Origin of the sequence: Maricaulis sp. D1M11, assembly GCF_047308265.1 — a bacterium.
GTDB lineage: Bacteria > Pseudomonadota > Alphaproteobacteria > Caulobacterales > Maricaulaceae > Maricaulis.
Genome location: NZ_JBKQWY010000004.1, coordinates 1 through 57110, shown reverse-complemented (window position 1 = coordinate 57110; position 57110 = coordinate 1). Strand labels below are relative to the sequence as shown.

Below are 57110 nucleotides of genomic sequence, written 5' to 3'. Positions count from 1 at the left end.
TCAATTTCCCGATCATCGAGAGCGAGATCGGGGATACGTTTACCTGCGGCGTGCTGGGTGATGTACAGACCTATACGCATACCGAAGTCTCCTTCATGCGCGACAGCTCGGTCGATGACATGATTGACCGGGGCGAGGGCGCTGTGGATTGCCTGGTGGCTGTGGGTGATGTCGTCGGTGATGATCTGGGCCTGATCCCGCGTCTCTCCGAGATCTGGGGCACGGTCGGTGCCACCCAGTGGTGGGTGCATGGCAATCATGATTTCGATTTCGACGCCGACAGTGATGCCGACAGTGCCGATAGCTGGCGCAATCTCTATGGCCCCAATTATTACGCCTTCGAGATGGGCCAGGTGACGTTCGTGATCCTGGACAATGTCGTCTATCCGTGTGCGGGAGATGACGCGCAGATGCCGGGTCGTGAATTCTGCCTGGAGGATGAGCGCAAGCGTTACAATGCGCGGATCACTGACAATCAGATGGCCTTTGTCGAGGCGCTCAATGCCTTGACCGATGAGGACCACACCTTTGTCTTCGCCCATCACATTCCGTTTGTGTCCTATGTCGACCAGACCACAACCGCGCACCAGACCGATAATGTGACCGAGCTCTATGCGCTGGTCGAAGACCGTCATGCGCTGTCTTTGTCCGGTCATACCCATACGCTGGAAAACCTGGCGCCGGGCGACCGGTTTGATGCCTGGACCGAGGCGGTGAATGTGGAGGCCTTGCCCTTCCGCCACATCGTGGCCGGTGCCGTGTCGGGAGGCTGGTACAATGGTGACCTGGATGTGCATGGCACGCCGATGTCGCTGGGGCGTCTGGGCGCACCGCGAGGCTGGGTCGAGCTGAATTTCGACGAGACCGGGGATTTCCGCGAGCAATTCCATGCCGCGAACATGGGTCGTGAACGCGCCATGTGGCTGTCGGTCAATACACCGGACTTCCGCGCCTGGTTTGATGCCATCAATGCCTGGCGCCGTGAACCACGCGCCGAGCGTGATCCGGTGCCGCCGGTGAGCCTGTACGATCTGCCGGATGTGAAAATCCTCACACCGCAAGACCTGGCGGCCCAGAGCTATATCACAGCCAATATCTTCATGGCCGACAGTGCAACTGAGGTGAGCCTGACGCTCAATACGGGCGAGGTCATCGAGATGGTGCGCACCCAGGAGGCCGAGGGCGAGGCCGCACGGATCGGCGCCGCCTATGCGGATCCGTTTGCCACCCAACGTCAGTTGGTGGTCGCACGTTATGCCATCGAGAGCCGGTCAGGCACGCCCAATACGCAAGGCTATCAGCCCTATAGCCGCCGGGGCGGGTCACCCATGGTACCGCAGCCGCAAGGCTCGGTCGCAGATCGCAATATCCATCTATGGCGCGCTTTGCTGCCGACGGATCTGGACGAGGGTGTCTATGTCGCCACCATCACCGCCACGGATCGTCATGGCGAGGCGATGATGGACCGCATGGTGTTCGAAGTGCGGGCCGAGCGTCCGGACCCGAACTGGCGGGCCGATGTCTGGAATGCCTTTGAAAACGGCGCGCCGGTCCGCGACTAGTCCGGACAGTCCGTATCTGGCTGGGTCCGGTTCGTCCGGACCCAGTCGAAGGCCTGGCCCAGTATCTGTCTGTAGATCGGGTCGCGATAGGTCTCAAAACCGTGCCCGAGCGCGGAATAGACGGCGCGATAGTGAGGGGTGCAGCGCCCCCAGATGATCGGGTGCTGCGTCGGATCATCGCTCATGGCCAGATCTTCCGGCCAGTCCGTGACCACGGTGTTGCGTGGCGAATAACTGGTTTCGTCCAGACCGGCCAGCAGGACCAACCCCTCCATGTCGGGCACACGATCAAAGGAATACCATTCATCCCGGTGCTCCCATTGCGCAGGGACATCCTGCATCACCGGATGAGTGCCGCTCAGTGTCACCACGCGCGCTGTCTGGAATTGCGGGGCCATGATATGGCCGAGAAAGCGCGTGCCGATCAGATTGTCCTGATACCAGGTCCAGCTGGCGATCGAGGCATCACCGGCACCATGCAGGCCGATCCAGGCGCCGCCATCAGCCATCCAGTCTTCAAACGCCTGGCGTTGCTGGGCCGACAGCACCTCTCCCGAGACATTATTGAACACGATGACATCGAAGCGGGCGAGATCCTGCGCATTGAAGACCCCGGGCTGTGCGGTGGTGAACAGGCCATACCCGCGATCCGTGGCCAGTTCGGCAAAAAAGAGATCGGCGCCGGCAATGCCTTCATTGTGTCGCCAGCCCAGGGTTTGTGAAAAAACCAGCACCGCCGGTTCGCTCATGTATTCGGAAACCTCCGGGCGGTCAGACATCGGGTTTACCTCAGGTGAAACAGGAGAAGCAGGCGAAACGGGCGCAATGGCAGAGCACGCGCTCACACACAGAGCGATCAGGGGAACAAGGCGGGGGCGTGAGTGTGCACTGCGTGATCTAGGCATGTGTGGCGTCCGCATCCCCCGGAGCGTCAGGGGCGTCGCCGAAGACCGCGCTGAGACCGGGATCATCGAGCAGGCGCCGCTCATAGGCGGTGGACAGGACGGCGACGCTGATCAGGATGTAGAGATTGTTCAGCAGTTCGGTCGGTAGGGTGAAGAACACAACATCCACCCAGAAGGCGGTCTCGGACGGTGAGGGATAGTTGGGTGAAAAACCGGTCAGATCAGCCTCGGGTGTGGGATAGCCCAGCACAGTCCAGATCAACTCCTGCAGTCCCAGGCTGACGCCAAAAATAAGCGCATGTGAAACCAGTGCGGTGATCCACAAGGCGCTGGCGAGACTCACGCCCAGCCCGGCGGACTTGCTGGCGGCCGTGCCAAGCCCGTAGCGAAACCCGATGCTGATCGCGGGAAAGGCAAAGCTCATGCGCGCCGCGAGTGGGCTCAGCAAAACAAGAATGGTCGCCACGAGAAAGGCCAGGACCGCACTGATCGATCCGGGCGCGTCTATGAGGCTGTTGAGCACGGTATAGGCCAGCAGCGCCAGGGCGGCCAGAAAGCCCGCAACCACCAGAATGATCAGGCCAAGCAGAAGATTGGTCACCAGGACCAGCCACATGCCGCTTGATGGCATGACATGTCCCATGCGGCGCGTGGCGTGCTTCAGCAGCGCACGGTGACCGAGAAACACCAGGGCGGCGGCACAGATCATCAAGCCGATGCTCATGCCGGGCAGGCCCATCAGGTCGAGCGTGGTGATCCCTGTGGTCAAACCGGTGATGACGATCAGCAGCCCGGCGAGTTGTCCCTTGCATTGATTGAGACTGGTGAACGCACCGGCAAGCAGGGCGCCCGGTTTCAGGCTGCGCTGTCCCGGGGCAGCCGGGTCGGCCTGGACAAGGCCAAAGACGAGCAAACCCAGAAGGGTCGCACCGAAGCCCGCGCCCAGTCCCCACAGAACAGGTCGCAAGGCCGGATCGTGCAAAAATACATCAAAGCCTGACATGGCTCGCCCCCCACTGGCGTGTGACACTAACCGGCAGAGAAAACAGGTCAATGTGATTGTCGAGCCCTTCTGAGATGGCTAGAAGAAAGCCACGAATCCAGACCCAATGAGATCCCGCAGGTGCAAGGCAAGGAGGCCGACATGAGCGATGACGCTTTTGAAGAAGAACTCCTTGAAGAAGCGCCGGCCCAGGCCGATCTGGACCCGGAATATGTCTCCGGGCTGAAGGAGGCCATTGGCCAGTCGGATGTCGACCGTATCCGCCGTCGTCTGGCGCCGCTGCACGAAGCCGATATTGCCGATGTGCTCGAACAGCTATCCTCGGGGCAGCAGGAACGCATTGCCGAGCTGGTCCCTGATGTTCTGACCGGGGATGTTCTCGCCGAGCTGGAGCCAGAAACCCGCGAAGGCGTGATGGAGCATCTCGATCCATCCCACCTGGCGGCGGCGATCGTTGACCTGGACAGTGATGATGCGACCGAGGTCATTGAAGAACTTGATGCGGACGTCCGTGCAGCGGTTCTGGCGGAAATGCCTGATCAGGAGCGCGAGGCGGTCGAGAGCAGCCTGGCCTTCGACGACGAGACGGCCGGCCGCCTCATGCAGCGCGAATTTGTCGCCGCACCCGATTTCTGGACGGTGGGGCATGCGCTCGATCACATGCGGCGGACCGAGGCGGAACTGCCTGACAAGTTTCACGACCTGTTTGTGGTGGATGCCGGCTTCCGGCCGGTGGGAGAGATACCGGTCTGTTTGCTGTTGAGCGCCCAGCGTGACACTGAACTAACCGAGCTCATGCTGACACCGCGCATCAAGGTGGCGCCGGAAACCGATCAGGAAGAGGTGGCCTATCTGTTCCAGAAATACCATCTTGTGTCCGCGCCGGTGGTCGACGAGGCGGGACGCCTGAGCGGCATGCTGACCATTGACGACATGGTCGACGTGATCAGCGAGGAGAATGAGGAAGACCTGCTCGCTCTGGCCGGTGTGAACGAGGCCAGCCTCGCCGATACGGTCATGAGTGCGACACGCGCGCGCGCGCCCTGGCTCTTGCTCAATCTGGCCACGGCTGTGCTGGCCTCCGGTTTTATTGCGCTCTTTGAGGGGTCAATCGAGCAGATCGTGGCACTGGCGGTTCTGATGCCGATTGTGGCGTCGATGGGCGGCAATGCGGGCACACAATCGCTGGCGGTTGCGGTGCGTGCGCTGGCAGCGCGCGATCTGACCTCCGCCAATGCCTCCCGCGTGGTCTGGCGCGAACTGGCCACGGGGACACTGAATGGCCTTCTCTTTGCCGTCGTCATGGCTGTTGTGACGATTATCTGGTTCCAGTCCCTTGAGCTGGCGGGGGTGATTGCCCTGGCCATGGTCGTCAATCTCGCCTGTGCGGGGCTGTCTGGCATTCTCATCCCGCTGGGGTTGCAGCGCGCCGGTGCTGACCCCGCTGTGGCCTCGTCGGTTTTTGTCACGACCGTGACTGACGTTATCGGATTCGTGGCGTTCTTGGGGCTGGCGACTTGGGTCCTGTTGTGATGGAATATCACACGGGGTCTTGGAAGATGGTGATTGAGATGGTGCGTACTGGGATGTTGTCTGTGATCCTGTCCCTCGGGCTGGCCGCTTCGGCGTCGGCTTTGCAAGTGGACGGGGCCGGGACCTTCGAGCCGGGGTGGAACGCCGCCGGGCGGCTTGAAGAGGGTCGCGCCGGGCTGGGTGTCGCCGTTCTGGATGGCAAGCTCTACGCTGCGGGTGGCTCAGGTCTGACCACACCCCATGTTGAATTTGATCAGTACGATCCGGACTATGACGACTGGATCCCGGAATTGTCCCTGCCAGTGGGGCTGGAACAGTTTGGCATGGCGGCCATCGAGGGCCGCATCTATGTCGCTGGCGGCTATGCTGGCGGAGGATATTCTCCGGACGAGACGGGGTTTCAGCCTTACGGTCAGGCCCGACAGGCCTATAGCGCGCCGACCTCGCCCTCCGCTTCGATGTGGTCCTGGTCGCCGGAGGACGGTATCTGGCAGAGCGAGGCCGCCTTGCCGGGTCCCCGGGTCGATTTTGATCTGATTAGCCTCAATGAACGCCTCTACGCGATTGGCGGGCAGCGGGATGATGAAACCCTCTATGTGTTCGATCCGGTCGAGACGAGCTGGTCGAGCGAAACCCTGCCAGCCGGTGTGATCCGCCCGGGCGCCGTATCGGTGGTCTTTGCTGGTGAGCTCTGGGTGATGGGCGGAATGACAGGCGGAGACGTGACCCGGCGCACGGATGTCTTCTCTCCGCAATCGGGGGAATGGCGTTCAGGGCCTGATCTTCCCGAAGCCGTGGTGGGTGCCAGCGCCGCGTCGTTCGAGGGGCGTCTGCACCTAATGGGTGGTCGTGGCAGCGATAACGAGACCACGCTCGATACGCACTGGGCCTATGATGGCGAGCGTGCAGTGTGGGAGCGTGTCGGCACTTTGCTGGCGCCGCGGACCGAAGCGGCAGCCGCGGTGCTGGGCGACGGGATCTATCTTGTGGGCGGGGGCAGTGGTGGCGGGTTTTTCGCTCCGTTTACCGCGCTCAATGATACGGATGTCTATACCGAACTGGCTGAGTAGGCTGGGTCTTGTGAACTGAGTAGAGTAAGGCGAGGGCGGAAGCGGTGTGAGATTTGCACTGCCAGGGTCTGGACCAGACCGCCGTCTCGAAACGGAACACGATGAAAGCGCGACTGAAATCCTCGCCGGCCGCCCGGGAATTGATTGAGGCATACGAGCCTTTCCACGAGCTTGCCCAGATCCATGCCGAAGGGCATTGGGTTGTTGGTTTTGGCCACCGCAAGGCTGCGCGCGAAGGCGTGCGGGTCTCACGCGATGAGGCCTCCCTCCTGCTGATTTATGATGTGATGCAGGCCGAGGCGGCGATTGATGAAGTCGCATCCATTCCGCTGACAGACGCTCAGCGTGATGCCCTGGTCAGCTTTGTTCACGGAATCGGGGTGGACGCCTTTGCCCGTTCCGATGTGGCACGCTTTCTGTTTGAGGGCCGGGCTTCGGCAGCCGGTGAAGCCATAGCCAGCTGGGCTGACAGCGCGTCGGCCCGTCATGAGGCGGAAAGTCAGTTGTTCCTGAAAGGGCCGAGGGCGGCCGCGCCGGTCGAGATTGTCGAAGGCGAAGCCGAACTGGTTGAAACCGAGACCGTTTCGGCGGGGGCCGAGATGGCGACGGATCAGGTTCAGACGATGGATGAGGCTGAGGCCGAGGATGAGAGTGTCGAACTCGTCATTAAGGTAGAGCATCCCGAGCCTGCAGAAGAGGCCTTGGCGCCCCTTGAGGCCGCCGTCCGCGAACTGGCGGATGACCAGCCTGACACGGCGTTGATGGAAGCGCCGCCCGTCGCTGAACTGGCGATGGCGGATGCGGAACCGGTGGCATCGCTTGCCGAAACGGCAGATGAGGACACCCCGCCCGCTACTCCGCCGATCGCGGAATTACCGCCCCCTCCGCCGCCGGCCGCGCCGCGTGAGTCTCATCCGGGACGCGCGGAAAACGAAATCGCCCGCATGATCGCCATGGCCCAGGCCGGGCTTGATGCGCGGATTCTGGAACAGAGCGAGCCGGAGACTGTCGAACTCGTCGCGCCGGTGGTGCCAAGCCTGGACGATACGCCCACGCAGGAGGATGTCGCAGAGGCCGAAATCTCGCCGGAAGACCAGCCGACGGACGTCGACGTGGTCGAAGATCTCGCCAGTGAGAGTGAAGCAGGTGAGATCGAAGAAACAGCCGAGGTCGACGCCGACCCGGTTATCGCTGAGGATGAGGATTCGGTCCCCGGGACAGATGTTGAGCCCGTCATCGAGGCTGAGCCCAGCGTGGTGGCTGAGGCCGACGATGCCGTGATCGGCGACACCGCAACATCTGAAGCGGACGATACCGCTGAACCTGTTGACGTCACCGATGAAACGATAATCGCTGATCCGGTCTCTGAAGTCACAGCTGACGCGGTGGCCACGGATGAAGTGAACGAAGGGGGCGCAGACGAGACAGTCGTCGAGGAGGCTGTTTCCGAGGATGTCGCCGCCGTTGAAGATGCTGCCGCCGTTGAAGATGCTGCCGACAGCGATGCTAGCGACGATACCGAAACAGACGCCACACCCGCCGGACAGGCTCTGACTGACGCTCTGACCGAAATGCCGCTTCCCCCTGTAGAGGAAACACCCGACGAAGAGATCTCAGAAAGCGCCGATCTTACCGACAACGCGCTTGAAGACGCGGCGCAGCCCGACACGCCACTGCCTGGCCGCCCGGCGCGCGATGATGTCGCTGCTGCCGTGATCGCGCGCATGTCGCGCCAGATCGAGCAGGCGCCCACGGAAACGGCGCCCGAGCATTATGCACAGGTCCAGGCCAACAACCGCAATCTGCCGGAAGGTGTGACGCTGGGCTTTGCTCTAGTTGGTGAGATGTTCGCCGGCTGGGAGCGGGCTGAGCCCACACCTGTGGAGCCGCAGACAGACGAAACTCCTGCGAATACAGCGGCTGAGAATAGAGTGGCTGTGGAGACGGTGTCTGAAGAGGTGACCCCCGAGGTCGCGCCGGATCAAATGCCTGAGATCCTGGTCGAGAGTGACAAGGCTGAGGCGGAATTCGATGATGTCGATGTTCCGACTGTGGGTGAAACCGAGGTGGCGGAAGAGCCGGAGACCACAGAAGAGCCCGATATCGCGGGCGAACCGGGTCCGGCGACAGCCACAGACGCGGATACACACTCAGACGTGGATGTCGCCACTGAGAGTATTCCCGCCAACCAGATCTTCGACATGTCTGCCGATTCGACCCCGCCGCCATCGGTGGATGAGTTTGTCGCTGAAGCGGCCGATGACGGGATGAATGGCGAAATCGAAAATCCTCATCGTCCCGATCCCGCCGATGCAGGTGTTGATCCCGATCCCCTCTACGAGTCGGAACGCACGGACGAGGTGGAGCTGGACAGTTTCACGCCGGCCGATCTGACCGGCGGTGATGACCCCTATCAGATCATTCCCGAAAAACATGTCGCATCCGATCCTTATGAGGGCTTGTGGAGTTTCGTGGTCGTGCTTGTGCTGGGCCTGGCGACCGGGGGCTATGGCGCCTACACGGTGGTGCAGGACTGGGCGCATATCGTGGCCGAGCGGCCTTTGACCTTCGGCGTGATCTGCGCGCTGGTGGGACTGTTCCTGGTGATCGGTTCGGGGTGGCAATTGCTCTCCATGCTGGGTTCAAAGAAAAAATAATCCACCGCATTTCAGATTTCGGCGGGCATAATTTTCTGTGATCTGGCGTTCGGGCGCTTGACGCCTGTCGAGCGCGTGATACATCGCGCCACATGATTGCGAACGAATACCCCTCTCTTGATTTCGACCTCGGTGAAACCGCGGACATGATCCGCGACACCGTCCGTTCCTTTGCTGCAGACGAGATCGCGCCGCGTGCGGCCGAGATCGATCAGAGCGACGAGTTTCCTGCCGATCTCTGGCAGAAAATGGGTGAGCTTGGCCTGCTCGGCATCACCGTCGAGGAAGAGGATGGCGGTTCCGGCCTGGGATATCTGGAACACGTTGTAGCGATGGAGGAAATCTCCCGCGCTTCGGCCTCTGTCGGCCTGTCCTACGGTGCCCACTCGAACCTGTGTGTGAACCAGCTGCGACGCTGGGGCACGGCCGAGCAAAAGGCGCGCTATCTGCCCAAGCTCATGACCGGTGAGCATGTGGGGTCGCTGGCGATGTCAGAGCCCGGTGCCGGGTCGGACGTTGTCTCCATGCGCCTGCGGGCCGACAAGCGCGGCGATCGTTACGTGCTCAATGGTTCGAAGATGTGGATCACCAATGCGCCGTCCGCGGATACGCTGATCGTCTACGCCAAGACCGAGCCTGAGGCGGCCTCCAAAGGAATCAGCGCGTTTTTGATTGAGAAGGGTTTCGCCGGTTTCTCCGTCGCCCAGAAGCTCGACAAGCTGGGCATGCGCGGATCAGAGACGGGTGAGCTGGTCTTTGAAGACTGTGAAGTGCCGGAAGAGAATGTGATGGGGCCGCTGAACGAGGGTGTGAAAGTCCTCATGTCAGGCCTCGATTATGAGCGCGCTGTCCTGTCTGCTGGTCCGGTGGGCATTATGCAGTCCTGCCTCGATGTGGTGCGTCCCTATATCCAGGAGCGCAAACAGTTCGGTCGTTCCATCGGTGAGTTCCAGCTGGTCCAGGGCAAGCTGGCCGATATGTATGTCACGATGAATGCGGCCCGGGCCTATGTCTATGCCGTGGCCAAGGCCTGTGATCGCGGCCAGACGACCCGCAAGGATGCTGCGGGCGCCATTCTTTACGCTGCGGAAGCGGCCACCAAGCTGGCTCTTGATGCCATCCAGCTGCTGGGTGGGAATGGCTATATCAATGAATACCCGACCGGACGCCTTTTGCGCGATGCCAAGCTCTACGAGATTGGCGCGGGCACGTCAGAGATCCGTCGCTGGCTGATCGGCCGCGAGCTGTTCAACGAAGGTCTGTAATCGGGCAGGGCCGGGCTCAGTGCCCGGCCAGTCCCAGACGTTTGCGCAAATCCGGTGTGGCCGCCTCAAGGGATTGGCGCATCGCGTCATAGCCGGCCTCGATCGCCGGTTTGAAGCTTTCCCAATCCCTCATATCAATGTCCGTATCTGGCAGAACCAGAAGATCGGCCGCATTGCGGCTGCGATCCGTACTGTCGGCAACACCCAGCGTGGCGGCCCGCATCAGCAAGGATGTGATGGGCGGCAGGGTGTGGATGCCCTTCTTGCGGACCCAGCCGAAGAAATCGGGCGGGTTCACGAAATCATCGACATTGAGCCCCTTGTGACGCGACACATCGATGCCGACAATGGCGCCGCGGTGAAAGGAGCGCATTTCCGAAGCCGGGAAATTGGTGAACACGGCACCATCCACCAGCACATTCTCACCATCAATAACCGGCGGCAAAATGCCCGGAATGGCGATGCTGGCTCTGAGCGCTTCGCGCAACAGGCCGCTGCGGTGAACGTGTGGACGACCAGTCGACAGATTGGAAGAGAGGCAGAAAAACGGGCGTTCCAGATCGGCAATATCAACCTCGCCGAAATTCTCGACCAAGCGTTTGTGGACCTTGCGCCCGCGCGAGAGCGAGATCACCGGCAGTGTCCAGTCATCCAGTGGATTGGAGGCCACAAACGCCTTGTGGATGCGGTTCTGCAACTCATCATCGCTCCAACCCATGCCGATGCCGGCGGCGATAATGGCGCCCATCGAGGTGCCACCCAGGAAATCGATCGGGATACCGGCTTCACGCAGGGCCCGGATTGCGCCGAGATGGGCGTAGGCCCGGGCGCCGCCGCCTGACACAACCAGTCCGATCGAGCGGCCGGCTAGGGTTCGCGCGAGACGTGCGGCGTCTTCGGCCTCGTGGTCCTGGCGCCAGTGGAACAGGCGGCTGGCCTCGGCGGCATCGGTCCATTCCTGTGGGCGTGAGGCCCGGCCCACGCCGCCAAAATGCAAGAGCACCACATCAAGCAGTTTGAGTTTGGCGGCCGGAGAGGGATCATCTGGCAGGAGCGGGAAGGAAGGGCGCGCATCGGCACGCGCAAACAGCCACATGCGATCGGCGCGTCCCATAGCCCGGCGCGCCCACCCCGGATCCGCCATGCGGGCTGTCAGCAGAACAATGTCATGGCCTTCTTCCAGGGCATCGAGTTTTTGGCCTGACCAGTCGGCACAGTCTTCCGACCCGATGGCACAGCTCAGCCCCATCGTTTCCAGGGCGGCCTTGAGGGCGCCGGCTCGATAATCCAGATCAATGGTCGGCGAGGTCGAGATGAGCGCAAACACCCGCGGTTCGGCACCGGTATGGCGATTATGGCCGCGCAAGCGGGCGAGCATCATTCGGGCCAGTTCACGCATCAGGCTGGCATGCTTACGTGTCAGCCGATCAAAACTGGCTTTGGGCAGCCGGACCAGTTCGCTGTCTCGCAGGGCATAGACGCTTGCCGAGTGCGGGGTTTCATCGAGTAGCGACATTTCGCCGACCGGCTCACCGGCCCGGATATAGCCAATCAGATCGGGACGGCCCAGCGCACCCTGACGAAATGCGGCGAGCGCGCCGGAGCGCACCAGATAGAAGGCATCAGCGTCATCACCTTCATTGAACAAGACTTGTCCTGCGGGCAGGCAGAACCACTCCACCTCATCCTCAACAGCTTTGAGAACATTGGTGTCGACCCGATTGAGAAAGGGCAGGAAGGAAAGATTGATGGGCATGGGGCTCGGTCTTGCGGATGGATCCACAATCTAGAACCAAACGGGGTTGTCTTGAAGGGGATTTGCGCGTCTGTGCGTCCCGGACCGGGCGGGTGTTGTTAACGTCAGAACTGCCAGCGCATCACCAGATGGCCAACGGGCTTGACGTGACGGGCCTGTCGGTCACCGACCGCGTCTGAATTGATCCGGTCTAGATTGTCCATCTGCAGGGTCTGGGAATCGATACTGCCCTGTTCGTCCTTGAAATAGGCGCCGCCCTGCAAGGTGAGGGACCAGTTCTCGCCATCGCGGACATTCACTCCGGCCCCGAAATAGCGGGCCCAGCGCACATGCTGTGGATCAATATCGACATCTTCGGAGTGAACATCGAGAGGTGTGCCTGGAAGCGCGGTTGCCCGTGTCCAGGACTCCAGATCTTGTTCGCTCAGGGCGACGGCGCCAGCCGTCAGGAAGACTGTGTCGCTGCCAAACGGATAGACGTCCAGCTGGCCCCCCATCACCGCCAGTTCAGAAGGGGTGTCAGTCAGGGATTGTTCGGCGATCTGGAGAACAGGGGTTTCCGGCTCCCAATCCACCCAGCGAAAACTCACGCTGTCTGGTGGGGACGTATCCTCGGCCTGGACAAGTGCGGCGCGAGAGTCGACCGGCGCAGGTGGTGGAGCGAGAAGGTCGTCGGAATCAGCGTGACATACCGCGCACAACAAGGGCGCGGATAAACCGCCGATAACAAGAACACGCGCTGACAGTCCCTTTAAGGTCATCCGATGCGTCCCCTGCTTCGGTGATTGGCCTTCGTGTCAAACTCTCACACAACCTCCTCATCCCGCATGAACGAGGGATTAAAGTCCATCCTTAAATTATTCCGATCTCCACAAAATGGAGGGTTTTTCACAAAAGTTTTGGCCGACTCCCGGGGTGAGGGGCGGGAGCCGGCCGGACCACCCTGGAGGGTATGGGCTATCAACGGGCGGTCTTGGGGCTCATTTGCTTGTGAGATGCGTGGGGAATGGAAAACGGATGCAGATTGATGAGAAAAAACCTGGTGACGAGGTCGCGAAGACCGGTCTTCCTCTGCAAGCATGATTGCCATTGCGGCCTTTGGCGGGTTAATCACCACGTCGAACACACGATCTTAGTCAAAACTTTTCCGAAACCGGGTTATTCATGACACAACTTGCTTCTGCCCTGGACACGTCGTCGGACTCTTTCCGCCTGAATGCCGAGGCCATGGAGGCTCTGATCGACGAGCTCAATGGCAAGACGGCCGAGGCCGCGCTGGGCGGATCGGAGCGGGCCCGTGAAAAACACCTCTCTCGGGGCAAGCTTCTGCCGCGCGACCGGGTAGAGCGCCTGCTGGATCCGGGTACACCGTTTCTGGAAATCGGGGCTCTTGCGGCCAATGGCATGTATGAGGGCAATGTTCATGGCGCGGGTGTGATCGCGGGCATCGGTCGTGTCGAGGGACGCGAGGTGATGGTGGTCTGCAATGATCCCACCATCAAGGGCGGTGCCTATTATCCGCTGACGGTGAAAAAGCATCTGCGGGCGCAGGAAATCGCCATGCAGAACAACCTGCCCTGTGTCTATCTGGTCGATAGTGGCGGGGCGAATCTGCCTCACCAGGCTGAGGTGTTTCCCGATCGTGAGCATTTCGGCCGGATTTTCTACAATCAGGCCAATATGTCAGCCCGCGGCATTGCCCAGATCGCCGTGGTCATGGGCTCGTGCACGGCGGGCGGTGCCTATGTTCCAGCGATGTCGGACGAGACCATTATCGTACGCAAGCAGGGAACGATTTTCCTGGGCGGACCGCCGCTGGTGAAAGCTGCGACCGGCGAGGAAATCTCCGCCGAGGATCTGGGGGGCGCCGATGTGCATGCCCGTATCTCCGGCGTGGCAGATCACTATGCGGCCAATGATGAGCATGCCCTCCAACTGGCGCGTCGGGCGGTGGCCAATCTCAATACCGTCAAGACCAATCCGCTGGCCATGGCTGAACCCCGGGATCCGGCTTTTGCGCCCTCCGAGCTCAACGGGGTCGTGCCGGCAGATATCCGTGCGCCCTATGATGTGCGCGAAGTGATTGCGCGCCTGGTGGACGGGTCTGAATTCGATGAATTCAAGAAACTCTATGGCGAGACCCTGGTGACCGGGTTTGCCCGGATTTTCGGCATGCCGGTGGGCATCATCGCCAATAATGGCATTCTGTTTTCCGAGAGTGCCCAGAAAGGCGCCCACTTCATCGAATTGTGCGCCCAGCGCAAAATCCCGCTGGTTTTCTTGCAGAATATTACCGGTTTCATGGTGGGTTCAAAATACGAGTCCGGCGGAATCGCGAAGGACGGGGCCAAGCTGGTCACAGCCGTTTCGACCTATGCCGGTCCCAAATTCACGATCATCATCGGCGGGTCCTATGGCGCAGGCAATTACGGCATGTGCGGCCGGGCCTATTCGCCCAACTTCCTGTTCATGTGGCCCAATGCGCGTATTTCCGTGATGGGCGGAGAACAGGCTGCGTCTGTTCTGGCGACCGTCAAGCGCGATGGTCTGGAACGCCAGGGTGAGACCTGGTCGGACGCGGATGAAGAGGCGTTCAAGGCGCCGATTCGCGAGCGTTATGAGGATGAGGGCAATCCCTATTTCTCCACGGCGCGCCTGTGGGATGACGGTATTATTGCGCCGGCGGATACACGCCGGGTCTTGGGATTGTCCCTGTCCGCTGCGCTGAACGCTCCGATTCTCGACACCCGGTTCGGTGTGTTCCGCATGTAAGGTCTCTGCGCGCACATTCGCCCGCCAATCCAATTGTGCGTTTCACGCGTAGATACCGGCATGAGAGGAGATCATCATGCTGCGTATCATTTCCCTGTGGATCGGGCTGGGACTGGCTTTTCTGACCGTGTCTGAGGCCAGGGCCGCGGACGAGCCCCCGCATCGTGTGATCCTGCGCGACGGACCCATCGAGATCCGCGACTATGAGGCGCGCATCCTGGCCGAAGTCGATGTGAGCGGCCAGATGGGTGCCGCTGGCAATGCCGGGTTCAGGCCGCTTGCGGGTTACATCTTTGGTGGCAATCAGACGGCGAGTGGTGGATCTACGGAGATCGCCATGACCACGCCGGTCACCCAGACACCCGTGATCGATGGCGAGACGACCGAAATGGACCGCTGGCGTGTCGCGTTCGTGATGCCACCGCAATGGTCGATGGACACCCTGCCGCGCCCTCAGGACCCTCGCGTGAGCCTGCGTGAAGTGCCGGCCGAGCGTATTGTGGCCATCCGGTTCAACGGGGGTGCCCGACTAGACCGGTTCCGTGATTACGAGGCCGAATTGCGCCGTTTCATGGCGGATCGCGGTTTGCAGGCTGCGGGTGAGGCTGTGTATGCCCGTTATGATCCACCTTGGATTCCGACCCCGTTTCGCCGCAATGAGGTGATGATTCCTGTCTTGGGTGTCGACACCCTCCAATGACACTGGACGCATCCCGTTTCACGCGAAAACCCTGACAGGTTTTCCGTGACTTGGACGAAATCGTTAACCATACTCCGCCGCGGATCCGGTCGTTGGGAACCGGAGGGGTAGGGGGCGTCATGCCGGACTTTTTTCAGGACGTGCTGGTGTTTGCACGTGAGGGCTTTGCTGAGGTCAATGCGGCCCAGGGGCTCATTATTGCCGTGATTGCAGCCATGATTATGTCGCAATGGCCGCGTATTTTCATCATCGTCGCTGGTGCAGTGGCGGCTCACATCGGGCTGGACATTCTGTCTCCCGTCTTTGCCGAAGTCGGACCCTTGCGTCTGCCGGATGTGACCCGACTGGGATACTGGCGATATGTGGGGCTTTTGTTTGCAGGGTATGCGATCGCGATTTCTGTTCTGTTCGCGATCAAGCGCGTTGTCGTAAGGCGTTAACAAAAACTCGCCTGAGAGGAGAAGTCTCTTTTCAAGCTTGCGATTTGTTAACACCGTGCTCACCAATCGCACGTGCCGAGGGGTTGCGCGTGTTTGTCATATCTGCGGAAGGGGCCGCGAAAGATGGAATTTATTGATCAGATTCTGGTATTCTTGATGCCTGTCTACACCTTCTTCGAGCCGGGTCTGCTGGCTCATGCGTCCTATGGCACCGCAGCGGTGAACTGGATGCATCTGGGCATTCAGATGGGCGTGATCGCGCTCGTTCTTGCCCTGTTGATGCGCGAATTCAGCGCCATCCTTATTTTCACCGTGGTCGCCGTGATCATCCATGTGATTGTGGACCAGGTGATGCCGATTGTGCGCTCAGGCGGCGACATGGCCAGCTTCAACGCGGCCGAGTTCGGTGCCATGTTCACCGACACAATCTACTACCTGTTCCTGGGAGCGATCGCGCTGGGCTATTTCCTTGGCCTGATCATCCTCTTCCTGCTCAAGAGCCTGATTTTCCGCGGCGACGACTAGTCGCGCGAGATCGTGCTCGATCAACAAGTGCTCCCGAGGCACTTCACCCAGAGGCCGTTCGTGTGTTGTGCGAGCGGCCTCTTTTTATGATCGCAATACCGGTCTAAATCAGACACACAGGTCAGGCTTTGTGCCGTCATTTCGAGGAGACACTCCCATGGCTGATGCGTCGTTCGATCAAAAGGCCCCGGTTACGCTGGACGTGAGCCCGGCCGGCGTGGCGGTGGTGATGCTGAACCGTCCGGACAAACACAATGCGTTCAATGCGGAGGTTATCTCGGCCTTGTCGGATGTGTTTGAGACCCTGCGGGCCAATGCAGACGGGGTTCGTGTGGTGATCCTGCGCGGGGCTGGCAAGAGCTTTTCCGCCGGCGCGGATCTGGAATGGATGAAAGCCGCCGCGCACTACACAGAAAGCGATAATGAAGAGGATGCGATGGCATTGGCCACCATGCTCAAACGTCTCTACGACCTGCCTCAGCTGACGATCGCGCTGGTGCATGGCGCGGCCATGGGCGGTGGTGCCGGACTGCTGGCCGCGTGTGATGTCGGCGTGGTGATGAAAGATGCCACGATCCGCTTCTCCGAGGTGCGCCTGGGGCTGACCCCGGCCACGATTTCACCCTTTGTGGTTCGGGCGATCGGTCCGCGTTGGGCCCGGGCCCTGTTTGCGTCCGGGGAAGGGTTTGACGGTGCCTTTGCCCATCAGATCGGTCTGGCGCAATACGTTGTGGAGGACATGGAGGAGATGGTCGGGATGGAAGAGCATCTGGCCAAGCTGGCCTTTGCCGCGGCGCCGGGCGCTGTCGCCGATGCCAAGGCCTTGGTGGACGATGTTGCCGGCAAGGATATCGATCACGCGCTGGCGGTGCACACCGCCAAGGCGATCGCTCGTCGTCGCGCCTCGGTTGAAGGCAAGGAAGGCCTCACCGCTTTCCTTGAACGCCGCAAGCCAAGCTGGGCTGAGTAGGGTTGGGACCGTTTGAGCGTGCAGCGGCTTGATCCCCGCCACTGGCTTCACGACCGGCGTGAAGCCTTCCGCTCAGCTTTTGTGCGCGGTCCGTGGAGCCTGGGTCTGTTCGAGTTCCTGGCGTTCGGGATCAAACAGGGCTGGGCCTGTCTTTTTGGCGGATTGATGCTGGCGCTGCTGTTGGTGACCTTCTTGGTCTATCCGTCAGATTGGCCGCTTGCGCGCTATGATTTCCTTACCCTGGCCGCCCTGGCGATCCAGATCGGTCTGATCGCAACACGGCTCGAAAGCTGGGAGGAGGCGCGTGTCATAGCGGTCTTCCACGTCGTCGGCACGGTCATGGAGATCTTCAAGACACAGGCTGGAAGCTGGGTCTATCCGGAAGCCAGCGTGCTGCGCATCATGGATGTACCATTGTTCTCCGGCTTCATGTATGCGGCGGTCGGGTCCTATATTGCGCGGGTCTGGCGCATTTTCGACTTCCGGTTCACGCATTTCCCGCCGCTTTGGGCGCAGGCCGTACTGGCCGTGGCGGTCTATGTGAATTTCTTTGCCCATCACTACACGGTGGATGTCCGGCTCTGGCTCTTTGTTGCCACTGCAGTGATTTATGGGCGTTGCGTGGTGTGGTTCCGTCCCGACGCCAACCACCGTCCCATGCCCCTGGTGATCGGTTTCCTGCTTGTGGCCCTGTTCATCTGGTTCGCGGAAAATATCGGAACCTATGCCCGGGCCTGGACCTATCCGGGCCAGTTGGAGGCCTGGCAGCATGTTTCCCTCGCCAAGCTGGGATCGTGGTATCTGCTGATGATCATCAGTTTCGTTCTGGTCGCCAGCGTGCAATACCGTGTCCCCAAACACGGGCAGCCGGACTGATCTGCGCAGGAAATCGCGCCTTGAGGTCATGGCCGTGCGTGATATCTGACAGAACCAGAATATCTGACAGCATCAGAAACGTTCAGCCGGGCGGAAACCATGATTGAGACTTTGCTGATTGCCAACCGCGGCGAGATTGCCCGCCGTATCATCCGGACGGCCCAGGCCATGGGGATCCAGACCGTGGCGGTGTTCTCAGATGCCGATGCCGACGCCCCCCATGTTCGTGAAGCCGATATGGCCGTGCATCTGGGCGGTTCAGCGGCGTCCGAGAGCTATCTGCGCGCGGATCTGATTCTGGCGGCAGCGCGCGAAACCGGAGCAGATGCTATTCATCCGGGCTATGGTTTCCTGTCGGAGAATGCCGAGTTTGCCGAGGCCTGCGCTGAGGCGGGCATTATCTTTGTCGGCCCGAAACCGCATTCCATCCGCGCGATGGGCCTGAAAGACCAGGCCAAGGCCCTGATGGAAGAGGCCGGTGTGCCGGTCACACCGGGCTATCACGGGGAGAATCAGGACGCCGCCGCCTTGCAGCGCGAGGCGGACACGATTGGATACCCGGTCCTGATCAAGGCCGTTGCCGGTGGTGGTGGTAAGGGCATGCGCAAAGTCGAGCGTGGGGAGGATTTTCAGGATGCGCTCGAGAGCTGTCGTCGCGAGGCGTCGAAAAGCTTTGGCGATGACCGTGTGCTGATCGAGAAATTCATCACCAATCCGCGCCATATCGAAGTGCAGGTCTTTGGTGATAGCCGCGGCCGTGTGATCCACCTGTATGAACGCGATTGCTCCTTGCAGCGCCGGCACCAGAAGGTGCTCGAAGAGGCCCCGGCACCGGGCATGACCCCGGCCGTGCGAGCCGCGATGTGTTCGGCTGCGATCAATGCGGCCAAGGCCGTCGATTACATCGGGGCAGGTACGATCGAGTTCATCGTCGACGGATCGGGCGCACTGCGTGAAGACGGGTTCTACTTCATGGAGATGAATACGCGTCTCCAGGTGGAACACCCGGTTACCGAGATGGTGACGGGTCTGGATCTGGTTGAGCTGCAATTACGCATCGCTGCGGGTGGTTCCGTGCCCGAGCAGGACGCGATCACGCTGTCCGGTCATGCGATCGAGGCTCGTCTTTACGCTGAGGATCCTGCGTCTGGTTTTCTGCCCTCGACCGGTGATCTGACCCGTCTGGATCTGCCCATGGATGATCAAGGCGTGCGTGTCGATACGGGTGTGGAAGAGGGCGGTGTGGTGTCGATCTATTACGACCCCATGATCGCGAAACTGATCGCTCATGACGTAACCCGTGAAGAGGCCTGTGGCCGCCTGGCCGGCATGGTGGATGAGGTGCGGGTCTGGCCCGTCAAGACCAATGCCGGCTTTTTGCGCCGTGCGGTTCTGCATCCGCAATTTATCGCCGGACATGTCTATACCGGCTTTATCGAGGATCATCTCGAGGCGCTCGTTCCCGCAAGTGCCGATCCGCTGGCCGGTCTCTTTGCCGCGCTGACCACGCTCGATCTGGGTCCGGCGTCGCAAGGCGATGGCGACCCGTTCAGTGCCCGCGATGGTTTCCGTCTCAATCGGGATCCGGCGCTGCGGTGCTGGTATGAGGTGGACGGCGAAACCGTCGAGGTTGCCGTTGAACCGCTCGCGGAGGGTGTGGCGGCTCGGATGGGCGGGCTTCACGCCGCTGTTCAGGATCTGGGGGCGGCCGGTGGTGTCACCGGGTTCGAATTCCAGGCCCTGGCCGAGGATGGCCCGGTTTACGGATCGACGGAACGCCTTGAGGGCGGTCTGCTGGTTGCGGTGCGCGGCGAGAGCCGTTTCTTCGCGGATCTACGTCCCGAAGCCGCTGCGGAAGGTCTTGAAGCGGGCGATGTCATCAAGGCGCCGATGCCGGGCAAGGTGCTCGCTGTGAACGTGTCGGCAGGTGATCCGGTGGCCAAGGGGCAGGCCCTGGTGGTGCTGGAAGCCATGAAGATGGAACACGGGCTCGCCGCTCCGCGTGACGGGGTGATCGGCGAGGTGTCTGTCGAGGCGGGAGCCCAGGTGGCTGAAGGCGATCTCCTGGTCCAGCTCGACGCGGAATAGAGATCACCGCGCCTTGGCACTGATCCTGCTGTGTACCGGTTGAACAAGCCGGAGGCGGATCAATGCGTGACACCTATATGAGCCAGTTTTCCAGTGTGTGGAGCGAAGAAGCAAAGCGCGATTTTCGCCGTACGCCTATCGTCGTGAAGCATAACTATCACGAGCATAACGCATTTTCCGATCTGTCCCTGGCAGCCCTGCTGGATCGTCACCCGCGCGACATGATCGATTTCTGCACCATGGGCGATGATGCCACAGATCGGGACAGTTGGCGGGCCGGGGATCCGGGAGACCTGTCCGGCGAGGCGCTCATCGATGCCGTGCGTCATGGCAAGCTGTGGATCAATATCCGCCATGCCATGGATACGGATGACCAGTATCGTCCCATTTTCGACGCCATGCTGGCGGACATGAAACGGGCGCGCCCCGGTTTCAACCCGTTGCTGGCCGAGGCCGGTATTCTCATTTCTTCGCCGACGGCGCAGGTTTTCCTGCACTCGGATGTCTCTGAAACCATGTTGTGGCACATGCGGGGTGTGAAACGGTTCCGGACCTATCGTCCCGAAGCGCCTTATTATGACCCGCAGGATATGGAGGCCGTGCTTCACAAGGAACAGACCGAGGATATTCCGTTTGATCCGGCCTGGGATGCCGACGCCTACACCGTTGACCTGCATCCGGGCATGGCCACCAACTGGCCGCTTCACGGGCCGCACCGGATCGAGAACCAGTCGGGCTTGAATGTCTCTGTCCCGTTCGAGATCTCGACACCGGAATCGCGTCGTCAGAACGCGGTGATTTTCGCGAACGGTTTCATGCGTCGTCATTGGGGTCTCAATCCGAGTTCCATTCGGGTCGACGGGCCGGTCGGGTTTGCCAAGCAAATGCTGACCGCTGGGATCAAGGTGAAACGCAAGCTGTTTGGCATGCCGGCACAGGTTGAACCCAAGAGCGAGACCACGTTCGAGATCGACGGCAAGTCGGATGGCGGTTTCATCGATCAGGCGGCCTAGTCTGAACAGACATTCACACACGTGACGAACGCTTAAGTACCGAGCTGGCCGACTGCATGTTAGCGGTGAGGACAGACTTGTTGTGGTTTTACAAAAGACAGGGCCCGTCATGACCATCCGTACTTCTCTCCTCGCGCTTGCCGCCAGCGCCTGCCTGATCACTCCGGCCTTTGCCCAGGACATGCTGCCGGCTCCCATCCAGTCGGCGTTCGACAAGATCGAGGCCCAGCCTGTCAGCGACCGTGAGGATTGGCGGTTCACCATGACTTTCCGTCTGGAAGACGAGGAGCTGGTTGGCCGCTATGACGGGACTCTAGCGGAGGATGAACGCTGGACCCTGGTCTCGCACGATGAAGCGAGTTTAGAGGGGGGGCTGGCGGAAGTCTGGTCCGAGTTTACCACTGAGGATGAGGATGACAGCAATGGTCTGTTCTTTGACCCGGAAGAGATCGGTTTCCTGTCGTCTTCGCTCGAACTCGTGGATGAAACGGCTGACAACCTGACCTACGGCTTCGTACTGGACGAGGCACAGGCCGAGGGCGAGGACGCGGAGTTTGTCCAGTATCTGCGCGGTGAGCTGCATCTGGACCGGGATGAAGAACAGGTCCGTCGTATGCGGCTCTATGCACCGGAAAGCTTCAAGCCCAATTTTGCGGTTCGTGTACGCGAATTCGAGATGGTCCAGGAGTATACCGACCTGGAGGGGGCACCCCTGCCGGTTCTGACCCGCATGAGCCAGACCATTCGCGCCAGCGCCATGATGCAGTCGTTTGAACAGATCATGGTTCTGGAATTCTCCGATATTGAATACCTGGCCGAGTGATCCCTGACGGCCGGGAATCGTGTGTGGATTGCCGACGCAAGCTTTTGACCCGGACCTGAAATCGGCCTAGGTCGATGTCATGGTCATGCATCTGGTGAAACTGTGTGTCGGCATCTCCTCCGTCGAGGAGCTGGAGGCCTCTCGCGAGTTCGAGATCGCCCAGCGCAAGGCGGCGGGCGAACCGGCCTTGATCGCCCATGTGACACGCATGATGCCGGCGCAGCGCGAGGCGGTAGAGAATGGCGGGTCGCTCTATTGGGTGATCAATGGCTCCATTCAGTGTCGGTCGGAAATCGTGGCGCTGGAACAGGTGCAGGGCGATGATGGTATCAAGCGTTGCGCTATCATGATGTTGCCCGAGATCGTCCGGACCGCCCCGGCGCCGCGTCGCCCGTTCCAAGGGTGGCGTTATCTCAAACCCGATGATGCCCCGAAGGATGTGGACACCGGGTCCGGTTCCGGCGCTGATCTGCCGCCTGAGCTGCGCGCCAAACTGCTAGAGATCGGCGCCTGGTAGAGACGGACGATGTCCGCAACAGCGTCAGGGTGTCGGCTCGGCTGTCGTATCGGGCCGGGGGGCAGGAAGGGCGATTTCATAGAGTACTGGCCAGTTCTTGCCGGTAACGAACAATCGACCCGTCTGCGCGTCATAGGCCACACCATTGGCAACATGATCGCGATTATAGCGCAGCTCGGCCGGGACGAGGGTCTCCAGATCAATCGCGCCCACCACAGCTCCGGTCTGCGGATTGATCCGGACAATCCAGCGTGTCTGCCAGATATTGGCCCAGATCTCTCCATTGACCCATTCCAGCTCGTTGATCTGGGCCAGGGGTCGACCATTGAAAAACACGGTGAGAACCCGGTCGATGGTAAAATCCGACGGATTACGAAATACGATCTGCGGTGAACCATCACTCATCACCAGATGCGTGCCATCTGTGGTCAGCCCCCACCCCTGTCCCGAATAGGTGAAGGTCTCCACCGGCTCGAAGCTTTCGCTGTCAAACACGAAGGCTTCGCCGGCCATCCAGCTGATCCAGTAGATCCGGTCGTCCAGCACCACACTGCCTTCCCCGAAATAGCGCTGGGACAAGGTGTGTTCCGTCCGCGCGATACCGGTGTCGGGGTCGATGACCCGCAAACGGCTTTCGCCATACTGACCGGTTGTCTCGATCAGCTGCCCGTCATGCCAGAACAGGCCCTGGGTGAAGGCATCGGTATCATGAGGCAAGGTCGCTATGACTTGCGGTGTTTGGGCCGTGATCTGCGCCGTGGCGGGCGAAGCGAGAGCAAACAGGCTCAGACAGGCGAGAAGCAGGCGCATGGGACAGGACTTTCCGTTCAACGGGAGGGTTATCCTGCCGGTCCCGCGGGGAAACACAAGCGCCGCTTGTCCGACAATTTTGTCATCAAATGCGCGGTGCTGATGCAGCGCGGTTGTCGATGAGACGGGTCACGCCCAGTCGCACCGCCCCCAGAACCCGGGCCGGGCGGTCGAGAGTTGCGCTGTCGATCGGCGCCAGGGTTCGCGCACAGCGCACGGCGATATAGTCTACGGCGTCGAACGTGGTTTGAGCCGCACGACGGGCGCTCGACACGGCTTCCTCGATGGGGGTGCCGGCAGAGACCTCGCTCGCCAGACCGGCCAGGATCACATTGAGCTCGGCCGCGCGTCCGCGTTCTTCGTCGCTGAGATAGACATTGCGCGAGGACATGGCGAGACCGTCGGGTTCGCGAACAATTTCGCCGCCAATAATGTCGACGCCCAGATCGAGATCGCGGGCCAGCTGTCGCACCACCAGCAGTTGCTGATAGTCCTTCTCCCCGAAAACCGCGACATCCGGGCGAACCTGGTTGAGCAGTTTGGCCACGACGGTCGCAACTCCGCCGAAGAAATGCGGGCGGTCCACACTTTCCAGGCCTTCGGCTGGTCCTCCCATCTGGATGCGGGTGGCAAAGCCGTCTGGATAGACCTCATGGGTCTCCGGCGCGTAGATGAGATCGCATTTTTCCGCCGAGAGTTTCTGCGCATCTTCGATGAAGGTCCGCGGATATGTGTCCAGATCTTCTTGCGGCGAAAACTGCTCTGGATTCACAAAGATGCTGGTGACCACCTTGTCACAATGCGCTTTGGCGAGGCGAACGAGGGCGAGATGTCCCTCATGTAGAGCGCCCATCGTTGGAACGAAGCCAATGGTCATTCGGTCTTCACGCCAGCTGCGAACCCGGGCGCGCAGGGCGGAGAGAGTGGTGGCGTGGGGAATTTGAAGGTTCAGCATGCGGGATCCGGTCTTTTGGAGCGCCACGCATAATCATAAGCGATGAGGGAGGCAAGCGGCAGGGTTTGAGGTAGATTCACTGCATGATGATTCGCATGGCCCCAAAACTCATGGCTGCTATGGCTGTTAGCCTGTTCCCGCTGGCCCTTTCCGCATGCGCGACAACCGGTGAAACAGCGCAGCTCGAACCGCCCGCGCCTGCCGTGGCGCCCACACGCAATGCCCAGCTGGCGGACGCTCTGGCCCGTGAACTCGCCCATCTGTCCCGCTTTGACCCGGATCGTCTGGATCAGGTGCAGGCTGAAATGGATGCATTGGGCCTGGCGCTGGCACGTGGCCCGGTCGTTGCGCCACCCGCGCCGACGCCGATTCAGGAGCTGCCACCACCACCGCCGGAGATCGCCCAGGCCCCCAGCCTGTTTCATGGCATTCATCTCGCGTCGTACCGGATCGAGGATAATGCGTATGCAGGGCTTGCGACACTTCGCGCCATGTTCCCGGATCTGGTCGAGGGGCGCCAGGCCAGACTGGAAGCGGTGACTCTGGACGGCCAGGGCGAGTATTTGCGTCTTAAACTCGGCCCATTTGACAGCAGGGCTGGCGCACAACAGGCCTGTCAGGCTTTCACTGCGGCGGGCGCATTCTGCCAGACTGTTGACTTTTCGGGTTATCCGTTGACCGATAGAGATTAAAGCACCATTTGCGTGGTGTTGCATCGCCCTCGAGTGATGCCCGGGAACTGATTGAGTGCGGTTCTTGCATCAAACACAGTTATGCAAAATATGACGAATTCTTCGACTTTTCGCTTGCCCAGTCGTCCCTTGGGACGGTCTAGCTCGGACGTTCGGTCCGCACATGTCATTGTGGTCGGCAATGAAAAGGGCGGAGCTGGAAAATCCACGCTCGCCATGCATCTGGCGATTGCGCTGATCCGCATGGGCCGCACGGTGGGCGCGATTGACCTGGATCTTCGCCAGCGAACTTTCGGGCGTTATCTGTCCAACCGCGCGCGCTGGAGCGAGAAACACGGCGTTTCGTTGCCATCGCCGGAGGAAGGATTGCTGGCACCGAGTGTGGCCCGCGATCTCGACACCGCCGAAGCGGAAGAAAATGAGCGTTTTGCCGAAAACGTGTCGGATCTGAAAACACGGTGCGACTATATCATTGTGGATGCCCCGGGTAGTGACACGCATTATTCGCGTCTGGCCCATTCGGTCGCCGATACGATCATCACGCCGGTCAATGACAGCTTCGTCGATTTCGATCTGCTCGCCGAGATCGATCCCGACACGTTTGAGGTCGGACGTCCGAGTATTTATTCCGAACTTGTCTGGGAATGTCGCAAGCGCAAAGCCCAGCAGTACAAAACATCGATCGACTGGGTCGTGATGCGCAATCGCATGACCATGCTCGATGCCCGCAACAAACGCCGCGTGGGTGAGGGGCTCAAAACCCTGTCCCAACGGATTGGTTTCCGCCTCGCACCAGGCTTTGCCGAGCGCGTGATTTATCGCGAGCTCTTCCCGCTAGGGCTGACCCTTCTCGATCTGACCGAGGATGGCTCCACGGTGCCGTTTACGATGAGCCATGTTGCTGCTCGCCAGGAATTGCGGGATCTGCTGATCGTGCTCAAACTTCCTGGGCTGGAAGGTGAGGCCATTCCGTTCTGATGCAGCTGGCTTACCTGCTCATTTTTGTGTCAGGCCTGTTGGCGGGCATGCGCTTGCAGCGCTGGCTTGGCCGCACGGGTACGCGGACGCCTCCTCCAGCGGCACCAAAGACCGCAGGTCTGTCGCGGCAGGAGGCCTTTGCCACATTGGGGCTGGAGCCGGGGGCCGACGAGATTGCCATCCGGGCCGCCCATCGACATCTGATGAAACAGGTCCATCCCGATGCGGGCGGCACACCAGAGCTGGCTCGCCGGGTTCAGGATGCAAGGGACCTTCTGTTGGGCAAGTCGTAGCCGCGGGAGTGTGTCAGCGTCCGGGAGCGATCAGGTTACAGTCCTCGCCCGCAGTTGTGAGTGTTGCGCAGGCTTGCCGCGCCGCCTCATGCGAGAGGCCCTCAAACCGGGCGCGCCACAGGCGCCTGTCGCCAATATCCACTGAGCGGGCCATGCCCTGTGCCGCGGCCAGTTCTCCCGCCAGCGGACGCACATCCTCAATCCGGTCTTCCGCGGCGAGTGCATCGAGATAGGCACCCACTTGAATGGCCCAGTTGCCACTCTCGGCCAGTGAGAGGCGCGGTTCGTCTTCGCGCAGGTGTGTTGTTTCATCGGGCGTGCGCAGCTCGATCTGAACCGGTGGCGCATCGCTTGCCGACCCCATTTCAACTGGAGCCACCAGACCCAGGCTGGCCACATCGCGTGCGATGAGCATTTGCTGGCGGACAGGATTGATCCGCGGGGTTTCAAGCGTGGCAAACAGGCGGCTGTCCTGACGGTGTTCGAGCGCGGAAAAGGCAGCGTTCAGCAGTTCCTCGGCATGGGCATCGCGCGCGGCGGCGCTGGGCCCCCCCATCACAACGGTCACCAGACGGTGGTCATCCCGCTCGGCACTGACAACAATGTTGAAGCCGGACGCGCGAATGTATCCGGTTTTCAGACCATCCACTCCATCTACACGCCCGACCAGACTGTTGTGATTGCGATAGGTAATGCCATTGTAGCGAAAGCGTGGCATATCGAAATAGTGGAAGTATTGGGGAAAATCTCGTTGCAGGGCGATGGCCAGCCGGGCCATGTCGCGCGCACTTGTCACCTGGCGCCGATCCGGCAGACCGGAGGCATTGCGAAACCGCGTCTGCGTCAGGCCCAATTCTTCAGCGCGCAGGGTCATGATCTCGGCAAAGCGGGTTTCGCCGCCGCCCAGACGCTCCCCGACGGCCACGGCGACATCATTGGCGCTTTTGACGACAAGCGCGCCGATGGCGTCTTCGACAGAGATCCGGTCTCCTGCATTCAGGGCGAGGTGTGAGGGCGGCTGGCTGGCCGCGTGAGCGCTGACCCGGATCGTGTCGTGCAGCCCGATCTCGCCCGTCTCCAGGGCCTCGAACAGCATATACAAGGTCATCATCTTGGTGAGGGAGGCCGGATGGCGTTCGGCTTGTGAGCGGCGGGAATGCAGGACTGTGCCTGTGTTCTGGTCCACCACGAAGGCGGCATACCGTGCCCGGTCGGCCTGGGCTGCAGGCGTGAACAGGCTGATCGCCAGGGTAAGAGGCAAGAGGGCGCGCATCCAGAACATGTCGGGCAGTGTGGGTGAGACCGGTTGCCAAGCTGTTAAGCATGTCGTGCGAATGCGCTGGATTCGCGTTTATCGCTTGAGAATCGGGGTTTTGCTGCGCTGCACAAAAAGCGCTTGACCCGATGGGGGTGAGTCGGCATTATGTTGCAAGTGCGAACAGCAAGCGCAGCAGGAAAAACCGATGTCCGACCAAAATGATCAGACTGAAACGCCGAAGACCGAGACCGTGAAGACGGCCGAGGCGCCGGCCCCTGCCAAGAAATCGTCTACCCGCAAGCCCTCGGCTCCGGGTGTGAAAAAGCCGGCGGTTTCCAAAACCGCAGCCGCCAAGGCGTCCACGGCCAAGACTAAGAGTGCCCAGAAGGCAACGAGTTCCAAGCGTACGACTCCGGCCAAGGCCCCAGCGGCCAAAGCCACAGTGCCTGCCAACTCTGAAACCCACACGAGGTCTGCCATGAATGAAACCGTCGAAACCATGACCACCGCATCCAATCAGGCTGTCAAAGAAGGCTTCGAGAAAGCCATGAAAGCCCTGGAAGACGCCCGTTCCTTCAACAAGGAAACGGTCGACGCCGTGATCGAGTCCGCCACCGTTGCCGGCAAGGGCATGGAAGCCGTGAACGCTTCCGCGATCGCCTATGCCAAAAATTCGGTCAATGAGAGCGTTGCAGCGACAAAAGCAGTCAGCTCCGCCAAATCCCTGCAAGAAGTATTTGAGATCCAGTCAGACTTCGTCAAAGCATCGTTCGAAGCCTACATGGCTGAGATGACGAAATCGTCTGAGCTGATCGCCGGCACGTTCAAGGACTCCGTGAAGCCCCTGAACGAGCGACTGACTGCGACGGTCGAGGTCGCACAGTCCATCCGCTAACAGCGGACACAGTTTTCCTCCCCGACTGGGCCCGGTATTTTGCCGGGCCTTTTTTTTATTCACATAAATTGGCGTGATCACGCATAGCTCGTCAAGTCGTGTTATTCTAAAACCGAGAAGGTGCAGGGGCGGGGCTTTCCGCGACCGGGGTCCGTACCTAAGTAATGTGTTGTCGCATTGAGTGTCATAATTGATGACGTGTTGAGATGAGCGAAGAAAATCAAAACGATATCGACTATGAAGAAGGCTCCGGTCTGGCCACCAAAACCCGGCCATCCACCAGGAAACCTTCGCTTTACAGAGTTTTGCTACTCAATGACGACTACACGCCCATGGAGTTTGTCGTTGAAATCCTCGTGAGGATTTTCCGGAAATCTCCTGAAGACGCTGCGCGTATCATGTTGCATGTGCATCAGAACGGCGTCGGTATGTGTGGTGTGTACACGTATGAGGTCGCCGAAACCAAGGTGGCCCAGGTCTTAGATGCGGCGCGGCGGGCCCAACATCCGCTGCAATGCACGATGGAAAAGGAATAGAGTGGTGCCAAGTTTCTCTGCCGATCTGGAAGACTCCCTGCACCGCGCTCTGGGTTACGCCAATGAGCGTGGACACGAATTTGCGACGTTGGAGCATCTCCTCCTCGCGCTCGTGGACGACCAGGATTCCAGCGCAGTGATGAAGGCCTGCGGCGTTGACCTCGAAGAGCTCCGCGCGACCCTGACGGATTATGTCGATAATGAGCTGACAGAGCTCACGGTCGATGATGATGAAGACGCCAAGCCGACCGCCGGCTTCCAGCGGGTCATCCAGCGGGCCGTTATCCATGTTCAAAATGCCGGTCGCGAAGAGGTGACGGGAGCCAATGTTCTCGTCGCGCTGTTTGCCGAGCGGGAAAGCCATGCGGCCTATTTCCTCGCCGAGCGCGACATGACCCGCTATGACGCGGTCAATTACATCTCCCACGGCATTGCGCGCAAGCCGGGCGATAATGCCGAACGCGCCGTGCGTGGGACAGAGCCGGCTGGCGAAGAGAAACCGTCCAAGGATGGTGAAGCGCTCTCGGCCTATTGTGTGAACCTCAACAAGAAGGCCCTGGGCGGCGATGTCGACCCGCTCATTGGCCGTGATGAAGAGGTGGAGCGCTGTATCCAGGTGCTGTCGCGTCGCCGCAAGAACAACCCGCTGCTGGTGGGCGATCCCGGTGTGGGCAAGACGGCAATCGCGGAAGGCCTCGCGCGCAAGATCATTGAAAACGAAGTGCCCGATGTTCTCGCGCGCACGACGATTTTCTCCCTGGATATGGGCGCGCTCCTGGCGGGCACGCGCTATCGGGGTGATTTCGAGGAACGCCTCAAACAGGTCGTGAAGGAACTCGAGGAGCAGGACGATGCCGTGCTCTTCATCGACGAGATCCACACGGTGATCGGCGCCGGTGCCACATCCGGCGGGGCCATGGACGCGTCCAACCTGCTCAAGCCGGCGCTTCAGTCCGGCGGGCTGCGCTGCATGGGATCGACGACCTATAAGGAATACCGTCAGCACTTCGAGAAGGACCGGGCCCTGGCGCGCCGGTTCCAGAAGATCGACGTGGCTGAGCCAAGTGTTCCGGACACGATCAAGATCCTGCAGGGTCTGAAATCCTATTTCGAGGATTTCCACGATATTCGCTTCACCAATGAATCGCTGAAAACGGCTGTCGAATTGTCGGCTCGCTATATGGGTGACCGGAAACTGCCGGACAAGGCGATCGACGTGATCGATGAGGCGGGCGCACAAATGCGTCTCCTGCCGGTGTCCAAGCGCAAGAAGACGATCGGTGTCAAGGAAGTGGAAAATGTGGTCGCCAAAATGGCCCGCATCCCACCGAAAACTGTGTCGAAGAATGATGAAGTGGCGCTCAAGAGCCTGGAAACAGATCTCAAACGCGTCGTGTATGGCCAGGATGAGGCCATCACCCGTCTGGCCACGTCCATCAAACTGGCCCGGGCCGGATTGCGCGAACCGAACAAGCCGATCGGCTGCTATTTGTTCTCCGGTCCGACCGGTGTCGGTAAAACCGAGGTTACGCGTCAGCTGGCGGACATCATGGGTGTTGAACTCCAGCGTTTCGACATGTCTGAATATATGGAGCGCCATGCGGTCTCGCGCCTGATCGGTGCCCCTCCCGGTTATGTCGGGTTTGATCAGGGTGGTCTTCTGACCGATGGCGTCGATCAGCATCCGCATTGTGTGGTCTTGCTTGATGAAATCGAGAAAGCCCATCCGGACCTGTTCAACATCCTCCTGCAGGTGATGGACAACGGCACGCTGACGGACAGCAATGGCAAGAAGGTCGATTTCCGCAATGTCATCCTGGTGATGACGACCAATGCCGGCGCCTCCGATGCCCAGAAGGAAGCCATTGGTTTCGGTCGGGGCAAGAAGGATGACGAGGCCGATCTGGCCATCGAACGCCTGTTCACCCCGGAATTCCGCAATCGTCTGGATGCGGTCATTCCGTTTGCACCGCTTGGTCAGGATGTCATCGGCCGTGTCGTCGAGAAATTCGTCCTGCAGCTGGAAGCTCAGCTGATCGATCGCGGTGTCACCTTCGAACTGACCCCGGCTGCAACGGCCTGGCTGTCGGATCGCGGTTATGACAGCAAGTTCGGCGCTCGCCCGCTGGCGCGCGTGATCCAGGAACACATCAAGAAGCCGCTGGCGGATCAGATCCTCTTCGGAGAGCTGAAGAAGGGTGGGCTGGTGAAGGTGGATGTGGATGCGGCCGATCCGGATCGCCTCGATTTCCACATCACGCCGGGTGACCGCCTCCTGCCGCGCAAGAAGAAAAAGGAAGAAGAAGTCTAGGCCTCTTCCATCCTGTCTGACATGGAAACGGCGCCCTTCGGGCGCCGTTTTCGATTCTGGACCAGAGTATTTCTGAAACAGCGTATTTCTGGGGCCGTGTGTTTCTAGGTCAGTGTGAATTGGGAACAGGGCAGGCGAAGAGCGGCCAATGGGGGCGGTCGGACTGCGTCCACTATTCCGCAGCCAGGCCTTGTGGCTGGGATTGAACGTTCAAGCGATACTGCCGGGGCGTCTGCCCGGTCCTGTCCTTGAAGGCGCGGTTGAAGGGGCCGATCGAGGCAAAACCACTATCCAGTGCAATGGACAGAATGGATTGACGCTCCCGGTCGGGGTCCGCGAGGGCCGCGCAGGCGGCCTCAATGCGATAGCCATTGATGAAACGGTTGAAATTGCGGATGCCCAACCCGGCGGTAATAGCCCTTGATACCCGGTATTCCGGCTCATTCAGTCGATGGGCGAGATCGGCGACCTTCAGTTCGGGGTCAAGATAGGCTTGCTCCTCGCTCACCAGACGCCGCAGGCGCAGCCCCAGCTCAATCTCGCTCTCATCGGCGTTGGCCCGTGTGGGAGCCGGTGAGGCCTTGCCGACAGGCAGGGGGAAACGTTCGCGGTACAGAATAATCGCCGTGAGTGTCACCATGATCAACGCCGCACAGGCCGCCTGGATGGCATCCACCAGCTCGGGTGAGAGATCCTGTGCCGCGCCGTGATCGAGCACAATGGCGCAGGTGGAGATACACAGACCCGCGCTGGCGAGATAGGCGACGCGCAGGCGTTGCTCATTGGTGCTGAGCGGTGTGAAACCCTGGGCCACGGCCTCCCAGAGCGCCAGTACAAGCACTGTTGAGCTGAACAGTAATTGCAGATTGTCGAGGCGGAGCATGGTTGAGGCCATGACCGTGTCCAAGCCTGTCACAATGACAAACTGATCGAAAATGGTCGGGAAGAAGATCATGCCCACCACGAAGATCTGGGCAAAACCGATCCGCGCGCCAGGTCGGAAGAGGGCGCGAGCGACAACCCAGAACAGACCACACGTGGCACACCCTGCGATCCGCAGGGCGGGTTCGACGGCACCCAGGGCATCCCCCCAGACCTCGCGTGCCAGCACAGCCGCCATGCCAACACAGAAGATCGCCCAGCTGAGGTGAAGCGTACCGGACTGGCGTTTCACAAGTGTGCGCCCCAGCCAGGCCAGACAGGCGAGGATGATCAGGATCTTCAGCGCATTGGCGATTTCAGGCATGCCGCGACCTCGTCACAAAACTCATCGTGTTTGATTCTATGCCCTGTCGGCTGGACACAAGGCAAGCGCCCGCTCCGCATGAATGATGCAGATCGCCCCGGTGAAAGGCTGGATTGATGCGGCTGCAATCCCCCCTGACCGGCTTTGGCCGATTTCCAAATCGGCGAGACCGGTAGGTTTGAGGGCAGTTTTCTGGATGTGCGCGCCGGTGATGTCCGGCCATTCATGCAGAAAGGAACTGGTTATGAACAGCGTCTCGGCGACCACCGCTCCGCGCTTTAGTGCCCATCAAGCTCTCAAATCGGCGGGGATCACGTGGTTTATCGTCGCCACGATCGGGCAATGGATCTTCGTCTATTACATTCTGGCGTATTACGGCGGAAAGACGCTGAGCGGGGCTTATGGCGAAATCAATGATCGTGGCCTGATCACGGGATATGTGGATGGCCATGTCTTCGGCAATGTCATGTTCTTCACCCATGTCTTCCTGGCGGCCGTGATGACCGTGGGCGGTGCCCTGCAATTGACGCCCCAGATCCGCAACCGTGTTCCGGTCCTGCATCGCTGGGTGGGGAGACTGTTTGTCGTGACGGCCTTGGTGCTGGCTATTGGTGGCTATGTCATGACCTGGGCGATGGGGGTGAGACTGACTGATATCGGCGCGATGGGTGTGAGTCTCAACGCTCATCTGATCGTGTTTTTCGCCCTGTTGACCATTTTCTACGCCATGAAAGGCAAGATCGACACGCATCGACGCTGGGCCATGCGCCTGTATATGGTGTGCCATGGCGTGTGGTTTTTCCGCCTTGGCCTCATGGGCTGGTACATGCTCAATCAGGGACCGATGGGAAACACCAGCAATCTGGATGGCCCGGCGGATCTGGCCTTGTCGTTCGGAAGTTATCTGGTGCCGCTGGCCGTGCTGGAACTTTACCAACGCGCAACAGATCTGAGTTCTGCCCCTTTCAAATGGATCATGACGGCTGTCGTCTTTCTGGGAGCGCTGGCGACCGGGTTCGGAGTGTTCGCCGCTTATGCCATGTTGTGGGCACCACACCTCTAGGATGGGGCAGACGAGCGATGGGGGGCGAGACATATTTCGGATATTCGCGTCACAAGCGAAAACCCCATTGCCTCCCGATCCAAAAAGGTTAACGTGCAGTCACCAGCAAGGCTGGTCGATGAAGCAGGCAGGGACGGTGCAAAAGACGCCGCCGAGCCTTGCCATACGTGTATCTCTTGGGGAGACGACAATGAAAAAGATCCTGCTTGGCGCGGTTGCCGCCATTCTCGCCGCAGCTCCGGCTCTGGCCAGCTCCACCACCATCACTTTTGTTCGCGATGACGGCACGACCTTTGTGGGCGTGTTCGATTCCAATGGTACGGCTAGCATCAATGGTGCACCGGCTGAAGCCTATACCTGGGATGAAACCGGCAAGCAGCTGTGCGCCACAAGCGGTCTGTGCGTGACCTTTGAACAGGTCGGCGACACGGTGGGTTTCAGCTCCCGCTACACCACCAATCAGGGCAATGCCGGCACGGCCACAATCACGGCTCGTTCCGAGTAACTGCCTAGGTTAACCGTGTGTCCAAACACGCGAAACGCCCGGCCGAGAGGTCGGGCGTTTTTGCTTTGCGCTGAGCCTTGTGGCTGGACGTGGCGGTCAGAAACCAGGCTTGATCTGGACCTTGCGCAATTCTGCCCGGATCATGCGGTTAAAGATCATGGGGCCAAACCAGGTGAGCAGGCAGAAGGCGAAATAGAGGCCCAGCCCGGTCCACTGGACCCAGGCGGGCGCATCGGCGAGGGCCGTCCTGCGAAAGACCTGCCAGAGCGCCCAGATCCCGATGACTACACCCCACCGGGCCCAGCCACTGCCCAGACGGTCCATGAAGATGGCCCAGCGCCACCAGATCCCCATGATCGGATTGCGCCGTGCTTTCACGGACACCAGAAGCGTGATCGCACCGCCATGATTGGCGTCGCGTTGAAGGGCGCTTAACGCCAGATCTTCGGCCTCGCGCAGATCGCCTTTCAGCAAGGCCGTCTCGCCCCGTGCCACAAGAGCGGTGGCGCTGTTGGGATTTTGTTCGACCGCGCGCAGGGAAAGCTGGTCCGCCTCCCGCTGTCGTCCCATCTGCTGCAGCAGGAAGGACAGATCCGCGAGGATTTGCGCATTATTGGGCGCAAGGTTCAACGCCTGGCGATAGGCCGTTTCGGCCGCATCACGGCGTTCATGGCGCGCATAGATCCGACCCATTAACTGGTGGGCGGCGGCAAACCGGGGCATGCGTTCGCACGCTGTTTCACACAGGGCAATCGCTTTTTTGCGGTCACTGGCCTTGCTGGATTCCAGCCAAGCCTGTGCTTCGAGAAAATCGGGATAGGGGTCGTCTGGCCGCAAGTGGCGCAAACGCGAAATCAACTCCAGTGCTTCATCCCGTCGTTCGGGGAGGGCGCAATGTACAAGCCCTTCCAGCGCATCCCAATTCTCGGCGTCCTCTGCCAGGACAGAGCGAAAGACGCGCGTCGCTCCCTCAATGTTTCGTGCGTTCAGCAGTGCATAGCCGCTGTCTGTTTGTTGCCGCAGATCACTCATCGCGATGTCGTATGCTTGTCCAGGAAAGCCGCCACATCGTCGTAAAAGCCGCTTTGATTGGAGAATTTCACATAGTTTCGGGCCTGGGTCAGCCAGTCGAGCGTTGAGGGTTTGATCTCGCCCAGCGCCTCTTTCAGATGCCGGGCGGAGATATCCTCCACGGCGTTGGACTCCAGGCTGTCCTCGATGGCGATATCGCAGGCTTCTTCCACAATGCCGGCAAGGTCCGCGCCTGAAAACCCGCTGGTGGCCTCGACCAGGGGATCCAGATTGATGTTGGAAGCGACAGGGCGGTCTGCGAGCAAGAGGTCGAGAATGACCTTGCGCGCCTCACGATCAGGGGGCGGGACAAAGATCGACCGATCAAACCGGCCAGGACGCAGGAAAGCACTGTCGATCGACCAGGGCACATTGCTGGCGGCCAGGATGAGAACGCCCTGATTATTCGAGCTGAACCCGTCCATTTCGGTCAGGAATGTCGAGACCACTGAGGCACGATTGTCGTTCTCGCCATACCGGCGCTTTGCCGCGAGGGCTTCGATTTCATCGATGAAGATCACGGACGGGCTTTGAGCCCGCGCCGTTTCAAACGCTGCCGCCAGACGTTTCTCCGACTCCCCGATATACATGTCGAGAATTTCGGCGATCTCGATCTGGAAGAATTTGGCCCCGGCTTCCCCGGCTGTCGCTCGCGCCATCAAGGTCTTGCCGCATCCGGGCGGGCCATACAGCAACACACCGCCGCCGGCCTTGCGCTTGAAACGCTGGAACAGGGAGGGTTTTTGCATCGGCGCAATGATGCGACGGTGGATCTGGCGTTTGACATCATCCAGACCGCCCACATCGGCGAACGTGACCTGGTCACGGGGCTGCGCCGGGATGTCCGGCAGGGCCTGGGTCTGATCGATCCGCTCGCCCTGCAGGCTGAGAACAACGCCTCGCTCCTGGCCCTGCGCCTGCACGGTGGGTGCGATACGGCGCCGGAAATCCGGGTCTTCCAGCTCGGGATCGGCCGCGAGTGCCTGTTCGTACAGCCCCAGGGCTGCTGGATTATCTCCCAGGGCATGATGGGCGCGGGCCTGGAGCATCCAGCCGGTTGCCGTGTCCAGATCGGCCCAGGCGAGGGCCGCGTCGGCTCTTTCGTGTTCCAGCAGGAAGCGGGCCGAGGCCAGGCGTACACTCTCGCTTTGCTGGGCCACGCCATCAAAACCACTGAGCCAGTCCAGCGCCTCGCTGGCATCCACAGCCCGGCCGGCCTCATCCAGCATGGCCGAGATGAGGGCGCCCGACGGGCGAATGCGCAGGGTTTCGATCAGTTCGTGAAGGGCATTTTCCATGGAAAGACTCGGGAGCGTCAGGGCATTTCGATCCGCGCCGCGATGCGCTGGGCCAGCGCCTGCAGCTCATCCGGATCGGCCTGTCCGCCTCCATGAGCGCCCAGGGCCTCGCCCTCACGGCGGGGAATGATGTGGAAGTGAACATGAAATACAGTCTGGCCAGCGGGAGCACCGCTGAACTGGGTCATCACAACACCATCGGGATCAAGGGCGTCGCGCACCGCGAGGGCAATGCGTTTGACCCGCACTATAGTGGCCTGGAGCGCACCATCCGTCATCTCAAGAAGATTGCGGGCCGGTTCGCGTGGCACGACCAACACATGCCCCGGAGCTTGCGGGAAAAGGTCCATGAAGGACAGCACATGCTCATCCTCATACACCTTCACACAGGGCAGGTCGCCGCGCAGAATCTTGGCGAAAACATTCTCGCTGTCATATTCACCAATCAGGCTCATGAGGTCCTCCGCAGGTTTGTCTGTCCGCAGTCATAGGCGGCGGCAATGTGCGGCTCAACCACTCTTTTTGAAAGGCGTTTCTGCCGCGAGCGCAGCGATATCCGCGTCCAGGGCCGAGCGTTCGCGCACCAGATAATCATCGACGGCGTCCCGAAAGCCTGCGTCTCCAATCCAGTGGGCCGAGTGAACCGGTGTCGGTTCATAGCCGCGCGCCAGCTTGTGTTCGCCCTGTGCCCCGGCCTCGACCCGATCGAGCCCGCGCGCAATCGCGTGATCGATAGCCTGATGGTAACACAGCTCGAAATGCAGGCAGGGGTGGTCGTCCAGACGGCCCCAATAACGGCCAAAGAGTGCATGGCTGCCGAGAAAGTTCAGGGCCGCAGCGAAATAGCGCCCGTCCTTGCGGGCCATGACCAGAAGCACGTCCTGGGGCATGCGTTCATGGATCAGATGGAAGAACTCCCGGTTCAGATAGGGATACCCCCATTTGCGCGAACCGGTCTCCTGATAGCACTGGAAGAAAACATCCCAGTGGTGTTCGGTCAGATCGGCTCCGGACAGGGCCTCGATCTCGATCCCGGCCTGGGCCTCGGCGCGTTCCCGTTTCAGGGCTTTGCGCTTGCGTGACGAGAGCGCATCGAGAAAATCGGCATAGTCACGATATCCCCGATTATGCCAGATGAATTGGCGGTCCCGGCGGACCAGGAGGCCCGCAGCATCCAGGTCGAGCATTTGTGTGTGGTCGGGGAAATTGATGTGCCAGCTCGAGATTTGCCACTGTTGCGCCGCCTGAACCGCGCCGGCGAGCAAGGCCCGCTGCCATTTCGGTTCCGGTGACAACAGGCGCCGCCCGGTCGCAGGCGTAAAGGGTACCGCCGTCAACAGCTTGGGGTAATACTGACCGCCCGCACGCTCATACGCATCCGCCCAGGCATGGTCGAACACGTATTCACCCTGGCTGTGGGTTTTGACATAGAGCGGCATGCCCGCCCGGATCTGTCCGGCCTCATCTTCGACAATCAGGTGACGCGGCGCCCAGCCGGTCTCTTCACTCGCACTGCCGGAGGTTTCCAGGGCGTCTAGAAAATTCCAGCTGAGAAAAGGATCATACTCCGCGCCGGGCGGATTGGCGATCGCATCCCAGGCTTCGGGGGCAATATTCGCCAGGCGAGATACGGATTTGAGAACAGGATCAGACATCGCCAGTGCACATAGGCACGAATTTCTTGTGGCCAAGCATTTTGGCCGCACTAAGCTCACCCACTCAAACAAAAATATGGGGAGAACACCATGACAAAACGGCTGGAGGGCAAAAAAGCCCTGGTTACAGGCGGCGGACGCGGCATTGGTGCTGCGATCGTGCGCCGTTTCATCGATGAAGGCGCGCAGGTCGTCTTTTCCTATGGCGGATCGCAAACCGCGGCTGAAGCGCTTGCCGAAGAAATGCAAAAGGCCGGAGGCCAGGCTCACGCGCTGCACTGTGATGCAGCGGAGACCGGCGCCACGGATCGCCTGGTGCGCCAGGCCGCCGAGCACATGAACGGGTTAGACATTGTCGTCAATAATGCCGGTGTCTATCCGATGGTGACCATTCGCAAGTGCACGGATGAAGAGTATGAGCGCGCGTTTGCGATCAATGTGCGCGCTCCGTTCGAGGCGTTTCGCGCCGGTTATGAGGTGATGAATCCCGGTGGCGCCTTCGTCACGATCGGCTCAATTGCCGGTATCTCCGTGATGGCGCCGGGCATTGGTGTGTATTCAGCGACCAAGGCCAGTGTCGAACTGCTGACGCGGGGCGCGGCGCGTGAGTTCGGCAAGAAACAGATCCGTTCCAACCTGGTTCAACCCGGACCGATTGATACGGACATGAACCCGGCTGACGGGGATCATGCGGAGTACCAGAAACTGATGGTGCCGTTGGGTCGTTACGGGGAAAGCCCGGAGGTTGCCAATCTTGTGACCTTCCTCGCCAGCGATGAAGCCTCCTACATCAATGGTGCGATGGTGAAGGCAGATGGCGGCATGTATGCCTGACGACTGACCGCAAACCCGAATGCGAAAGGCCGGGTCGAGACCCGGCCTTTTTGGGTGTCAGCACGTCTTAGGTCGTGCGACGAGGCGTTACTCGATCTCGAAAATCCCGTCGACCTCCACAGCCGCCCCCAGGGGCAGGACCGGGCAGGACACAGCCGAGCGGGCATGGCGACCGGCATCGCCGAACACCTCGACCATCACGTCGGAACAGCCATTGATGACCAGTGGAATGTCGGTGAAATCCGCTGTCGCAGCCACAAACCCACCGAGTTTGATGACGCGCTTGAGGCGGGAGAGATCGCCGTCACAGGCCATTTTCAGTTGGGCAATCAGATTGATGGCACACAGGCGCGCGGCGGCCTGGCCCGCTGCGACATCCATATCGCCGCCCAGCGTGCCCTTGACCAGGCCGTCTGCACCAATCGACACTTGGCCGGAGATGAAGACTTCGCGGCCGGATTTGACGAATGGAACATAATTGGCGACCGGGGCGACGGGCTCCGGAAGAGTGATGCCGAGTTCGGCAAGACGGGTCTCGATGGCAGACATGATGGTCTCCTGGTCGGTCGAACAAAGGGTTGGGCCTCGGGGGCTGGTCGAGACTTAGGTCAGCGGACGACGGCTTGCAATCACCGGGACACCGGACCGGTCAGGCGTACCTGTCTAGAAGTTCACTGGATTGGCTGCGATTGCCTTTGAAGGTCAGTGTGAGGCCGCTGCCGACTAGCGTGACCGGTCACGGTCGGATTTCAGAGCCCGGCCCTTTATGACGGCATCCGAACCGAATTTGGCGCGCGCCTTGTCCATGGCCCGTTCGGCATCGGCCCGGCGGGTGGCCTTGGGGTCCAGCAGGTCCGCACTTTCGGCGACTTCGTCCACCAGTCCGGAAAACCCGATACCGATCAGCCGGAAAGCCGTGCCATCAATCTCCGGCGCCAACAGCTCGCGACCGACTCGAAACAGGGTGTCGGCCAGCTGGCTGGGATCGCGCAGTGTGCGCCGGCGGGTCCGCGTCTTGAATTTGGTGGTCTTCAGCTTCAGCGTGACCACAGTGCCGGACAAGGCCTTGGATTTCATGATGTCCGCCACTTTGACGCACAGGCGCCAGAGCTGTTCCTCCAGTTCGCCCCGGTCGCGGCGATCGCGTCGGAAAGTGGTTTCCGAACTGACGCTCTTGCGCTCGCTGTGCGGGGAGACGGATCGGTGGTCTTCGCCCCGGGCCAGTCGGGAGAGCCGATAGCCCATATCGCCATAACGCGCAGCCATGGCCTTGTCGCCGCGCCGCCGAATGTCGGCCAGGGTGTGCAATCCATCCTTTTCCAGACGGGCAGCAAAGGCCGGGCCCACACCATAAATGGCCTTGACCGGACGGCGGGCCAGGAAGTCTTCGGCGTCGACCTTGCCGATCACCGAAAACCCATTGGGCTTGTCGAGGTCAGACGCGGTCTTGGCGAGGAATTTATTGAAACTCAGTCCGACCGATACGGTGATGCCGACCTCATCGCGGATGTGTTGTTGCAGGCGTAACAGGGTCAGTGCGGGAGAGGCGCCATGCAGGCGCTGGGTGCCGGACAGATCGAGAAAGGCCTCATCGATCGACAAGGGTTCAACCAGCGGCGTTACCTCACGCATCATCTCGCGAATGATATGGCCTTCCTTGCTGTATTTGCCGTGTTCGGGCCGGATCACCACGGCGTCAGGACAGGCCTCGAGTGCCTTGAACATCGGCATGGCCGAGTGCACGCCATAAATGCGCGCGATGTAGCAGGCGGTCGACACCACACCACGCTGACCGCCACCGATGATGACGGGCTTGTCGGCCAGGTCCGGATTATCGCGCTTTTCGATCGAGGCGAAAAAGGCGTCGCAATCGATATGGGCGATGGACAATGTATTGATCTCATCGTGTTCCAGCCAGCGATGCCCGCCGCAGGACGGACAGGCCGGCCCCGGTTTCAGCGCATAGGCGGCCATGCAGGTCCGACAATAGGCCGGCATCACACCTCCTCGGCTCGCCAGAGCCAGGCCGCGCCGCGCACACCGGAACTGTCGCCATGGTGATGGCGCACGATCCGGGTGGTGACCACATCGGAAAAGACATGAGCCGGCAGGCGGGCCTGGACAGCCTCGGCCAGTCCGGGCGCATTCGAGACTCCACCGCCCAGCACGATCAGGTCTGGATCGATGAGATTGCAGACCGAGGCAAGGGCGCGTGCCAATCGGTCCGTATAGCTGGTGATGGAGCGCCGGGCGGACGGGTCTCCTGACGCCGCAGCGCTGAACAGTGCAGCGGCTGTTCGCGCATCGCCTTCCTCGGCCTCATGACGGGCCGCCATGCCCGGGCCGGACAGCCAGGTTTCGATGCAGCCGCGTTGACCGCACCAGCAACGCGGTCCGAGCACTTCATGAGCCTGGGGCCAGGGCAGGGGATTATGTCCCCACTCACCGGCAATCCGCTGGGCGCCACTCAGCAGGCGTTTATCGATCACAATACCCCCGCCCACACCCGTGCCGAGGATCACCCCGAACACGATATGCCCGTCCCGCCCCGCGCCATCGACAGCTTCTGATAAGGCAAAACAGTCGGCATCATTGGCCAGGCGCAGAGGTCGATCGAGCGTGCGGGCCATGTCCTCAAAAAAGGGACGGTCATTCAGCCAGGTCGAATTGGCATTGCGCATCAGGCCGTTTGCCGGGCTCAGCGAGCCGGGATGACCGATGCCAACGGCGGCAGTGTGACCGCACGCGTCCTCGACCCGGTTCACCAGATCGCGGATCGCGGCCAGCGAGGCGTCATAGGCGCGCGGAGTGGGGATGCGTTCGCGATGGAGAATCGCGCCGTCGCGATCCATGGCTATGGCTTCAATCTTGGTCCCGCCCAGGTCCAGCCCGATCCGAATCATGGTGTTGCGCCTCTTTTCGCACGGTATACTCCCTCTTTAGCCGGTTTTGTTCTGTTTGTGTTCTATAAATTGGAGAAACCGCTGTCTGACTCATTATCGGTTAAGGAAGATCGGGTTTCATCCTCGTCGGGGTAAAGATGTGCGGAACAACCGCACGACCATTTACGGGAAGCGTGTCGCCGCCATGCTGCAGGTCATGCCGAAAAAAGTTCTGATCGTTGAGGATAACGAGCTGAACATGAAACTGTTTCATGATCTGCTCGAGGCTCATGGCTATGAGACCTTGCAAACCAAGGATGGTTTCAAGGCGCTCGAACTTGCCCGTGAACACACGCCTGATCTGATCCTGATGGACATTCAGCTGCCGGAAGTGTCGGGCCTGGAAGTCACCAAATGGCTGAAGGATGACGAGGACCTGGCATCAATCCCGGTCGTGGCCGTCACCGCCTTCGCTATGAAGGGGGATGAGGAACGCATTCGCGCCGGAGGCTGTGAAGCCTATCTGTCCAAACCCATTTCCGTGGCGACCTTCATCGACACGGTCCGGAAATTCCTGGATTAGGAGGCAGACGGTGACCGCGCGCATCCTTGTCGTCGATGATCAGCCTGCCAATGTCCGCCTGCTCGAAGCCCGACTTCAAATCGAGTATTTCGATGTTTGCACGGCCTATAGCGGGATTGATGCGATCGAGGCGGCACGGGCCGAACAGCCCGATCTGATCCTTCTGGATGTCATGATGCCCGGCATGGACGGGTATCAGACCTGCCGTATGCTCAAATCCGATCCGGATACGCGCCATATTCCCGTTGTGATGGTTACAGCTCTGGATGATCGGGAAGACCGCGTGCGCGGGCTGGAAGCCGGGGCGGATGATTTCCTGACCAAGCCGGTTGATGAAGTCACCTTGTTCGCCCGTGTGCGCAGCCTGTTGCGCCTGAAAATGGTGCTGGACGAGTTGAGATATCGTCAGGGCGAAACCATTGGCATTCCCATGGCCACCGATCCCGGCGAGGATTTTGACGCCGAGGCCTCCGCCCTGGTTATTGCAGGCGATGAACGCTCAGCCGAACGTTATGCGTCGGCCATGCCCAGTCATGTGAACACCTGGTTTGAAACCGATCCCGGCGCGGGTGTCGCCGCCATCAATGATGAGACGGATCTGCTCATTGTGGATCTGGCGACCGAGGATTTTGACGGGCTGCGCATTTGTGCCCGTATTCGGTCTGATGCTGCGACCCGCCATCTGCCGATCATTGCGGTGGTCAATCCCGATGATCTGGAGCGCTCGGTCCGCGCGTTGGATCTGGGTGCCAATGATATTATCCACCGGCCCGTTGATACGGGTGAGCTGAATGCGCGTGTTCAAACGCAGTTGCGCCGCAAATTCTATGCGGATCGCCTGCGGAACCGTCTCGATGAAAGTCTGGAAATGGCGGTCACCGATTCGCTGACCGGTTTGCACAATCGTCGCTACATCGCCGCTCGCTTGCGTCAGGCGATGGAGAGCGCAAGCAATGGCGGAGCGCCGGTCTCAGTCATGATCGCCGACATCGATCACTTCAAGCGCATTAATGACACCTATGGCCATGATGCCGGCGATGCGGTCTTGCGGGCCTTCGCCACACGTTTGACCGAAGGGCTTCGGGCTCTTGACCTCGCCGCGCGGTTTGGGGGTGAGGAGTTTGTGGTGGTGATGCCCGGTGCCGGACTGGCCGAAGGCCGGATCGCGGCGGAACGTTTGCGTGCGGCCATTGCTCACGCCCCATTCTCCCTCCAGTCGGGAGAGGCAATTGAGGTCACGATCTCGATCGGTCTGGCCCAGGCCTATCCGGGTGAGGATATCGAGGCCCTGCTGCGCCGCGCGGATGAGGCGCTGTACGAGGCCAAGAGCGCGGGCCGGAATCGCGTAGAGGCCGCCAGAGACCTGGCAGCCTGATACGCATCAGCAATCAGCGAAAACGCTGGTTTACTTGATTTTGCCTTCTTTGAAGTCCACGTGCTTGCGGGCAACCGGGTCGTACTTTTTCAGTACGAGTTTCTCGGTCATCGTCCGCGCGTTCTTTTTGGTCACGTAGAAGTAACCCGTGCCGGCCGTGGAGTTCAGGCGGATCTTGATTGTTGTCGGCTTCGCCATGGCTCTGTCGTCCTGATCTTTGAAGTCTGTTTCAGTGTAACTGGGCGTCCGGCCCAAGCCGTCGCGAGCGCGCGAACATACGCAAGCGCGCTGCCATGTCAACTCCCGCGCGCTGTCATCCAGCTGCGAACAAGAATGAGTGCCAGATAGGCGGCGGCAATGCCCGAGAGCACCGCCAATAGGCCTGCCGGTCCGCTGACGTCCATCATCACTCCACCGGTGGGAGGGGCAATCAGGCTGCCCAGCCCGTAGGCGAAGATAAAGGCGGCATTGGCGGATGCGATGGATCCCCCCGTGAAGCGCTCGCCGAGCAGCGATAATCCAACAGTATACAGAGCACTCGTGACACCGGCCTGCACAAAGACGAGCGGGAGGAGGACGGTGAGATCGGCTCCAACAAGGGCGGTCAGAATTGGACTGATCGCGGCTAGGGCTGCGCTGATACCCAAAATGACACGGCGACCGATCCGGTCGGCAATCCAGCCCAGCGGGATTTGAAAAACCAACGCCCCCGCAGCCACAGCCAGCATCACCAGGCCAATTTCGGTGTGCGAGAGGCTGATGCGTTCGGCATAGACGGGCATCAGGGCGAAAACCAGGGTTTCTGCGGCCCCAAAGGCGAGGCCGGCCATAATGGCTGTCGGCGCACTTAGAGCGGTCCGGATCATGGCGCGCAATGAGGCGCTCTCTTCGTCCGGGGCCTGAGGGTCGGGCCCACGCAGAACCAGGACCGGGAGAACGCCCAGCAGGAAGATCAGGCTGGCCACGTAAAAGGCGATGTCACCCTGGTGGGCAAGCGCGGTGAACAGGCCTCCACCAATCCCAAACCCGCCCGAGAGCGCAGTGCCATACACGCCCAGCATCAAGGCACGCCGTTCTGCGGAGACGACCTGATTGATCCAGCTTTCCGAGATGACAAAGATCACCGTCATGAAACAGCCGACCGCAAAACGCACGATAAACCACACCCAGACATGCGGGAGGAGCGGGAAGAGGACAAACAGAACCGCCGCAGCGACGAGCGAGAGAGCCAGGATCTGGCGCGGGGGACGAACTCCCATGAAGCGGGGGACCAGCGGGGCCATCAGCAAAGTGGATAGCGCAGCGGCGGCACCGTTGAGACCGACAAGAAAGCCGGACCCGGTCATGTGTTCCAGTCGCAGGGAAATGAGCGGCATGGACAGCCCGAACACGATACCGCACACGCCAGCACACAAAATGGCCGCGACAAGGGAACGCGTGTGGCCGTGAGCTGGATCAATGAAAGCCGTAAGCATTAGATTTTAGCCTGATTGGAGCACGCCGTCGCGTGGATTGGGTATCTTTGGCGGCGTGCGTTCAGATCGGGTCGACGACCATGTGTCCACGTACCGCTCTCATCCAGCGCACGGGCTGGGGTTCCGGGGGTGTCACACGGTCCAGCTCGCTGAGCACAAAATGGGTCACCATGGGCAGGTCGAGCGTTCTGGCCTCCTCGAGCGGCACCCAGCGCACATCTTCCAGTTCCGAACTGGGTGTGGGGGCCCGCTCATCCGCGAGCGCAGACGCATCGGCGGTAAAGAACCAGGTATCAAAACGTCGCGTACGGCCGGGCGGTGTCACAGCCCGGGTGATCAGCTGGAGCCCGGACAGGTCAGGTGCAAGGCCTTCGCGTCTGAAGGGCTGCCAGTTGGCGTGACGCGAGCGAAATGCGCCCGTGCGCGCAATGAACAGACCGGTCTCCTCGGCGGTTTCACGGACGGCAGCAACGGCTGCGGCTCGCGCGCGGTTCTCCGGAATGACACGCGTCATGGCGGTGCGCACATCCTCGGACAGGTCTGCCGCGAGCGGTGCGGTGTGATCGGCGCGGTCTACTCGTCCGCCCGGGAAGACATATTTATTGGGCATGAAAACATGGCGGGCCGATCGTCGTCCCATCAAGACATCCATGCCGGTGCTGTGTGTGCGAGTGAGGATCAGCGAAGCCGCCAGGCGCGGGCGCAGATACGGGGCAGGGGTCGAATCCGTCATGCCCTTCTTCTAGCGGGTCAGCGCCGCCGCCGTCCACGTCCGCCACCGCGTGATCCACCGCGTTTTTGTCGTTCGCTGAAGGTCTTCGCGCGGGCGCGTGCCCGGGTCTTGCGTCCCGGCGGACGTCCCTTTTCCGGTTTCGACTGGATGGACAGCAGTAATCCGCCCGTGATCGGAGTGGCTTCTTCCAGACGCACCTTGACGTTCATGCCGAGACGATAGGTATCGCCACTGGCTTCACCGATCAGGGCATGGGCTTCTTCATCATGATAGAAGCGTTCGGCGCCCAGCTCGCTGATAGGCACGAGACCGTCCGCTCCGGTTTCGCTCAAGCGGATAAACGCACCAAACCGGGTCACACCAGTAATGCGTCCCTCAAAAATGGCCCCGACACGATCGGCCAGGAAGCTGGCGATATAGCGATCCACCGCATCACGTTCGGCTGCCATGGCGCGACGCTCCGACTGGGTGATCTCGTCAGCGATCACATCCAGGCGGCTGCGTTCCTCATCGCTCTGCCCGTCATCGCCCAGCTTGAGCGCACGGATCAGGGCCCGGTGTACGGTCAGGTCGGCATAACGACGAATGGGCGAGGTGAAGTGGGCGTAGCGGTCGAGATTGAGGCCGAAATGCCCCTGATTATCGGGATCGTAAACGGCCTGGCTCTGGCTGCGCAGCACGACCTCATTGACCGTTTCATAGTGTTCCGTGCCGTGTGCCTGGGACAGGAGCCGGTTAAAGCGACCCGTGCGGGGCGCTTCGCCGCGGGCCCATTTCAGCCCGACCGTGGGCAGGAAATCCGCCAGCCCGTCAATTTTCTCGCGGGAGGGTTGTTCGTGCACACGATAGATCAGCGGCGCCTTCTTGGCTTCCAGGCTCTCGGCCGCACAGACATTGGCCTGGATCATGAATTCTTCGATCAGCTTGTGCGCATCAAAACGTTCGCGCACTTCAATGGCTTTGACCTTGCCATCCTCGCCGACGCGGACCTTGCGTTCCGGTGCGTCGATTTCGAGTGGCTCACGGGCAGCCCGGGCCTTGGACAGGGCCTCATACGCACCCCAGAGCGGTTTCAGCACGTCATCCAGCAATGCATTGGCCACCGCATCGCCCTCACTATCAATCGCTTTTTGAGCCTGGGTGTAGGAGAGCTTGGCGGCCGAGCGCATCCAGCCGCGCAGGAAGGTGTGCGAACGTTTCGTGCCGTTTTTGTCAAACACCATGCGCACGGCGAAACAGGGCCGGTCTTCTTTCTCGCGCAGGGAGCACAGATCATTGGACAGGCGTTCGGGCAGCATGGGAATAACCCGGTCGGGCAGATAGACCGAGTTGCCGCGTTTATAGGCACCGCGATCGAGCACGGAGCCCGGCGCCACATAGGCCGCGACATCGGCAATGGCGACCATGGTGATCCAGCCACCTGCATTGGCCGGATCCTCGTCCGGGGCTGCCCAGACCGCGTCATCATGATCGCGGGCATCGTCGGGGTCGATGGTGATCAGCGGGATTTTGCGCAGGTCCTCGCGCTGGCCCTGTTTGGCCGGTTTGAGGGCCTTGACGAAATCGAGTTCGCCATCAGAAAAGCCATCAGGTACGCCGTGCGAATGTACGGCAATCAGGGAGCCGGCACTGGGATTGTCAGCGCTACCGACAACTTCGACAATCTCGGCCATTTTGGCGACATGGCGGCGCTCCTTGACCAGGCGACACAGAACCAGGTCGCCATCGCGGGCCTTCTCGGCCTCCCCGCGGGCGGGGACCAGGTCATGGCGGCTGCGACGGTCCACAGGCGCCAGGCGCGGTGGACCCGAACGTGGTTTGTAAAGGACACACAGGAGTTTGTGGGCGCTTTGTCCCAGGCGCTTCATCAGGCGAGCCTCATACCCGCCTTCACCATCCGGCTTCAGCTTGACGAGCGCCTTGTCCCCAATGCCCAGAGCGGTCTGACCGCGCCCGCCCGCGCCTTCGCCCGGCGCGAGACGGATGATCGGACTGTCATGATCATGGCGGACCGGCTGGGCCAGCAATTCACCATCATTGTCGCGATCCGTGATCTCGACAACGGTGACCGCGGGCAGGGCGCCGGCCAGGACATAACGCCGACCGCGATCGCGTGCGATCAGGCCGTCATCTTCCATGGCGCTCAACAGGGTCTTCAGTTCCAGCTTGCGATCTCCGCCTCGCAGGCCGAGTTCGCGTGCAATCTCGCGCTTGCCCAGCTGGCCGGGCATGTCGCGGATCACGTTGAGGATGTCATCCCGATTGACCGGGCTGAACGAATTGTCTGACCCGGTCACCCGTATCAAGCCTCGTCAGTATCTGTCGCCTTGGATTTTGCCGGGGTCTTTGTCTTGGCCGCGGCCGTCTTGGCGGTGGTGGATTTTTTCGACGTTGTCTTGGACGCCGCTGTTGTCTTTTTTGTGGTCGTCTTCTTGGCGGTGGTTTTTTTCGCCGTTGTTTTTTTGGCGGCGGTTTTCTTGGCCGGGGCCTTTTTAGCGGTCGCCTTCTTGGCCGGGGCCTTTTTCTTGGTGGGCGATTTGGCGGCCTTTTCCTCGACCAGCTTCATCGCAGCGTCCATCGTGAGCGTCTCAATGTCCGTCCCCTTGGGCAAGGTGGCATTGATTTTCTCATACTTGATATAGGGGCCATACCGGCCATCCATCACCCGAACCGGCTTGCCATCATGATCGCCCAGCTCCTTGAGCGCCTTGGCGGTCGAGGCCCGGCGTCCGGGATTGGCTTTTTTGTCGGCGATGACCGAAACCGCGTGGTTGAGACCGATCTCGAAGACGTCCTCCACGGAAGGCAGGTTGGCGTAGACACCGTCATGCAGCACATAGGGGCCATAGCGTCCGATGGCGGCACTGATCGGCTTGCCGTCCTCGGGGTGATCTCCCACAAGGCGAGGCAGATTCATCAGCTTGATGGCCTGTTCTTCGCTCAGCCCCTTGGGGTCCCAGCCCTTGGGAATGGAGGCGCGTTTGGGTTTGTCTTCACCCTCGACCTCCATCTCCAGATACATGCCGAACCGGCCATCCTTGAGTGTGATGGGTTTGCCGCTTTCCGGATCGATGGCGATCTGGCCGTCACCTTCAATGACATTCTCGGCTTCGGTCGGACTCATCTGGCGGGTGAATTTGCAATCCGGATGATTGGAACAGCCCAGGAAGGCGCCATAGCGGCCCAGGCGCAGGCTGAGCGTGCCCACGCCACAGGACGGGCACAGGCGCGGATCTGTGCCGTCTTCCTTTTCCGGGAAGATATGCGGTGCGAGGACATCGTTGAGCACATCGAGAACCTGGCTGATACGCAGATCGCCGATCTCGTCCACTGCCGAGCGGAAATGCGTCCAGAAGTCACGCAGCAGGGCTTTCCAGTCCAGATCGCCAGCGGACACCTTATCCAGCTGATTCTCCAGATCGGCGGTGAAATCATACTGAACATAACGTTCGAAGAAGTTTTCCAGGAATGCGGTGACAACGCGCCCCTTGTCCTCCGGTTCGAACCGGTTCTTCTCCATGCGTACGTATTCGCGGTCGCGCAGGACCTGCAGTGTGGAGGCATAGGTCGACGGACGCCCGATCCCCAGTTCCTCCATGCGTTTGACCAGGGATGCCTCGGTGAAGCGCGGCGGCGGCTGGGTGAAGTGCTGGTCCGCATGGGTTTTGGCGACGTCAGCCTCGGCCCCCTGGCTCAGCTTGGGCAGGCGACCGCCTTCATCATCATCCTCGTCATCCTTGCCTTCTTGATAGAGGGCTAGGAAACCGTCGAATTGAAGCACGGAACCGGTCGCCCGCAGGGCCGTTTTCTGGTCCGGCGTGGTGATGTCGACGGTGGTCCGTTCAAACCGGGCGCTTTCCATCTGACTGGCCACGGCACGGCGCCAGATCAGCGTGTACAGGCGGGCCATGTCCGGATCGAGCGACAGATTGCCGGGCAGGCGGGAGAAGCTGGTCGGGCGGATGGCTTCGTGCGCCTCCTGGGCATTTTTCGCCTTGGAGGAGTAAAAGCGCGGCTTGGCCGGCACATAAAGTGCGCCGTGCTCCTGACCGATCACATCGCGGGCCTGATTGACGGCCTCATTGACCATGGAGACACCATCGGTCCGCATATAGGTGATCAGGCCGACCGTCTCGCCACCAATATTGACACCTTCATACAGTTTCTGGGCCGTCTGCATGGTCCGGGTGGCCGAGAAGCCGAGCTTGCGGGCGGCTTCTTGTTGCAGGGTCGAGGTGGTGAAGGGCGGCGGCGGATTGCGCTTGGTGGGCTTGGCCTCGACGGCGCTGATCGTAAAGGCTCCGGCCTGGATCGCCTCGACGGCCGCATTGGCCATTGCCCGATCCTTGAGCGACATTTTGGTCAGCTTCTTGCCGTCCAGTGTCACCAGCTTGGCGCGGAACTGGGAGCCGCCGGAGCGCAGATCTGCATCGACCGTCCAGTATTCTTCCGGCCTGAACTTCTCGATCTCCAATTCCCGGTCACAGATCAGGCGCAGGGCCACGGACTGCACCCGGCCGGCAGAGCGTGATCCGGGTAGTTTGCGCCAGAGAACGGGCGAGAGCGTGAAGCCGACCAGATAATCCAAGGCACGGCGGGCGAGATAGGCATTGACCAATTCCATGTCCACGGCACGGGGATGGCGCATCGCTTCTTCAATAGCCGGCTTGGTAATGGCGTTGAACGCGACGCGTTCCACCGTCACATTCTTGAGCACACGGCGCTTGGTCAGGGCTTCGAGCAGGTGCCAGGAAATGGCTTCACCTTCGCGATCCGGGTCAGTGGCGAGGATCAGACGATCGCTCTCCTTGACCGCATCCGCGATCGCCTTGACGCGTTTTTGCGATTTGGTGTCGACCTCCCAGTCCATGGCAAAATCTTCGTCCGGCTTCACCGAGCCGTCCTTGGGCGGAAGATCGCGCACATGGCCGAAACTGGCCAGAACAGTGTAATCACTGCCCAGATACTTATTGATTGTCTTGGCTTTAGCCGGGGATTCGACGACGACTACATTCATCTCACGGACTTTCCGGGACGGGGGTCAAGGCGCCGGAAAGTGTGCGAGCCCCCCAAATCTGTCAATGGTGCTGTGGCAGGCGAGGCGTGGATCACAGTGTTATGAGGCCTCTTGAGGCAGGCCGGAGACGGGCGATGCCGCGCTGGCTCTGACCCGACCGCCCGGCAGGGTTTCTACCCGCCCCGTCAGAGACCATTCCTGTAGCAATGCCATAACGTTAGAGGCCGGAAAACCGCTATCGCGAATGAGTTGATCCAAAGGGGTGGGCGCGCTCGACAACAGGGTCTGCAAACGGGTTTCAAGTGTATCGTCTGCAATTTTTTCTTCGTCGGGCATCGTTGCGGGATGGGGATCGTCTGCCGCAGCCTCGGGATCCGGATCGTCAAACAGGTCTGCAGGCGCCGTCTCACGCACCTGGGGTGCGGGTGGGTGAGCGCGCGACAGGATCTCGATGACATCCTCGGGGCAGTCCACCAGCTGGGCGCCATCTCGCAGCAGGCGGTTGGTGCCTTTTGATCGGGGATCCAGTGGCGAACCGGGTATGGCCATCACTTCGCGCCCCTGTTCGGCCGCCAGCCGGGCCGTGATGAGTGAGCCGGATCGTTCCGCCGCTTCGACCACCAGCGTGCCCAGGGCGAGACCGGAGATCAGGCGATTGCGCCGGGGAAAATCCTGTGCCCGGGGGATAGTGCCCAGTCGGCGTTCCGACAGGATGAGGCCTTTATGGGCGATAGCCTCGTGGAGCTCGGCATGTTCGGGCGGGTAGATGTGGTCGAGCCCACCGGCAACAACGGCAATCGTGCCTGTATCGAGCGAAGCGTGATGCACGGCGCCATCGATGCCGCGCGCCAGGCCAGACACCGTGACCCAGCCGTTTTGTCCCAGCGTCGACGCGAAATGGCGTGCCAGGCCCAGCCCCGCCGAGGAGGCGTTTCTTGATCCCACCAGGGCACACACCGGACGGTCGAGCAGGCAGAGATCACCGGCTGCGAGGATGACCGGGGGCGGAGGAGACAAAACGGACAGAGCCTGTGGAAACTGCGGGTCACAGCTCAAGAGGAGGTGCAGGCCCAAACGCTCCACGGTGTCCATTTCGGCGAGGACCTCGGCCTCGCTGGCCAGGCTAACGCGAGCGAACGGCGCGGTATCGAGGTGAGCATGCAGATAATCTAGCGCGTCAAGCGGGTCGCGATGGCGTTCAACAAGCCGGGCCAGGCCGGTCGCGCCCAAGCCTCTCGACCGCGCCAGGCGAAGCCAGGCGCGTCGTGTGTGAGGATCGGGGGCCGGCGGGGTCACGTGTCTCCGTGAGGTGTGTCATCACCCGGGGCGGGTGTGCCGGGGTGCGACTCAGTTTCCGGATCGGCTTGCGTACCGGTCTGCGATTTCGAGGTTTTCTTGCCTCCGATACGGGGTTCCTCGCCGGCCAGGATGCGGCGGATATTCTCGCGGTGGCGCCAATAGATCAGCACCGCCAGGAAGATGGCCATGAGGGCGACATCCACCCGGCCGAGCGCAAAGGCGAAGATCGGAGCGGTGAGGGCGGCCACCAGCGCGCTGAGCGAGGAGATGCGGAAGATAGCCGCCATGATCAGCCAGGTCGCAATCGCGGCCAGACCCATCGGCCAGTGCACGGCCAGCAGCGTACCGATGAAGGTGGCAACACCCTTGCCGCCCTTGAACCCCAGCCAGACCGGATAACAATGCCCGAAAAAGGCGGCCGCACCGGCGATCAGCCCGGCCTGGGTGCCCAGCGTGTAGGTGAAGATGAGCGCGGCCATTCCGGCCTTGCCGGCATCGAGGACCAGTGTCGCGGCGGCCAGGTCTTTGCGGCCCGTCCGCAAGACATTGGTTGCACCGATATTGCCCGAGCCGATCTCGCGAATATCCCCGAGTCCGGCCAGACGGGTCAGCACCAGGCCGAACGGAATCGAACCGAGCAGGTAACCGCCCAACGCGGCGAGGATCAGGAGACCATAGGACATACGCTACACCTCAGAGTTGTGAATTGTGATCCCGTCGACGAGGGTTTGCAAGGCCTGACCCGTCATGCGACGACCCGTCCACGCGCAATTGCCTCTGGCAGAACGAAAGTTTTTCGGGTCACAGACCCAGGGCCTGTCGCCATCGATCAGAACGAGATCTGCCGGTGCACCGACCGCCAACCGGCCCTGTTCCAGGCCCAGAAGGTCTGCCGGACCGCTGGTCACCGGGCGAAGCGCCTCAACCAGACTGAGTTCCTCGTCATGCACCCGTCCTAGCAGCGCCGCGAGTAGGATTTCCACCGCCAGCGTGCCCGGAGCCGCCATGGCAAAAGGTTCGCCCTTGTCATCAAATGGGGTCGGACGGTGATCGGAGACAAGGGCCTGGATCTCACCGGCCGCGACGGCCTCGATTAAAGCGAGGCGATCATCCTCGGTCCGCAAGGGCGGGGTGATGCGCAGATTGCCGTCCAGGCTCGCCGCATCGATCTCGTTGAGCACGAGATGGGCGATCGAGGCCATGGCGGCAATATCGATATCCCGGCATCGGACATGGCGCAGGGCATCGAGGCCGGACCGCGTTGAAACCCGATCGACCAGAAGCTTGCCACCGGATAATTCCGCCAGGCTGGCATCGCGTTCAATCGCCATGCGTTCGGCGATGGCCGGTTCGGCGGGCAGACCCATGCGGGCCGACCAGTCGCTCTCGACCGCGATGGCGCCGGCACTGAGATGCGCATCGGCCGGGCGCGCGGCGACCCAGTGGTCGAACTGGCTGGCATAGCTCAAAATCCGGCGGAAGGTGCGCGCATCGCCAATGGGCGCATCGCCGCAGCTGTAATAGGCCAGACCCACCTGGTTTTGCAGGCCCAGCTCGGCCATGGCCTCGCCCTCAAGCGCCACGGTCGCGCCGCCCGCGAGCATCATGCGCACACGCTGTTGGGCCAGACCTGCGGCCTGGGCCTTCAGCGGACCGGGGGCATCCTGGGGGGTGAGCGCATTGGGCGCGATCACCACCGTACCCACCCCGCCGGCCGCCGCAGCTGCTGCCAGGTGAGAGGCGGTTTCACCATCGGGTGTGAAGCCCGGCTCAATGGCCGTGCGCAGATCGATCAGGGCGGGGGCCAGAATACGGCCGCGCGCATCGATGACCGTGTCGAGATCGGTCGTTTCGATCTGCTCACCCCAATCGGCGATCACGCCATTTTCGATACGCACGCCGCCGGGACCGTCAAACTCGGTCGCCGGATCAACCAGGCGGGCATTGATGATGGCCAGGGCCTGGCTCATTGGTCCTCTCCCGCATCGCGGCGGAGCACCCCGCCTATCTGTTCCAGCACGGCCATGCGCAGGGCCACACCGTTTTCGACCTGGTCGAGAATGACGCTGCGCTCCGGGTCATCGGCGAGTTTGGAATGGATCTCCACACCGCGATTCATCGGACCGGGATGCATCACGAGACAGCCGGGTCTGGCGCGTTCCAGCCGTTCATGACTGAGTCCGAACAGGTGGAAAAACTCGCGGCCTGACGGCACAAACCCGCCGGACATGCGTTCTTTTTGCTGGCGCAGCGCCATGACCGCATCACAGCCCTCCAGCGCTGCATCAAGATCGTGGAACACGTCCACACCCCATTGGTCCACATCCATCGGCAACAGGGTAGGCGGGGCACACAGGCGGATTTCGGCTCCGAGAATATTGAGCAAGCCGATATTCGAGCGCGCCACCCGTGAATGCAGGATATCGCCGACAATCAGGATGCGATGCCCGCCGACCGAACCCCAGCGCCGATGCAGGGTGAAACTGTCGAGCAGGGCCTGGGTCGGGTGTTCATGCATGCCATCACCGGCATTGACCACCGACAGGCCGGTCTTGTCCGCCAGATAGGCCGGTGCGCCGGTGGCGGTGTGACGCACCACCATGATATCGGGCTGCATGGCGGCCAGATTGCGGGCGGTATCGGCCAGGCTCTCTCCCTTTTTGGCGGAGGAGTGCTGGATCGCAAAATTCACCACATCCGCGCCCAGGCGTTTGGCCGCCATTTCGAAACTGCCCTGGGTGCGGGTCGAGTTTTCGAAGAACAGGTTGAGCACCGTCATCCCGGCCAGCGCATCGGAGGTTTTCCGCGTGGTCTGGTTCACGCTGCGCCAGTGCGCTGCACGTTCAAACAGGATGGAAATGTCAACGGGATTGAGATCGGCCACCGAGATCAGGTGGCGGTGGGGAAAATCGTAGGAGAAGGCCGCGCGGCTCATCCGGTCTCCCAATCATGCTTCACGGGCGTCTGTGCAGCGCACCGACCGGCCCCGATATCGGTTTGCGGCGGTATAGGCGGCGTCGGCCTCGCGCGCAAGTGTGCCCTAGCCGATCTGGAATTTGCGACGCAGGGCCAGGCCGGACAGAAATAACAGTGCAATGGAGATAAATGACTGCAGCGTGGCGAGGATCTTGATCACCAGCCACCAGGCGGGATGGCTGGTCGCCTTCACAGTCTGGATCCAGCCCTCTCCGGTTTCAGCATATCCCGGCGCCCAGATGAAAAACGGACGAAAGACTTGTTGGAAGGCCAGGTCGACCGATTCAGAGGCCCCGGTGGACAGAATATGACCGATTAGGGCCAGCCCCCCATAGTCGAACCCGAAGGCCGGCATGCTTGATAGTCGCGCGCCATTGCCCAGGCAGAAATAGACGAGCGCCAGGCCGAACGCTCCGCCCATGACCCAGCCCAGCGGCCGAAGGAAAGACGCACCATAATCGGCAAACACGCCATAGGCGCGTGCGGCCCAGCGATCCCAGCGTGTCAGCTGACCATCGCGATAGGCGTCGGATCGAACGGGTCGGTTCTGCCGGGCCATCAGCTCCATGCGGAAAAACTGTTGTTCGCGATGATGATCGCCTTGCTGGGCCATGGCGCGTTTCAAAGTACGGCAGCCCCCCTCCAGGGCTGCCCAGAGATCATTGGCTTGGGTGTTGCGCGCGTTTTCGGAAAGGCCGTCAATGTGTGCCCTGATCGCCGTTCGTGTGTCGTCAAACCCCGATCGCCGTGGTGCATCGGCGTGCAAGAGTATGGGCTTTTCCAGTACGGCGCCGTTAAAGGCGTCGAGGGGAAGGCGGGTGGCTGAGTTCAAATCCACGACCTCACGAAAGCGAGCGCCAGCGAACGCCGACTGAGTGTTTCCGGGACTGTCTGAGAAATAGCAATCGCGAAACTCTATCGTGTCTTGAAACTCCGCTTTTCGGAAGGAGACTTGATGGTGGAAGCCGGGCGCAGAGAATTCGGTGGCGCCACGCTGCTCCGCAGAACCGCCGAACCTCGCGGTGTAATGGAAACTGGTGGATTGGAAGTCTGCATCTCCCCCGAAGAATCGGGCGTTGTAGAAGTCTGCGTATCCGCCGGAGAATTGCACATTGTAGAAATCGGCGTGACCACCGGAAAAGCGCACATTGTAAAAGTTTGCACTACCGCCAGAGAATTTCGCTTTGTAGAAATTAGTTTTTCCGCCGGTAAATTGTGCGTTGATGAAATTGGCATTCCCGCCCAAAAACTGCGTGTGATTAAAGTCTGCCGGAGAGGCAAAAATCGCGTCTGTAAAGTTCGCGTCGGTCAGCCAAAGGGCATGATCCGCTTTAAGGTGATAAGTGCTCTGGGTCTTAGATCGTTGGTGCGAATGAGGCGGTGTTCGATTGGTCGAACTTCTCGCAGGAAGTTGTGGGAATGGCAGCTTACGGATTTGGCCACCGGTCAACTGGGTGCGCCGGTCCGGACCTATTAGTTGATCATGTTCCCAATTTTCAGTGCGTTTAGCTTCTGTTCTGGAAGCCGCGTTGATCCGAACCTCCAATTCTGCGTTGAGAGTGTCCCAACGGTCACAATTGGCCTCCGACTTCCAGCTTTTCGATCCGTCTTTCCAGTGCTCGGGCAGGTGGCAGATATGAAAACGCGGCTGGCCGTCATGGTCTTCCAGCAGGCCCGCTTCAAGCAGGGCGTCATCCGAGCGCAAGGATGTGCCATCCCAGCGCCAGTAATCCTGCAGCGTGGCGTCGCGAGACCCCTCGGGCAGGGCTGGATCCTCGCGCTCCATTACCCGGCCGTCCGGTGTGATCGACCAGCCTTGCCAAGGGTGTTTCGGATCACCTTTTTCATTGAGCACTGCCAGTCCCGCCCAGGAAAAATCCTGCGCCCACCACTTA

52 protein-coding genes (1 of these 52 running past the window's edge) are annotated in these 57110 nt (G+C 60.8%); 26 read left to right on the top strand and 26 right to left on the bottom strand.

The features are described from left to right. Positions 1 to 1562: the 3' portion of a calcineurin-like phosphoesterase C-terminal domain-containing protein gene (locus RMQ97_RS08795; RefSeq protein ID WP_413660496.1), read on the top strand. 439 nt of this gene lie to the left of the window's left edge; only the last 1562 of its 2001 coding nucleotides appear in the window; its start codon lies off the left edge, out of view; the stop codon is at positions 1560 to 1562. Here the strand turns inward: RMQ97_RS08795 and RMQ97_RS08790 are convergent. Together RMQ97_RS08790 and RMQ97_RS08785 are read right to left on the bottom strand one after the other, a co-directional pair. After that, positions 1559 to 2341, bottom strand: a complete 783-nt coding sequence (locus RMQ97_RS08790; RefSeq protein ID WP_413660495.1) for a ThuA domain-containing protein — start codon at positions 2339 to 2341, stop codon at positions 1559 to 1561. The two genes, RMQ97_RS08795 and RMQ97_RS08790, sit on opposite strands and share 4 nt — an antisense overlap. A gap of 118 nt (positions 2342 to 2459) precedes the next feature. Beyond that, a complete protein-coding gene (locus RMQ97_RS08785) occupies positions 2460 to 3470 on the bottom strand; it encodes a hypothetical protein (RefSeq protein WP_413660494.1) in 1011 nt (336 codons plus the stop codon). A gap of 141 nt (positions 3471 to 3611) precedes the next feature. Between RMQ97_RS08785 and mgtE the strand changes: the two genes are divergently transcribed. From mgtE to RMQ97_RS08765, 4 genes are all read left to right on the top strand, one after another. Continuing rightward, positions 3612 to 5003 (top strand): magnesium transporter, encoded by a 1392-nt coding sequence (mgtE, locus tag RMQ97_RS08780; RefSeq protein ID WP_413660493.1) that lies wholly within the window; start codon positions 3612 to 3614, stop codon positions 5001 to 5003. Positions 5004 to 5041: 38 nt separating this feature from the next. Beyond that, on the top strand, positions 5042 to 6073 hold the full coding sequence (locus tag RMQ97_RS08775; protein ID WP_413660492.1) for a Kelch repeat-containing protein: 1032 nt from the start codon (positions 5042 to 5044) through the stop codon (positions 6071 to 6073). 101 nt (positions 6074 to 6174) lie between these two features. Further along, complete coding sequence (locus tag RMQ97_RS08770; protein WP_413660491.1) at positions 6175 to 8730, top strand: glycoside hydrolase family protein; 2556 nt, start codon at positions 6175 to 6177, stop codon at positions 8728 to 8730. Between the two features lie 92 nt (positions 8731 to 8822). After that, the gene (locus RMQ97_RS08765; RefSeq protein WP_413660490.1) at positions 8823 to 9995 is read left to right on the top strand and encodes an isovaleryl-CoA dehydrogenase; all 1173 of its coding nucleotides are present in this window, start codon (positions 8823 to 8825) and stop codon (positions 9993 to 9995) included. Positions 9996 to 10011: 16 nt separating this feature from the next. On the opposite strand, the gene RMQ97_RS08760 is transcribed toward RMQ97_RS08765, so the two are convergent. Both RMQ97_RS08760 and RMQ97_RS08755 read right to left on the bottom strand, forming a co-directional pair. Further along, positions 10012 to 11751, bottom strand: coding sequence for a patatin-like phospholipase family protein (locus RMQ97_RS08760; protein WP_413660489.1), 1740 nt, complete (start codon positions 11749 to 11751; stop codon positions 10012 to 10014). Between the two features lie 104 nt (positions 11752 to 11855). Then, positions 11856 to 12341 carry a hypothetical protein gene (locus RMQ97_RS08755; protein WP_413660488.1) on the bottom strand — a complete coding sequence of 162 codons (486 nt, stop codon included), beginning with the start codon at positions 12339 to 12341 and terminating at the stop codon, positions 11856 to 11858. A 574-nt stretch (positions 12342 to 12915) separates the two neighbouring features. Here RMQ97_RS08755 and RMQ97_RS08750 point away from each other — a divergent pair. The 10 genes from RMQ97_RS08750 to RMQ97_RS08705 all read left to right on the top strand — a co-directional run bounded on the left by RMQ97_RS08750 (position 12916) and on the right by RMQ97_RS08705 (position 22475). Then, entirely contained in the window at positions 12916 to 14523 is a 1608-nt protein-coding gene (locus RMQ97_RS08750) for a carboxyl transferase domain-containing protein (protein WP_413660487.1), read from the top strand. A gap of 76 nt (positions 14524 to 14599) precedes the next feature. Further along, positions 14600 to 15223 carry an SOUL family heme-binding protein gene (locus RMQ97_RS08745; RefSeq protein ID WP_413660486.1) on the top strand — a complete coding sequence of 208 codons (624 nt, stop codon included), beginning with the start codon at positions 14600 to 14602 and terminating at the stop codon, positions 15221 to 15223. 119 nt (positions 15224 to 15342) lie between these two features. Next, positions 15343 to 15663 (top strand): hypothetical protein, encoded by a 321-nt coding sequence (locus tag RMQ97_RS08740; RefSeq protein WP_413660485.1) that lies wholly within the window; start codon positions 15343 to 15345, stop codon positions 15661 to 15663. 123 nt (positions 15664 to 15786) lie between these two features. Continuing rightward, positions 15787 to 16188, top strand: coding sequence for a hypothetical protein (locus RMQ97_RS08735; protein ID WP_413660484.1), 402 nt, complete (start codon positions 15787 to 15789; stop codon positions 16186 to 16188). Positions 16189 to 16345: 157 nt separating this feature from the next. Next, positions 16346 to 17158 (top strand): enoyl-CoA hydratase-related protein, encoded by an 813-nt coding sequence (locus tag RMQ97_RS08730; protein ID WP_413660483.1) that lies wholly within the window; start codon positions 16346 to 16348, stop codon positions 17156 to 17158. Between the two features lie 81 nt (positions 17159 to 17239). Beyond that, complete coding sequence (locus RMQ97_RS08725; protein WP_413660548.1) at positions 17240 to 18034, top strand: DUF817 domain-containing protein; 795 nt, start codon at positions 17240 to 17242, stop codon at positions 18032 to 18034. Between the two features lie 99 nt (positions 18035 to 18133). Further along, positions 18134 to 20122, top strand: a complete 1989-nt coding sequence (locus RMQ97_RS08720) for a biotin carboxylase N-terminal domain-containing protein (RefSeq protein WP_413660482.1) — start codon at positions 18134 to 18136, stop codon at positions 20120 to 20122. 62 nt (positions 20123 to 20184) lie between these two features. After that, positions 20185 to 21135 (top strand): hypothetical protein, encoded by a 951-nt coding sequence (locus RMQ97_RS08715; protein ID WP_413660481.1) that lies wholly within the window; start codon positions 20185 to 20187, stop codon positions 21133 to 21135. A gap of 109 nt (positions 21136 to 21244) precedes the next feature. After that, positions 21245 to 21958, top strand: a complete 714-nt coding sequence (locus tag RMQ97_RS08710) for a hypothetical protein (protein ID WP_413660480.1) — start codon at positions 21245 to 21247, stop codon at positions 21956 to 21958. 79 nt (positions 21959 to 22037) lie between these two features. Next, positions 22038 to 22475, top strand: coding sequence for a DUF1489 family protein (locus RMQ97_RS08705; RefSeq protein WP_413660479.1), 438 nt, complete (start codon positions 22038 to 22040; stop codon positions 22473 to 22475). A 24-nt stretch (positions 22476 to 22499) separates the two neighbouring features. Here the strand turns inward: RMQ97_RS08705 and RMQ97_RS08700 are convergent, their stop codons facing one another. Further along, a complete protein-coding gene (locus RMQ97_RS08700; protein ID WP_413660478.1) occupies positions 22500 to 23285 on the bottom strand; it encodes a glutaminyl-peptide cyclotransferase in 786 nt (261 codons plus the stop codon). 85 nt (positions 23286 to 23370) lie between these two features. After that, a complete protein-coding gene (gene panC / locus RMQ97_RS08695) occupies positions 23371 to 24240 on the bottom strand; it encodes a pantoate--beta-alanine ligase (RefSeq protein WP_413660547.1) in 870 nt (289 codons plus the stop codon). A 110-nt stretch (positions 24241 to 24350) separates the two neighbouring features. Here panC and RMQ97_RS08690 point away from each other — a divergent pair, with 110 nt between their 5' ends. From RMQ97_RS08690 to RMQ97_RS08680, 3 genes are all read left to right on the top strand, one after another. Beyond that, complete coding sequence (locus RMQ97_RS08690; RefSeq protein ID WP_413660477.1) at positions 24351 to 24932, top strand: SPOR domain-containing protein; 582 nt, start codon at positions 24351 to 24353, stop codon at positions 24930 to 24932. Positions 24933 to 25022: 90 nt separating this feature from the next. Next, complete coding sequence (locus RMQ97_RS08685) at positions 25023 to 25910, top strand: division plane positioning ATPase MipZ (RefSeq protein WP_413660476.1); 888 nt, start codon at positions 25023 to 25025, stop codon at positions 25908 to 25910. Next, positions 25910 to 26203 carry a hypothetical protein gene (locus RMQ97_RS08680; RefSeq protein ID WP_413660475.1) on the top strand — a complete coding sequence of 98 codons (294 nt, stop codon included), beginning with the start codon at positions 25910 to 25912 and terminating at the stop codon, positions 26201 to 26203. Before RMQ97_RS08685 ends, RMQ97_RS08680 begins: the two co-directional genes overlap by 1 nt. 13 nt (positions 26204 to 26216) lie before the next feature. Here RMQ97_RS08680 and RMQ97_RS08675 read toward each other — a convergent pair whose 3' ends face one another. Beyond that, positions 26217 to 27485, bottom strand: a complete 1269-nt coding sequence (locus RMQ97_RS08675) for a D-alanyl-D-alanine carboxypeptidase family protein (protein ID WP_413660474.1) — start codon at positions 27483 to 27485, stop codon at positions 26217 to 26219. A gap of 198 nt (positions 27486 to 27683) precedes the next feature. Continuing rightward, positions 27684 to 27941: a hypothetical protein gene (locus RMQ97_RS08670; protein WP_413660473.1), complete on the bottom strand. Its 258-nt coding sequence runs from the start codon at positions 27939 to 27941 to the stop codon at positions 27684 to 27686. On the opposite strand from RMQ97_RS08670, the gene RMQ97_RS08665 reads away from it, so the two are divergent. The 3 genes from RMQ97_RS08665 to clpA all read left to right on the top strand — a co-directional run bounded on the left by RMQ97_RS08665 (position 27940) and on the right by clpA (position 31203). Continuing rightward, positions 27940 to 28356 carry a phasin family protein gene (locus RMQ97_RS08665; protein ID WP_413660472.1) on the top strand — a complete coding sequence of 139 codons (417 nt, stop codon included), beginning with the start codon at positions 27940 to 27942 and terminating at the stop codon, positions 28354 to 28356. The genes RMQ97_RS08670 and RMQ97_RS08665 overlap by 2 nt on opposite strands. A 206-nt stretch (positions 28357 to 28562) precedes the next feature. After that, positions 28563 to 28892: an ATP-dependent Clp protease adapter ClpS gene (clpS, locus tag RMQ97_RS08660; protein ID WP_413660471.1), complete on the top strand. Its 330-nt coding sequence runs from the start codon at positions 28563 to 28565 to the stop codon at positions 28890 to 28892. Between the two features lie 4 nt (positions 28893 to 28896). Continuing rightward, on the top strand, positions 28897 to 31203 hold the full coding sequence (gene clpA, locus RMQ97_RS08655; protein WP_413660470.1) for an ATP-dependent Clp protease ATP-binding subunit ClpA: 2307 nt from the start codon (positions 28897 to 28899) through the stop codon (positions 31201 to 31203). 172 nt (positions 31204 to 31375) lie between these two features. Here the strand turns inward: clpA and RMQ97_RS08650 are convergent, their stop codons facing one another. Continuing rightward, positions 31376 to 32449, bottom strand: coding sequence for a helix-turn-helix domain-containing protein (locus RMQ97_RS08650; RefSeq protein ID WP_413660469.1), 1074 nt, complete (start codon positions 32447 to 32449; stop codon positions 31376 to 31378). A 244-nt stretch (positions 32450 to 32693) separates the two neighbouring features. Here RMQ97_RS08650 and RMQ97_RS08645 point away from each other — a divergent pair, with 244 nt between their 5' ends. Both RMQ97_RS08645 and RMQ97_RS08640 read left to right on the top strand, forming a co-directional pair. Further along, complete coding sequence (locus tag RMQ97_RS08645) at positions 32694 to 33512, top strand: DUF2306 domain-containing protein (RefSeq protein ID WP_413660468.1); 819 nt, start codon at positions 32694 to 32696, stop codon at positions 33510 to 33512. 190 nt (positions 33513 to 33702) lie between these two features. Then, positions 33703 to 34017 (top strand): hypothetical protein, encoded by a 315-nt coding sequence (locus tag RMQ97_RS08640; protein WP_413660467.1) that lies wholly within the window; start codon positions 33703 to 33705, stop codon positions 34015 to 34017. Between the two features lie 96 nt (positions 34018 to 34113). Here RMQ97_RS08640 and RMQ97_RS08635 read toward each other — a convergent pair whose 3' ends face one another. The 4 genes from RMQ97_RS08635 to RMQ97_RS08620 are packed head-to-tail and all read right to left on the bottom strand — an operon-like array spanning position 34114 to position 38041. Further along, positions 34114 to 35049 (bottom strand): tetratricopeptide repeat protein, encoded by a 936-nt coding sequence (locus tag RMQ97_RS08635; RefSeq protein WP_413660466.1) that lies wholly within the window; start codon positions 35047 to 35049, stop codon positions 34114 to 34116. Then, positions 35046 to 36386 (bottom strand): AAA family ATPase, encoded by a 1341-nt coding sequence (locus RMQ97_RS08630; protein ID WP_413660465.1) that lies wholly within the window; start codon positions 36384 to 36386, stop codon positions 35046 to 35048. Before RMQ97_RS08630 ends, RMQ97_RS08635 begins: the two co-directional genes overlap by 4 nt. 17 nt (positions 36387 to 36403) lie before the next feature. After that, positions 36404 to 36841 (bottom strand): HIT family protein, encoded by a 438-nt coding sequence (locus tag RMQ97_RS08625; RefSeq protein WP_413660464.1) that lies wholly within the window; start codon positions 36839 to 36841, stop codon positions 36404 to 36406. A 54-nt stretch (positions 36842 to 36895) separates the two neighbouring features. Further along, positions 36896 to 38041 (bottom strand): GNAT family N-acetyltransferase, encoded by a 1146-nt coding sequence (locus RMQ97_RS08620; protein WP_413660463.1) that lies wholly within the window; start codon positions 38039 to 38041, stop codon positions 36896 to 36898. Between the two features lie 90 nt (positions 38042 to 38131). Here RMQ97_RS08620 and RMQ97_RS08615 point away from each other — a divergent pair, with 90 nt between their 5' ends. After that, positions 38132 to 38875 (top strand): SDR family NAD(P)-dependent oxidoreductase, encoded by a 744-nt coding sequence (locus tag RMQ97_RS08615; protein WP_413660462.1) that lies wholly within the window; start codon positions 38132 to 38134, stop codon positions 38873 to 38875. 87 nt (positions 38876 to 38962) lie between these two features. Here the strand turns inward: RMQ97_RS08615 and RMQ97_RS08610 are convergent, their stop codons facing one another. The 3 genes from RMQ97_RS08610 to RMQ97_RS08600 all read right to left on the bottom strand — a co-directional run bounded on the left by RMQ97_RS08610 (position 38963) and on the right by RMQ97_RS08600 (position 41778). After that, positions 38963 to 39424 (bottom strand): RidA family protein, encoded by a 462-nt coding sequence (locus RMQ97_RS08610; RefSeq protein ID WP_413660461.1) that lies wholly within the window; start codon positions 39422 to 39424, stop codon positions 38963 to 38965. Between the two features lie 174 nt (positions 39425 to 39598). Further along, on the bottom strand, positions 39599 to 40873 hold the full coding sequence (locus RMQ97_RS08605) for a DNA polymerase IV (protein ID WP_413660460.1): 1275 nt from the start codon (positions 40871 to 40873) through the stop codon (positions 39599 to 39601). Next, positions 40873 to 41778, bottom strand: a complete 906-nt coding sequence (locus RMQ97_RS08600) for an ROK family protein (RefSeq protein ID WP_413660459.1) — start codon at positions 41776 to 41778, stop codon at positions 40873 to 40875. Before RMQ97_RS08600 ends, RMQ97_RS08605 begins: the two co-directional genes overlap by 1 nt. A gap of 196 nt (positions 41779 to 41974) precedes the next feature. Between RMQ97_RS08600 and RMQ97_RS08595 the strand changes: the two genes are divergently transcribed. Next, the gene (locus RMQ97_RS08595) at positions 41975 to 42340 is read left to right on the top strand and encodes a response regulator (protein WP_413660546.1); all 366 of its coding nucleotides are present in this window, start codon (positions 41975 to 41977) and stop codon (positions 42338 to 42340) included. A 10-nt stretch (positions 42341 to 42350) separates the two neighbouring features. Beyond that, positions 42351 to 43715, top strand: coding sequence for a PleD family two-component system response regulator (locus RMQ97_RS08590; protein WP_413660458.1), 1365 nt, complete (start codon positions 42351 to 42353; stop codon positions 43713 to 43715). A gap of 30 nt (positions 43716 to 43745) precedes the next feature. Here the strand turns inward: RMQ97_RS08590 and rpmG are convergent, their stop codons facing one another. The 10 genes from rpmG to RMQ97_RS08540 form a co-directional block, all read right to left on the bottom strand. Next, positions 43746 to 43913 (bottom strand): 50S ribosomal protein L33, encoded by a 168-nt coding sequence (rpmG, locus tag RMQ97_RS08585; protein WP_413660457.1) that lies wholly within the window; start codon positions 43911 to 43913, stop codon positions 43746 to 43748. 98 nt (positions 43914 to 44011) lie between these two features. Next, positions 44012 to 45190 (bottom strand): MFS transporter, encoded by a 1179-nt coding sequence (locus RMQ97_RS08580; protein WP_413660456.1) that lies wholly within the window; start codon positions 45188 to 45190, stop codon positions 44012 to 44014. Between the two features lie 61 nt (positions 45191 to 45251). Continuing rightward, entirely contained in the window at positions 45252 to 45923 is a 672-nt protein-coding gene (locus RMQ97_RS08575) for an NUDIX hydrolase (protein WP_413660455.1), read from the bottom strand. Between the two features lie 17 nt (positions 45924 to 45940). Beyond that, positions 45941 to 48220 (bottom strand): ribonuclease R, encoded by a 2280-nt coding sequence (gene rnr, locus RMQ97_RS08570; protein WP_413660454.1) that lies wholly within the window; start codon positions 48218 to 48220, stop codon positions 45941 to 45943. 5 nt (positions 48221 to 48225) lie between these two features. Continuing rightward, positions 48226 to 50940: a type I DNA topoisomerase gene (topA, locus tag RMQ97_RS08565; RefSeq protein WP_413660453.1), complete on the bottom strand. Its 2715-nt coding sequence runs from the start codon at positions 50938 to 50940 to the stop codon at positions 48226 to 48228. A gap of 99 nt (positions 50941 to 51039) precedes the next feature. Next, entirely contained in the window at positions 51040 to 52236 is a 1197-nt protein-coding gene (gene dprA / locus RMQ97_RS08560; RefSeq protein WP_413660452.1) for a DNA-processing protein DprA, read from the bottom strand. Next, positions 52233 to 52922, bottom strand: a complete 690-nt coding sequence (gene plsY / locus RMQ97_RS08555; protein WP_413660451.1) for a glycerol-3-phosphate 1-O-acyltransferase PlsY — start codon at positions 52920 to 52922, stop codon at positions 52233 to 52235. The genes dprA and plsY overlap by 4 nt, the downstream gene beginning before the upstream one ends. A gap of 3 nt (positions 52923 to 52925) precedes the next feature. Further along, on the bottom strand, positions 52926 to 54209 hold the full coding sequence (locus tag RMQ97_RS08550) for a dihydroorotase (RefSeq protein ID WP_413660450.1): 1284 nt from the start codon (positions 54207 to 54209) through the stop codon (positions 52926 to 52928). After that, positions 54206 to 55174 (bottom strand): aspartate carbamoyltransferase catalytic subunit, encoded by a 969-nt coding sequence (locus tag RMQ97_RS08545; RefSeq protein WP_413660449.1) that lies wholly within the window; start codon positions 55172 to 55174, stop codon positions 54206 to 54208. The genes RMQ97_RS08550 and RMQ97_RS08545 overlap by 4 nt, the downstream gene beginning before the upstream one ends. 105 nt (positions 55175 to 55279) lie before the next feature. Then, positions 55280 to 57110 (bottom strand): pentapeptide repeat-containing protein (locus tag RMQ97_RS08540; RefSeq protein ID WP_413660448.1); only part of this gene is annotated, 1831 nt, incomplete at its 5' end.

Excerpts from the sequence above, each read along its gene's own strand:
- RMQ97_RS08595 (WP_413660546.1), top strand. The coding sequence starts at position 41,975 with ATGCCGAAAAAAGTTCTGATCGTTGAGGATAACGAGCTGAACATGAAA.
- RMQ97_RS08770 (WP_413660491.1), top strand. The coding sequence starts at position 6,175 with ATGAAAGCGCGACTGAAATCCTCGCCGGCCGCCCGGGAATTGATTGAG.
- RMQ97_RS08545 (WP_413660449.1), bottom strand. The coding sequence starts at position 55,174 with ATGAGCCGCGCGGCCTTCTCCTACGATTTTCCCCACCGCCACCTGATC.
- RMQ97_RS08760 (WP_413660489.1), bottom strand. The coding sequence starts at position 11,751 with ATGCCCATCAATCTTTCCTTCCTGCCCTTTCTCAATCGGGTCGACACC.
- RMQ97_RS08645 (WP_413660468.1), top strand. The coding sequence starts at position 32,694 with ATGAACAGCGTCTCGGCGACCACCGCTCCGCGCTTTAGTGCCCATCAA.
- clpS (WP_413660471.1), top strand. The coding sequence starts at position 28,563 with ATGAGCGAAGAAAATCAAAACGATATCGACTATGAAGAAGGCTCCGGT.
- RMQ97_RS08750 (WP_413660487.1), top strand. The coding sequence starts at position 12,916 with ATGACACAACTTGCTTCTGCCCTGGACACGTCGTCGGACTCTTTCCGC.
- RMQ97_RS08785 (WP_413660494.1), bottom strand. The coding sequence starts at position 3,470 with ATGTCAGGCTTTGATGTATTTTTGCACGATCCGGCCTTGCGACCTGTT.
- RMQ97_RS08690 (WP_413660477.1), top strand. The coding sequence starts at position 24,351 with ATGGCTGCTATGGCTGTTAGCCTGTTCCCGCTGGCCCTTTCCGCATGC.
- RMQ97_RS08705 (WP_413660479.1), top strand. The coding sequence starts at position 22,038 with ATGGTCATGCATCTGGTGAAACTGTGTGTCGGCATCTCCTCCGTCGAG.
- RMQ97_RS08575 (WP_413660455.1), bottom strand. The coding sequence starts at position 45,923 with ATGACGGATTCGACCCCTGCCCCGTATCTGCGCCCGCGCCTGGCGGCT.
- RMQ97_RS08630 (WP_413660465.1), bottom strand. The coding sequence starts at position 36,386 with ATGGAAAATGCCCTTCACGAACTGATCGAAACCCTGCGCATTCGCCCG.
- RMQ97_RS08675 (WP_413660474.1), bottom strand. The coding sequence starts at position 27,485 with ATGTTCTGGATGCGCGCCCTCTTGCCTCTTACCCTGGCGATCAGCCTG.
- RMQ97_RS08635 (WP_413660466.1), bottom strand. The coding sequence starts at position 35,049 with ATGAGTGATCTGCGGCAACAAACAGACAGCGGCTATGCACTGCTGAAC.
- RMQ97_RS08650 (WP_413660469.1), bottom strand. The coding sequence starts at position 32,449 with ATGCCTGAAATCGCCAATGCGCTGAAGATCCTGATCATCCTCGCCTGT.
- RMQ97_RS08610 (WP_413660461.1), bottom strand. The coding sequence starts at position 39,424 with ATGTCTGCCATCGAGACCCGTCTTGCCGAACTCGGCATCACTCTTCCG.
- RMQ97_RS08670 (WP_413660473.1), bottom strand. The coding sequence starts at position 27,941 with ATGGCAGACCTCGTGTGGGTTTCAGAGTTGGCAGGCACTGTGGCTTTG.
- RMQ97_RS08735 (WP_413660484.1), top strand. The coding sequence starts at position 15,787 with ATGGAATTTATTGATCAGATTCTGGTATTCTTGATGCCTGTCTACACC.
- RMQ97_RS08625 (WP_413660464.1), bottom strand. The coding sequence starts at position 36,841 with ATGAGCCTGATTGGTGAATATGACAGCGAGAATGTTTTCGCCAAGATT.
- plsY (WP_413660451.1), bottom strand. The coding sequence starts at position 52,922 with ATGTCCTATGGTCTCCTGATCCTCGCCGCGTTGGGCGGTTACCTGCTC.
- RMQ97_RS08765 (WP_413660490.1), top strand. The coding sequence starts at position 8,823 with ATGATTGCGAACGAATACCCCTCTCTTGATTTCGACCTCGGTGAAACC.
- RMQ97_RS08730 (WP_413660483.1), top strand. The coding sequence starts at position 16,346 with ATGGCTGATGCGTCGTTCGATCAAAAGGCCCCGGTTACGCTGGACGTG.
- RMQ97_RS08700 (WP_413660478.1), bottom strand. The coding sequence starts at position 23,285 with ATGCGCCTGCTTCTCGCCTGTCTGAGCCTGTTTGCTCTCGCTTCGCCC.
- RMQ97_RS08600 (WP_413660459.1), bottom strand. The coding sequence starts at position 41,778 with ATGATTCGGATCGGGCTGGACCTGGGCGGGACCAAGATTGAAGCCATA.
- RMQ97_RS08615 (WP_413660462.1), top strand. The coding sequence starts at position 38,132 with ATGACAAAACGGCTGGAGGGCAAAAAAGCCCTGGTTACAGGCGGCGGA.
- RMQ97_RS08680 (WP_413660475.1), top strand. The coding sequence starts at position 25,910 with ATGCAGCTGGCTTACCTGCTCATTTTTGTGTCAGGCCTGTTGGCGGGC.
- RMQ97_RS08550 (WP_413660450.1), bottom strand. The coding sequence starts at position 54,209 with ATGAGCCAGGCCCTGGCCATCATCAATGCCCGCCTGGTTGATCCGGCG.
- RMQ97_RS08640 (WP_413660467.1), top strand. The coding sequence starts at position 33,703 with ATGAAAAAGATCCTGCTTGGCGCGGTTGCCGCCATTCTCGCCGCAGCT.
- RMQ97_RS08790 (WP_413660495.1), bottom strand. The coding sequence starts at position 2,341 with ATGTCTGACCGCCCGGAGGTTTCCGAATACATGAGCGAACCGGCGGTG.
- rpmG (WP_413660457.1), bottom strand. The coding sequence starts at position 43,913 with ATGGCGAAGCCGACAACAATCAAGATCCGCCTGAACTCCACGGCCGGC.
- RMQ97_RS08715 (WP_413660481.1), top strand. The coding sequence starts at position 20,185 with ATGCGTGACACCTATATGAGCCAGTTTTCCAGTGTGTGGAGCGAAGAA.
- RMQ97_RS08740 (WP_413660485.1), top strand. The coding sequence starts at position 15,343 with ATGCCGGACTTTTTTCAGGACGTGCTGGTGTTTGCACGTGAGGGCTTT.
- RMQ97_RS08580 (WP_413660456.1), bottom strand. The coding sequence starts at position 45,190 with ATGCTTACGGCTTTCATTGATCCAGCTCACGGCCACACGCGTTCCCTT.
- RMQ97_RS08775 (WP_413660492.1), top strand. The coding sequence starts at position 5,042 with ATGGTGCGTACTGGGATGTTGTCTGTGATCCTGTCCCTCGGGCTGGCC.
- topA (WP_413660453.1), bottom strand. The coding sequence starts at position 50,940 with ATGAATGTAGTCGTCGTCGAATCCCCGGCTAAAGCCAAGACAATCAAT.
- RMQ97_RS08720 (WP_413660482.1), top strand. The coding sequence starts at position 18,134 with ATGATTGAGACTTTGCTGATTGCCAACCGCGGCGAGATTGCCCGCCGT.
- mgtE (WP_413660493.1), top strand. The coding sequence starts at position 3,612 with ATGAGCGATGACGCTTTTGAAGAAGAACTCCTTGAAGAAGCGCCGGCC.
- RMQ97_RS08665 (WP_413660472.1), top strand. The coding sequence starts at position 27,940 with ATGAATGAAACCGTCGAAACCATGACCACCGCATCCAATCAGGCTGTC.
- RMQ97_RS08710 (WP_413660480.1), top strand. The coding sequence starts at position 21,245 with ATGACCATCCGTACTTCTCTCCTCGCGCTTGCCGCCAGCGCCTGCCTG.
- RMQ97_RS08605 (WP_413660460.1), bottom strand. The coding sequence starts at position 40,873 with ATGCCGGCCTATTGTCGGACCTGCATGGCCGCCTATGCGCTGAAACCG.
- RMQ97_RS08685 (WP_413660476.1), top strand. The coding sequence starts at position 25,023 with ATGACGAATTCTTCGACTTTTCGCTTGCCCAGTCGTCCCTTGGGACGG.
- panC (WP_413660547.1), bottom strand. The coding sequence starts at position 24,240 with ATGCTGAACCTTCAAATTCCCCACGCCACCACTCTCTCCGCCCTGCGC.
- RMQ97_RS08745 (WP_413660486.1), top strand. The coding sequence starts at position 14,600 with ATGCTGCGTATCATTTCCCTGTGGATCGGGCTGGGACTGGCTTTTCTG.
- RMQ97_RS08620 (WP_413660463.1), bottom strand. The coding sequence starts at position 38,041 with ATGTCTGATCCTGTTCTCAAATCCGTATCTCGCCTGGCGAATATTGCC.